At 52.7% G+C, this 56,169-nt stretch carries 57 protein-coding genes (1 of these 57 running past the window's edge); 33 read left to right on the top strand and 24 right to left on the bottom strand.

Annotation, left to right across the window (positions count from 1 at the left end):
* Window positions 1–133: the final stretch of an SCO family protein gene (locus AEST_RS13410; RefSeq protein WP_008609686.1), read on the top strand. Its footprint begins 506 nt before the window's first position; only the last 133 of its 639 coding nucleotides appear in the window; the start codon falls outside the window, past its left edge; it ends in the stop codon at window positions 131–133.
* Here the strand turns inward: AEST_RS13410 and AEST_RS13405 are convergent.
* Together AEST_RS13405 and nfuA are read right to left on the bottom strand one after the other, a co-directional pair.
* On the bottom strand, window positions 130–1,137 hold the full coding sequence (locus tag AEST_RS13405) for a polysaccharide deacetylase family protein (RefSeq protein WP_008609685.1): 1,008 nt from the start codon (window positions 1,135–1,137) through the stop codon (window positions 130–132). The two genes, AEST_RS13410 and AEST_RS13405, sit on opposite strands and share 4 nt — an antisense overlap.
* A gap of 120 nt (window positions 1,138–1,257) precedes the next feature.
* A complete protein-coding gene (gene nfuA / locus AEST_RS13400) occupies window positions 1,258–1,836 on the bottom strand; it encodes a Fe-S biogenesis protein NfuA (RefSeq protein ID WP_008609684.1) in 579 nt (192 codons plus the stop codon).
* 125 nt (window positions 1,837–1,961) lie between these two features.
* On the opposite strand from nfuA, the gene AEST_RS13395 reads away from it, so the two are divergent.
* The gene (locus AEST_RS13395; RefSeq protein ID WP_008609683.1) at window positions 1,962–4,508 is read left to right on the top strand and encodes a M14 family zinc carboxypeptidase; all 2,547 of its coding nucleotides are present in this window, start codon (window positions 1,962–1,964) and stop codon (window positions 4,506–4,508) included.
* Here the strand turns inward: AEST_RS13395 and AEST_RS13390 are convergent.
* Window positions 4,493–5,209: a ComF family protein gene (locus AEST_RS13390; protein WP_008609682.1), complete on the bottom strand. Its 717-nt coding sequence runs from the start codon at window positions 5,207–5,209 to the stop codon at window positions 4,493–4,495. The genes AEST_RS13395 and AEST_RS13390 overlap by 16 nt on opposite strands.
* A gap of 30 nt (window positions 5,210–5,239) precedes the next feature.
* Between AEST_RS13390 and bioH the strand changes: the two genes are divergently transcribed.
* The 3 genes from bioH (at window position 5,240) to AEST_RS13375 (ending at window position 7,308) form a co-directional block, all read left to right on the top strand.
* Window positions 5,240–5,995 (top strand): pimeloyl-ACP methyl ester esterase BioH, encoded by a 756-nt coding sequence (gene bioH, locus AEST_RS13385; RefSeq protein ID WP_008609681.1) that lies wholly within the window; start codon window positions 5,240–5,242, stop codon window positions 5,993–5,995.
* Window positions 5,996–6,109: 114 nt separating this feature from the next.
* Window positions 6,110–6,430 (top strand): hypothetical protein, encoded by a 321-nt coding sequence (locus AEST_RS13380; RefSeq protein ID WP_008609680.1) that lies wholly within the window; start codon window positions 6,110–6,112, stop codon window positions 6,428–6,430.
* Between the two features lie 5 nt (window positions 6,431–6,435).
* Complete coding sequence (locus AEST_RS13375) at window positions 6,436–7,308, top strand: putative metalloprotease CJM1_0395 family protein (RefSeq protein ID WP_008609679.1); 873 nt, start codon at window positions 6,436–6,438, stop codon at window positions 7,306–7,308.
* Between the two features lie 47 nt (window positions 7,309–7,355).
* On the opposite strand, the gene AEST_RS13370 is transcribed toward AEST_RS13375, so the two are convergent.
* On the bottom strand, window positions 7,356–9,677 hold the full coding sequence (locus AEST_RS13370; RefSeq protein WP_008609678.1) for a Tex family protein: 2,322 nt from the start codon (window positions 9,675–9,677) through the stop codon (window positions 7,356–7,358).
* A 48-nt stretch (window positions 9,678–9,725) separates the two neighbouring features.
* The gene (gene greB, locus AEST_RS13365) at window positions 9,726–10,229 is read right to left on the bottom strand and encodes a transcription elongation factor GreB (protein WP_008609677.1); all 504 of its coding nucleotides are present in this window, start codon (window positions 10,227–10,229) and stop codon (window positions 9,726–9,728) included.
* A 180-nt stretch (window positions 10,230–10,409) separates the two neighbouring features.
* Here greB and AEST_RS13360 point away from each other — a divergent pair, with 180 nt between their 5' ends.
* From AEST_RS13360 to AEST_RS13345, 4 genes are all read left to right on the top strand, one after another.
* On the top strand, window positions 10,410–10,610 hold the full coding sequence (locus AEST_RS13360) for a hypothetical protein (RefSeq protein ID WP_008609676.1): 201 nt from the start codon (window positions 10,410–10,412) through the stop codon (window positions 10,608–10,610).
* Window positions 10,611–10,726: 116 nt separating this feature from the next.
* Window positions 10,727–11,452 (top strand): osmolarity response regulator transcription factor OmpR, encoded by a 726-nt coding sequence (gene ompR, locus AEST_RS13355; RefSeq protein ID WP_008609675.1) that lies wholly within the window; start codon window positions 10,727–10,729, stop codon window positions 11,450–11,452.
* On the top strand, window positions 11,449–12,759 hold the full coding sequence (envZ, locus tag AEST_RS13350; protein ID WP_008609674.1) for a two-component system sensor histidine kinase EnvZ: 1,311 nt from the start codon (window positions 11,449–11,451) through the stop codon (window positions 12,757–12,759). The genes ompR and envZ overlap by 4 nt, the downstream gene beginning before the upstream one ends.
* A gap of 285 nt (window positions 12,760–13,044) precedes the next feature.
* Window positions 13,045–16,779: a S8 family serine peptidase gene (locus AEST_RS13345; protein WP_039925527.1), complete on the top strand. Its 3,735-nt coding sequence runs from the start codon at window positions 13,045–13,047 to the stop codon at window positions 16,777–16,779.
* Window positions 16,780–16,831: 52 nt separating this feature from the next.
* Here AEST_RS13345 and hslO read toward each other — a convergent pair whose 3' ends face one another.
* Together hslO and hslR are read right to left on the bottom strand one after the other, a co-directional pair.
* Window positions 16,832–17,674, bottom strand: coding sequence for an Hsp33 family molecular chaperone HslO (hslO, locus tag AEST_RS13340; RefSeq protein ID WP_008609671.1), 843 nt, complete (start codon window positions 17,672–17,674; stop codon window positions 16,832–16,834).
* A gap of 10 nt (window positions 17,675–17,684) precedes the next feature.
* Window positions 17,685–18,098, bottom strand: a complete 414-nt coding sequence (hslR, locus tag AEST_RS13335) for a ribosome-associated heat shock protein Hsp15 (protein WP_008609670.1) — start codon at window positions 18,096–18,098, stop codon at window positions 17,685–17,687.
* A 160-nt stretch (window positions 18,099–18,258) separates the two neighbouring features.
* Here hslR and gspC point away from each other — a divergent pair, with 160 nt between their 5' ends.
* From gspC to AEST_RS13275, 12 genes are read left to right on the top strand one after another with little or no spacing between them, the layout of a single operon-like run.
* A complete protein-coding gene (gene gspC / locus AEST_RS13330; RefSeq protein WP_008609668.1) occupies window positions 18,259–19,206 on the top strand; it encodes a type II secretion system protein GspC in 948 nt (315 codons plus the stop codon).
* A gap of 28 nt (window positions 19,207–19,234) precedes the next feature.
* Entirely contained in the window at window positions 19,235–21,328 is a 2,094-nt protein-coding gene (gene gspD / locus AEST_RS13325) for a type II secretion system secretin GspD (RefSeq protein WP_008609667.1), read from the top strand.
* A complete protein-coding gene (gspE, locus tag AEST_RS13320) occupies window positions 21,325–22,830 on the top strand; it encodes a type II secretion system ATPase GspE (RefSeq protein ID WP_008609665.1) in 1,506 nt (501 codons plus the stop codon). The genes gspD and gspE overlap by 4 nt, the downstream gene beginning before the upstream one ends.
* Window positions 22,830–24,050, top strand: coding sequence for a type II secretion system inner membrane protein GspF (gene gspF, locus AEST_RS13315; protein WP_008609664.1), 1,221 nt, complete (start codon window positions 22,830–22,832; stop codon window positions 24,048–24,050). Before gspE ends, gspF begins: the two co-directional genes overlap by 1 nt.
* A 1-nt stretch (window position 24,051) precedes the next feature.
* Complete coding sequence (gene gspG / locus AEST_RS13310) at window positions 24,052–24,495, top strand: type II secretion system major pseudopilin GspG (protein WP_008609663.1); 444 nt, start codon at window positions 24,052–24,054, stop codon at window positions 24,493–24,495.
* Entirely contained in the window at window positions 24,495–25,061 is a 567-nt protein-coding gene (gene gspH / locus AEST_RS13305) for a type II secretion system minor pseudopilin GspH (RefSeq protein ID WP_008609662.1), read from the top strand. Before gspG ends, gspH begins: the two co-directional genes overlap by 1 nt.
* Window positions 25,061–25,438 (top strand): type II secretion system minor pseudopilin GspI, encoded by a 378-nt coding sequence (gene gspI, locus AEST_RS13300; RefSeq protein ID WP_008609661.1) that lies wholly within the window; start codon window positions 25,061–25,063, stop codon window positions 25,436–25,438. Before gspH ends, gspI begins: the two co-directional genes overlap by 1 nt.
* The gene (gene gspJ / locus AEST_RS13295) at window positions 25,425–26,039 is read left to right on the top strand and encodes a type II secretion system minor pseudopilin GspJ (protein ID WP_008609659.1); all 615 of its coding nucleotides are present in this window, start codon (window positions 25,425–25,427) and stop codon (window positions 26,037–26,039) included. The genes gspI and gspJ overlap by 14 nt, the downstream gene beginning before the upstream one ends.
* Window positions 26,036–27,028: a type II secretion system minor pseudopilin GspK gene (gene gspK / locus AEST_RS13290; RefSeq protein ID WP_039925526.1), complete on the top strand. Its 993-nt coding sequence runs from the start codon at window positions 26,036–26,038 to the stop codon at window positions 27,026–27,028. Before gspJ ends, gspK begins: the two co-directional genes overlap by 4 nt.
* Window positions 27,025–28,215 carry a type II secretion system protein GspL gene (gene gspL, locus AEST_RS13285; protein WP_008609657.1) on the top strand — a complete coding sequence of 397 codons (1,191 nt, stop codon included), beginning with the start codon at window positions 27,025–27,027 and terminating at the stop codon, window positions 28,213–28,215. The genes gspK and gspL overlap by 4 nt, the downstream gene beginning before the upstream one ends.
* On the top strand, window positions 28,212–28,679 hold the full coding sequence (gspM, locus tag AEST_RS13280) for a type II secretion system protein GspM (RefSeq protein WP_008609655.1): 468 nt from the start codon (window positions 28,212–28,214) through the stop codon (window positions 28,677–28,679). Before gspL ends, gspM begins: the two co-directional genes overlap by 4 nt.
* A gap of 1 nt (window position 28,680) precedes the next feature.
* Window positions 28,681–29,430 carry a type II secretion system protein N gene (locus tag AEST_RS13275; RefSeq protein WP_008609654.1) on the top strand — a complete coding sequence of 250 codons (750 nt, stop codon included), beginning with the start codon at window positions 28,681–28,683 and terminating at the stop codon, window positions 29,428–29,430.
* A gap of 13 nt (window positions 29,431–29,443) precedes the next feature.
* Here the strand turns inward: AEST_RS13275 and yrfG are convergent, their stop codons facing one another.
* A complete protein-coding gene (gene yrfG, locus AEST_RS13270) occupies window positions 29,444–30,136 on the bottom strand; it encodes a GMP/IMP nucleotidase (protein ID WP_008609652.1) in 693 nt (230 codons plus the stop codon).
* A 68-nt stretch (window positions 30,137–30,204) separates the two neighbouring features.
* On the opposite strand from yrfG, the gene nudE reads away from it, so the two are divergent.
* The 3 genes from nudE to pckA all read left to right on the top strand — a co-directional run bounded on the left by nudE (window position 30,205) and on the right by pckA (window position 33,403).
* Entirely contained in the window at window positions 30,205–30,816 is a 612-nt protein-coding gene (gene nudE, locus AEST_RS13265) for an ADP compounds hydrolase NudE (RefSeq protein WP_008609651.1), read from the top strand.
* The gene (cysQ, locus tag AEST_RS13260) at window positions 30,770–31,594 is read left to right on the top strand and encodes a 3'(2'),5'-bisphosphate nucleotidase CysQ (protein ID WP_039925524.1); all 825 of its coding nucleotides are present in this window, start codon (window positions 30,770–30,772) and stop codon (window positions 31,592–31,594) included. Before nudE ends, cysQ begins: the two co-directional genes overlap by 47 nt.
* A 210-nt stretch (window positions 31,595–31,804) precedes the next feature.
* The gene (gene pckA, locus AEST_RS13255; protein ID WP_008609649.1) at window positions 31,805–33,403 is read left to right on the top strand and encodes a phosphoenolpyruvate carboxykinase (ATP); all 1,599 of its coding nucleotides are present in this window, start codon (window positions 31,805–31,807) and stop codon (window positions 33,401–33,403) included.
* A gap of 73 nt (window positions 33,404–33,476) precedes the next feature.
* Here pckA and AEST_RS13250 read toward each other — a convergent pair whose 3' ends face one another.
* The gene (locus tag AEST_RS13250) at window positions 33,477–34,265 is read right to left on the bottom strand and encodes a UDP-2,3-diacylglucosamine diphosphatase (RefSeq protein WP_008609648.1); all 789 of its coding nucleotides are present in this window, start codon (window positions 34,263–34,265) and stop codon (window positions 33,477–33,479) included.
* Between the two features lie 83 nt (window positions 34,266–34,348).
* Window positions 34,349–35,365, bottom strand: coding sequence for a hydrolase (locus AEST_RS13245; protein ID WP_008609647.1), 1,017 nt, complete (start codon window positions 35,363–35,365; stop codon window positions 34,349–34,351).
* Window positions 35,366–35,418: 53 nt separating this feature from the next.
* Between AEST_RS13245 and AEST_RS13240 the strand changes: the two genes are divergently transcribed.
* The 3 genes from AEST_RS13240 (at window position 35,419) to AEST_RS13230 (ending at window position 38,886) form a co-directional block, all read left to right on the top strand.
* Complete coding sequence (locus AEST_RS13240; RefSeq protein ID WP_008609646.1) at window positions 35,419–35,910, top strand: hypothetical protein; 492 nt, start codon at window positions 35,419–35,421, stop codon at window positions 35,908–35,910.
* Window positions 35,910–37,478, top strand: coding sequence for a GMC family oxidoreductase (locus AEST_RS13235; RefSeq protein WP_008609645.1), 1,569 nt, complete (start codon window positions 35,910–35,912; stop codon window positions 37,476–37,478). Before AEST_RS13240 ends, AEST_RS13235 begins: the two co-directional genes overlap by 1 nt.
* Window positions 37,479–37,575: 97 nt before the next feature.
* Window positions 37,576–38,886 (top strand): diguanylate cyclase domain-containing protein, encoded by a 1,311-nt coding sequence (locus tag AEST_RS13230; RefSeq protein WP_238534605.1) that lies wholly within the window; start codon window positions 37,576–37,578, stop codon window positions 38,884–38,886.
* On the opposite strand, the gene AEST_RS13225 is transcribed toward AEST_RS13230, so the two are convergent.
* From AEST_RS13225 to AEST_RS13210, 4 genes are all read right to left on the bottom strand, one after another.
* Complete coding sequence (locus tag AEST_RS13225) at window positions 38,883–39,671, bottom strand: CLCA_X family protein (protein WP_008609643.1); 789 nt, start codon at window positions 39,669–39,671, stop codon at window positions 38,883–38,885. The genes AEST_RS13230 and AEST_RS13225 overlap by 4 nt on opposite strands.
* Before the next feature lie 91 nt (window positions 39,672–39,762).
* Complete coding sequence (locus AEST_RS13220; RefSeq protein ID WP_008609642.1) at window positions 39,763–40,323, bottom strand: CBS domain-containing protein; 561 nt, start codon at window positions 40,321–40,323, stop codon at window positions 39,763–39,765.
* Window positions 40,324–40,399: 76 nt separating this feature from the next.
* Window positions 40,400–40,711 carry a hypothetical protein gene (locus tag AEST_RS13215; protein ID WP_008609641.1) on the bottom strand — a complete coding sequence of 104 codons (312 nt, stop codon included), beginning with the start codon at window positions 40,709–40,711 and terminating at the stop codon, window positions 40,400–40,402.
* Window positions 40,712–40,825: 114 nt separating this feature from the next.
* Window positions 40,826–42,451, bottom strand: coding sequence for an NAD(P)/FAD-dependent oxidoreductase (locus tag AEST_RS13210; protein WP_008609640.1), 1,626 nt, complete (start codon window positions 42,449–42,451; stop codon window positions 40,826–40,828).
* A 137-nt stretch (window positions 42,452–42,588) separates the two neighbouring features.
* Here AEST_RS13210 and fdxA point away from each other — a divergent pair, with 137 nt between their 5' ends.
* Window positions 42,589–42,912, top strand: coding sequence for a ferredoxin FdxA (gene fdxA, locus AEST_RS13205; RefSeq protein WP_008609639.1), 324 nt, complete (start codon window positions 42,589–42,591; stop codon window positions 42,910–42,912).
* 33 nt (window positions 42,913–42,945) lie between these two features.
* Here the strand turns inward: fdxA and AEST_RS17090 are convergent, their stop codons facing one another.
* From AEST_RS17090 to AEST_RS13195, 3 genes are all read right to left on the bottom strand, one after another.
* Window positions 42,946–43,086, bottom strand: coding sequence for a DUF3149 domain-containing protein (locus tag AEST_RS17090; protein WP_008609638.1), 141 nt, complete (start codon window positions 43,084–43,086; stop codon window positions 42,946–42,948).
* A gap of 78 nt (window positions 43,087–43,164) precedes the next feature.
* Window positions 43,165–43,677, bottom strand: coding sequence for a TIGR02444 family protein (locus tag AEST_RS13200; RefSeq protein ID WP_008609637.1), 513 nt, complete (start codon window positions 43,675–43,677; stop codon window positions 43,165–43,167).
* Between the two features lie 15 nt (window positions 43,678–43,692).
* Window positions 43,693–45,603, bottom strand: coding sequence for an ATP-binding cassette domain-containing protein (locus AEST_RS13195; protein WP_008609635.1), 1,911 nt, complete (start codon window positions 45,601–45,603; stop codon window positions 43,693–43,695).
* Window positions 45,604–45,699: 96 nt separating this feature from the next.
* Between AEST_RS13195 and AEST_RS13190 the strand changes: the two genes are divergently transcribed.
* Window positions 45,700–45,906 (top strand): YheV family putative zinc ribbon protein, encoded by a 207-nt coding sequence (locus tag AEST_RS13190; protein WP_008609634.1) that lies wholly within the window; start codon window positions 45,700–45,702, stop codon window positions 45,904–45,906.
* 33 nt (window positions 45,907–45,939) lie between these two features.
* Here the strand turns inward: AEST_RS13190 and AEST_RS13185 are convergent, their stop codons facing one another.
* Together AEST_RS13185 and AEST_RS13180 are read right to left on the bottom strand one after the other, a co-directional pair.
* Entirely contained in the window at window positions 45,940–46,167 is a 228-nt protein-coding gene (locus AEST_RS13185) for a SlyX family protein (RefSeq protein WP_008950776.1), read from the bottom strand.
* Window positions 46,160–47,134 (bottom strand): WD40 repeat domain-containing protein, encoded by a 975-nt coding sequence (locus tag AEST_RS13180; protein WP_008609632.1) that lies wholly within the window; start codon window positions 47,132–47,134, stop codon window positions 46,160–46,162. The genes AEST_RS13185 and AEST_RS13180 overlap by 8 nt, the downstream gene beginning before the upstream one ends.
* A gap of 104 nt (window positions 47,135–47,238) precedes the next feature.
* On the opposite strand from AEST_RS13180, the gene fkpA reads away from it, so the two are divergent.
* Window positions 47,239–47,970, top strand: a complete 732-nt coding sequence (gene fkpA / locus AEST_RS13175) for an FKBP-type peptidyl-prolyl cis-trans isomerase (RefSeq protein ID WP_008609631.1) — start codon at window positions 47,239–47,241, stop codon at window positions 47,968–47,970.
* A gap of 61 nt (window positions 47,971–48,031) precedes the next feature.
* Here fkpA and AEST_RS13170 read toward each other — a convergent pair whose 3' ends face one another.
* Complete coding sequence (locus tag AEST_RS13170) at window positions 48,032–48,517, bottom strand: Rsd/AlgQ family anti-sigma factor (protein WP_008609630.1); 486 nt, start codon at window positions 48,515–48,517, stop codon at window positions 48,032–48,034.
* A 155-nt stretch (window positions 48,518–48,672) separates the two neighbouring features.
* Here AEST_RS13170 and nudC point away from each other — a divergent pair, with 155 nt between their 5' ends.
* Both nudC and hemE read left to right on the top strand, forming a co-directional pair.
* Window positions 48,673–49,473: an NAD(+) diphosphatase gene (gene nudC, locus AEST_RS13165; RefSeq protein ID WP_008609629.1), complete on the top strand. Its 801-nt coding sequence runs from the start codon at window positions 48,673–48,675 to the stop codon at window positions 49,471–49,473.
* A 265-nt stretch (window positions 49,474–49,738) separates the two neighbouring features.
* Complete coding sequence (hemE, locus tag AEST_RS13160; RefSeq protein ID WP_008609628.1) at window positions 49,739–50,818, top strand: uroporphyrinogen decarboxylase; 1,080 nt, start codon at window positions 49,739–49,741, stop codon at window positions 50,816–50,818.
* Window positions 50,819–50,870: 52 nt separating this feature from the next.
* On the opposite strand, the gene sthA is transcribed toward hemE, so the two are convergent.
* Together sthA and AEST_RS13150 are read right to left on the bottom strand one after the other, a co-directional pair.
* Window positions 50,871–52,331, bottom strand: a complete 1,461-nt coding sequence (gene sthA / locus AEST_RS13155) for a Si-specific NAD(P)(+) transhydrogenase (RefSeq protein ID WP_193759652.1) — start codon at window positions 52,329–52,331, stop codon at window positions 50,871–50,873.
* Window positions 52,332–52,401: 70 nt separating this feature from the next.
* Entirely contained in the window at window positions 52,402–53,520 is a 1,119-nt protein-coding gene (locus tag AEST_RS13150; RefSeq protein ID WP_008609626.1) for a fatty acid desaturase, read from the bottom strand.
* Window positions 53,521–53,619: 99 nt separating this feature from the next.
* Here AEST_RS13150 and fabR point away from each other — a divergent pair, with 99 nt between their 5' ends.
* The gene (fabR, locus tag AEST_RS13145; RefSeq protein ID WP_008609623.1) at window positions 53,620–54,228 is read left to right on the top strand and encodes an HTH-type transcriptional repressor FabR; all 609 of its coding nucleotides are present in this window, start codon (window positions 53,620–53,622) and stop codon (window positions 54,226–54,228) included.
* Here the strand turns inward: fabR and trmA are convergent.
* Entirely contained in the window at window positions 54,225–55,313 is a 1,089-nt protein-coding gene (gene trmA, locus AEST_RS13140; RefSeq protein ID WP_008609622.1) for a tRNA (uridine(54)-C5)-methyltransferase TrmA, read from the bottom strand. The two genes, fabR and trmA, sit on opposite strands and share 4 nt — an antisense overlap.
* 115 nt (window positions 55,314–55,428) lie before the next feature.
* On the bottom strand, window positions 55,429–55,932 hold the full coding sequence (locus AEST_RS13135; protein ID WP_008609621.1) for an RNA recognition motif domain-containing protein: 504 nt from the start codon (window positions 55,930–55,932) through the stop codon (window positions 55,429–55,431).
* Window positions 55,933–56,169 lie beyond the last annotated feature (237 nt).

Raw genomic sequence — 56,169 nt, 5'->3', positions numbered from 1 at the left:
GGTGCTGATTAATCCGCAGGGGCAGCTGGTAGCGATGTTTAAACCTGAAATGGCAATGGGCCAGGTGCCGGTCATTGATACCGAACAGCTACTGGCCGATTTTCCGTTGGTGCTGGCAAAGTTGGGTTATTAATTTAGCCACGGCTGCGAGTACCAGTAAAAATAGCCTTTTTTACTCAGCGACGGCGCGGTGCAGTTGTAGCGGCTGCGCCCGCGATTTACTGGCTTACTGGCCCTGACTTCAAAGGTATTGTCATCTAACCAGGTTGGCTCCAGGACCTCAGAGCCGGCAAAGCAGCGCAGCTGCTGTTTACGGAAATCTTCAATCTTCAGTTGCAGGCGTAAGGTTGGCGGATTGCTACTAATCACCTGGTCGGCAGACAGATAGCCGGTGATTGGAAAGGCCAAAGTTCGTAACTTTTGCCCCAGATCTTTCAAATCCGCATACTGACCGGCCGCAGGATAACGGGGGATGCGGGTGAGTTTGGTCAGCGGCCCGATGGCACCGGATTGTTGACCAATGCCGATAAAGCCCAGTTCCGTTACCAGTTGTTCCAGCGGGGCGCTAAATTCACCATAGGGGTAGGCCAGCCACTGATGACTCTGACCGGTTTCTTCCTTGATCCGCCGCTCGGCATCCAGAATAGTCTGGCGCATCCGTTTTAACCAGTCGGCTTCAGATTCGCCCTTTTCCGGTCTGGCCATATGCTCATGCCACATGGCGTGGTTGGCAACCAGAACGCCATCGTCTGACATTTGTTTAATTTGTTGCCAGCTCATGACCGGACCGGTGCGTTTATCAATATCTCCCGGGCTGATAAAGATGGTGTAGGGATAGCCGAATTCCTGCAGGATCGGGTGCGCAGTGGTGTAATTATTTTCATAGCTATCATCAAAGGTGATCACTACCGCGTTATCAGCAATGGGCTTGCCGCTTTTTAGCTGGTCTATCAGTACGTCGAGGCCGATGACCTGAAAATTATTATCACGCAGATACTGCAGATGGCCGCGAAATTCAGCGGGGGTGACAGAGCTGACTCTGGGGGTATCCTCGGCAACATGGTGATAGATCAACATCACAGCCGCAGAGGCGGGCAAACTCAGGCTTAATAAACAGCAAAACAGCAAAGCGCGCATAACAGCACTCCAAACACCACTCCAAAAAAACCGAAGACGGCCAGAAAGGCGGCTGTCGGCTGCGCCCAAAGGCCGCCGACCAGTCCGAGAGCATGTTATAGCATAAAAAGCGCTGGCTTTTTAGTAGTAAGAGTGCTCGCCACGTTGATGCTCAGTGATATCTTTCACACCGGCCAGCTCACCACTAAAGCGATTTAACAGCTCTTTTTCAATCCCTTCTTTTAGGGTCAGGTCAACCTGGGAGCAACCATTACAACCGCCGCCAAACTGCAGTACTGCAACACCTGACTCGGTAATTTCCATCACGCTGACCCGGCCACCATGGTTAGCCAGTTGCGGGTTGATCTCGCTGTCAATCACATACTGCACCCGCTCCATCAACGGGGCATTGTCACTCACCTTGCGTACTTTGGCATTCGGCGCTTTTAGGGTCAGCTGTGAACCCATCTGATCGGTGACAAAATCGATTTCAGCGTCCACTAAAAACGGCTTACTTTCTTCATCAACGATGGCATCAAAGCCGTTAAAAGGTAAGCGGATATCGGTGTCTTCTACCGCATCAGCCGGGCAGTAAGATACGCCACATTCCGCCTGGGCCGTGCCCGGATTGACCACGAACACCCGGATATGGGTGCCGGCCGCTTGTTTCTCCAGCAATTTGGCAAAGTGTGCCTGAGCCTGTTCTGAAATCGTAATCATCGTAGTACCTGACTAAATTACTAGGTTATGTTGCTATCATACTCTTCCTACCTGTCTGATGCCAGCCCTGCTTGAGTTTTGTGGCGGTTTCTGGCTAACTTAGCCGCGAGTCTGGGGAGACAATAATGAAAAAAATGTTAGGCATCATCCTGCTCTGCAGTATCTGGCAGGTGCAGGCAAGTTTTTTTAATGAGCCGGTGGCAACTGAGGTGCCGGCACCCGAGCAGGTGCTCGGATTTCCGGTAGGTGAATGGCATGCCAGGCATGACCAGATCCAGCGTTATTTCGAGGTGCTCGCTGCCCAGTCACCGCGGGCCGAGCTGGAAGTGATTGGCAGCAGTCATGAGCAAAGGCCCTTACTGCAGTTGGTGGTGTCGGCGCCGGAAAATCTGGCGCGGTTAGAACAAATCCGCAGCCAGCATCTGGCACAGGTGCGGGGCAGCCGGGCGGTAAGTGATGACAGCCCGGTGATTATCTGGTTGGGTTACGGCGTGCACGGTAATGAACCCAGTGCCGCTAATGCAGCGCTGGTACTGGCACACTATCTGGCCGCCAGTAATAGCCCGGAAGTACAGCAATGGCTGCGTCAGGCGGTGATCCTGATCCAGCCGAGTATGAACCCGGACGGACACGATCGCTTTGCGTTGTGGGCCAATATGCATCGCGGCAAAACACCGGTGGCCGATCCGCAACATCGTGAACATATTGAACCCTGGCCGAATGGCCGGCCCAATCATTACTGGTTTGATTTAAACCGTGACTGGTTGCTGCTGCAACATCCGGAAAGTCAGGCGCGGATCGCACAGTTTCATAAATGGCAACCGAATGTGGTCGGCGATTTCCATGAAATGGGCACTAATTCCAGCTATTTCTTTCAGCCTGGGATCCCCAGCCGTAACTATCCGCTGACCCCGGAGCGCAATTTTGAATTGACCCGGATCCTGGCCGGCTTTCATGCTCAGGCCTTTGATCAGCGCGGCCAGCTGTATTACACCGAAGAAAGTTTTGATGATTTCTATGTCGGTAAAGGCTCTACCTATCCGGATGTTACCGGTAGTGTTGGTATCTTGTTCGAGCAGGCTAGCAGCCGCGGTCATGCTCAGGAGTCGATCAATGGCCTGCTAACCTTCGCCGCAACGATCAAAAACCAGTTTGATGCGTCGCTGTCTACTATCCGTGGTAGTGTCGCTAACCGACAGGCGTTACTCAGTTATCAACAAGAATTCTTTCAATCTGCGGCGCAACAGGCCCGCGCCGAGCGGACTAAGGGCTATATTCTGACTGAGAGTCAGGATCGCAGCCGGTTGGAGGCACTGTTACAACTGTTGAGTCAGCATCAGATTGCGGTCTATCCGTTAACGGCTGACTGGCAATACGAACAAAGCACTTTCCGCGCCGGTCAGAGTTACTATGTGCCGCTGCAGCAAACACAATACCGGCTGTTAAAAGCGGCCTTTAGCACGGAAAAAAGCTTTAATGACAACACCTTCTATGATGTTTCGGCCTGGACCTTACCCTATGCCTATAATATCGATTTTGTGGCGGTGAACCGCGAACCCGGTCGCGCGGCAGCAGAGCAGCCGTGGCAGGCTCAACCCAGAGCCCGTAGTCAGACGATGCAGGCCGGTGGTTATGCCTATGTGCTGGGCTGGCAGGATCAGTTATCGCCGGTAATGCTGCAGGCGATGTTGGAAGAAGGGCTGATTGTCAGAGCGGCGCTGGGTGACTTTACCGGTAGTACACCGCAGGGTTCGCGTAGTTTCCGCGCTGGCGCTATGGTGGTCGCTGCCGGTTTACAGCAACATGCTGACTGGTTCTTCCGTTTGCAGCGACTGCAGGAGCGCTTTAACTTGCCTGTTCATACCCTGACCACCGGTTTAACCAGCCGCGGCAGTGATCTGGGTAGCCATAATTTTACACCGGTGCGTTTGCCTCAGGTATTGGTGCTGGCGGGTCCTGGTGTCAACTCGACTGAAGCCGGCGAACTCTGGTACAACCTGGAGCGGTTAGCCGGCATCTCTCCCAGCATGGCAGAGCCGGATCGTTTGTCCCGGCTTAACCTGAGCCGCTACACCCATATTTTATTACCAGATGGCGATTATCGCAGCTGGAAAGAGAGTGAAATAACCAAGTTACGGCAGTGGGTACAGCAAGGTGGTGTGTTGTGGGGGCAGAAGCGCGGTGCAGCCTGGTTGGTGGATGCCAAGCTGTTGCAAGCTGGAGTCTGGACAGTACAGGACATGAACCAACTGATCCCACAACATGATTTACGCTACGCCGATCGCGAAAAACTGGGCGGTCAGCAACGGATCGCCGGTGCCATTTTCAGTGCTGAGCTGGATCTGAGCCACCCGCTGACCTTTGGCATACCGCGGCGCGACTTACCGTTGTTTAAAAACAGCACCTTGTTGTTACAGCCCAGCCAGGCGCCCTTTGTCAATGTCGCAACTTATAGTGCCCAGCCGCACCTGGCTGGCTATGCTGCTGCCGAGTTTATTCCCCGTATTGCGCAGGGCGCGGCCTTAGTGGCGCATAATCTCGGGCAGGGCCGGGTGATTGGCATGAGCGATAACCCGGTATTTCGCGGTTACTTTAAAGGCTCCAGTCGCTTGCTGATTAATGCGCTGTATTTAAGCCATGGCTTTAATGCCAGCGTTCAGGCTGAGGAGTGAGCCGAGGCTGGCGTTACCGCCAGCGTCCACAGACTAAGTTCTGTCACCCCGGCGGCTCGCAGCAGCTGTGCTAACTGATTGGCGGTGCTGCCGGTGGTGACGACATCATCGATCAGTGCCAGTTTTGGTGGTAGTTGCGTATCAATTAAGCGAAATGCCTGCCGCAGGTTAGCTAAACGTTGCTGGCGGTTCAGGCCCTGCTGCGGCGCCGTGGTGCGACAGCGCTGCAGGCAGTGTAGCAGCGGGATGCCCAGGCTTTTGGCGGCGCTTTCGGCAAGAACTCTGGCCTGGTTAAAGCCTCGTTGCCGCTCGCGAGCTGGCGCCATCGGCACATAAACCAGTGCCTGTGGTAACGGCTGGCTTTGTTGATATCGCTGCAACAACGCGCAAAATTCCTGCTGCAGTAAAGCGCCGGCATACGGATCCTGTTGATACTTCCAACGGCTGATCCAGTGTTGATAGGGCTGTTGATACCAGCCTAAACTGAGCAGGCGGTCAAACTGGCACTGCGGCAGCCCTTGTTGCACAGCAGGTAAGAACAACAGGTTAAAATGACACAGCTGATACGGAAACTGCGGCAGCGCGCTGCGGCAAGCCTGACACAGCATAAAATGATGATGGATTACCGGCAGGCTGCACCATAAACAAGGTGAGGGCAACAGCCGTTGCCAGCCAGCACGCAGCAGGTTGAGCAGATCCATTTTATTACCCTTTATTAACATAAGCAGAGTATGGCAGAACACAGCACAACCGCCAAACCAACACTGGTACTGTTACATGGCTGGGGCTTAAATCAGGGCGTTTGGTCCGAAGTCCAGCAACAACTGGCTGGCGATTTTCAGGTCTTGGCGTTGGATCTGCCCGGTTTTGGCCTGAGCCGACAGTTTCCGCCTGCTTACCGTCTGGATGAGGTGCTGTCCCAGCTTGCTGCGCAGCTGCCAGAGCAAAGTTATCTTTGTGGTTGGTCGCTGGGCGGTTTGCTGGCCATTGCGTTGGCCGCGACCTATCCGGACAAGGTTAAGCAACTGGCGCTGGTGGCTGCGACGCCGAAATTTCTGGCGACAGATGACTGGCCCGGGATGCGCGCCGAAGTGATGCAGCAGTTTGCCAGTGCCCTGAGCCAGAATTTGCCGCAAACGATTCAGCGTTTTCTGGCGATCCAGGCGCTGGGCTCAGAGCATGCCAAGCAGGATATTCTGAAGTTACGCGACAGTATTGCCCACTTTCCGGAGGCACAACCCCAGGCCGTAGTGCAGGCGTTAACCCTGCTGGCAGACACTGACCTGAGACAACAGTTTGCCGTGCTAACTCAACCGGTAGTGGGCTGTTATGGCCGGCTTGATTCGCTGGTACCAGTGGCAGTGCTGCCTTTGTTACAGCAATTGCAGCCTGCGGCAAAACTAACGGTACTGGCCAAAGCCTCGCATGCGCCCTTTATTTCTCATCCGCACGAGTTCTGTCAGTGGCTGCGTAGCGCACTGCAATAAAAATACTTAGCGGGCAGAAGCGGTTAGGGCTCATTATCGCCCTTGCTTTCTTTTTTGCCGAAACTGTTCGATAATTAAGCAGTCTAATAGCAAGAGAATAGAGAGGGCTTGGTTATGCAAATTCAGTCTGCCTTTAGTGCCGGCATGCAAGGTTTGCAGCGTGCGTCCAATGCGATTAGCGAAGAAACGCTGAATATCAACCGGCAAACAACTCAAAACCGGCAACAGGAACAGCAGGTTGCGGCAGCTGATGCACAGCAGACGGCTAATCCGGCACCTACTAATGCTGCAGCCGAACCGAACCGTGCCGCCGGCACCGATACCACTCAATCACTGGTGCGTCTGGAACAACAGGAATTGCTGGCTCAGGCCAATGTCCGGAGTTTGCGCACAGCCGATGAAATGCTCGGTAATATTATTGATATCCGGGTCTGATTGCGATGCAAATCACCTCCTATTACCCCAACGTCAGCATTAACACCGCGAATCCGGCCACGGAGCAGGCGCGGCGTGATATGCAGCGGCGTGAGCCGATTGAGCCGGTAAAGGAGTTGGAAAAAGGTGCCGCTGAGCGGCCGCTGGCGACAGATGATCGGCAACGTGGTGCTGCGAATAGTAGCGCGAATGTTACGCTGTATGATGCCAATGGTAAGGAAACCGAGACGCAGCAAGCGATAACAGGTGAGCAGGGTGAGCGCGGCGAGCAGGAAGAAAAGCAAGAGTCCGGGCAACAGTCGGAACAAGAACAACAACAGCAACAGGCCGAGCAGCGGGAAATTCGCGAACTGCAGGCGCGTGATCAGGAAGTCCGGGCACATGAGCAGGCCCATGCCATTGTCGGGGGCCGTTACGCCAGCGCGCCCAGTTACGACTATCAACAAGGCCCTGACGGTAAACGCTATGCCGTAGGTGGCGAGGTGCAAATTGATCTGGCACCGGTACCGGGTGATCCGGCAGCGACGGTTCAGAAAATGCAGCAGGTCAAGGCGGCGGCATTGGCACCGGCCGAACCCTCAGCAGCTGACCGCAGTATCGCGGCGGAAGCTGGCCAACGCCTGTTGCAAGCTCAGGCCGAGCTTATCGCCGAGAAGGCGCCGCTCGCTAATGCCGCAGCCAGTGATAGCAGCACGACTGAGGAAGGTTCTACAGCAGCTGAGTCACAGCTTACCCAGGCTGATGCAGCCGATATTGTTTTACCACAACGTGAACGACTGGAATGGCAGGCACTTATGGCCAGACGCAGCCAGGTGATTGAAAATTTCTATCAGCTGGCAACTGAACCGGCACAGCGGCCATTACGGCAGCAGGTTTAATCTGCTCGCAGCCGCCGCAATTCCGGTTTTTCCTGCGAATATTTACCCTACTTTTTAAATTTCGCTAAGGCAGCCGCTAACGCATTACCCATTGCTGCGTTGCCTTGTTCCTGTTTTGGCGTCTGGCTGGCTTTATTGCTGCCCGAGCTGCGCTCTGGCCGACCCTTACCAGCAGTCGAAACATTACTGTCGCCGTTGCTGCGGGCCTGTTCATCCATCCGCATGGTCAGGGCGATGCGTTTTCTGGCCTGATCGACTTCCAATACTTTCACTTTAACAATATCGCCGGCTTTGACCACCTGATGCGGATCGCTGACAAACTTATCGGCCAGCGAGGAGATATGGACCAGGCCATCCTGATGCACGCCGATATCAACAAAGGCACCAAAGTTGGTGACGTTAGTGACCACCCCTTCCAACAACATGCCGGGTTTGAGATCGGCCAGGGTTTCCACCCCGTCTTTAAAGTTCGCCATTTGAAATTCCGGCCGTGGATCGCGACCGGGCTTATCCAGCTCTTTTAAAATGTCAGCAATAGTCAGTAAGCCAAAATGGTCATCGACAAATTGCCGGGCATCGATTTGTTTCAGGAAACTGCTGTTGCCAATCAACTGCTCGACACTTTTCTGATGCGCGGCAACAATTTTCTCGACCAGTGGGTAGGCTTCGGGATGCACACCTGAGGCATCCAGTGGGTTAGTGCCGTTATTAATGCGTAAAAAGCCGGCGGCCTGCTCATAGGCTTTTGGCCCCAGACGCGGCACCTTTAACAACTGGCTGCGACTGGTAAAGCGGCCATGTTGATCGCGATACTGCACAATATTTTGTGCCAGCGTTTTGTTCAGGCCGGCCACCCGGGCCAGTAATGCCGCTGAGGCGGTATTTAAATCGACGCCGACCGCGTTGACGCAGTCTTCTACTACGGCATCCAGCGATTTGGTTAGTAAGCTCTGGTTCACATCATGCTGATACTGGCCAACGCCGATGGCTTTGGGTTCAATTTTTACCAGCTCGGCCAACGGGTCCTGTAAGCGGCGGCCAATCGAGACGGCGCCCCGCAAGGATACATCCAGCTGCGGAAATTCCTGCGCCGCCAACTCCGATGCCGAATATACCGAGGCGCCGGCTTCGGACACCATCACCTTGCTGATCCGCTGACCGGGCAGTGTCTTAATCACCTCAGCGGCCAGTTTATCGGTCTCCCGCGAGGCGGTACCATTACCAACCGCAATCAGCTCAATCTGGTAGGCCTTACACAAGGCCGACAGCGCCTGAACGGATTTATCCCATTGATTCTGGGGCGCATGCGGGTAAATGGTGGTGTGATTTAACAGCTTACCGGTTTCATCAATGGCCGTGACCTTTACACCGGTGCGCAGTCCGGGGTCCAGTGCCAGAGTCGGGCGCATGCCGGCGGGTGCGGCCATCAGCAAATCTTTCAGGTTACGGGCGAATACCCTGATCGCCTCGGCTTCGGCCCGTTCCCGCAGTTCGCTCAATAAATCATTTTCCAGATGCAGCTGTAGTTTTACCTTCCAGGTCCACTGTACAACGGTGCGCAGGAAGGCATCAGCCGGCCGGTCCAACTGCCGGATCTGAAATTGCTCAGCGACCATTTGTTCACAGACGGCGTGTGGTTGTTCACTCAGTTCAGGCAGTAACTGCAAGTTAAGTATGCCTTCGTTGCGCCCCCGGAACATGGCCAGCGCCCGGTGCGAAGGCACCTGTTTCAGCGCTTCGCTGTGTTCGAAGTAGTCGCTGAACTTGGCACCTTCCTGCTCCTTGCCGGCAACAACCCGGCTTTGCAGCACGGCATGCTGACTCAGATGGGCGCGCAAACGGGCCAGCAAGTCAGCGTCTTCGGCGAATTGCTCCATCAGAATATATTTGGCGCCTTCTAATACGGCTTTGACATCGGCATAACCGGCCTCAGCGTTAAGATAGGCGAGGGCTTCCTGTTCCGGTTGCCGTGTTGGTTCTGAGAGCAGCAGCAGAGCCAGTGGCTGCATGCCGGCCTCAATAGCTAACTGGCCCTTGGTACGTCTTTTGGTTTTATAGGGCAAATACAAATCTTCGAGCCGGGTTTTATTATCTGCGGCGCGAATTTGTTGTTCCAGTTCGGCGGTGAGTTTGCCCTGCTCGGCGATGGTGTTTAAGATCACCTGGCGCCGCTCCTCCAGTTCTCGCAAATAGCTCAGGCGCTGATCCAGGATACGCAGCTGGGTGTCATCCAGGGCGCCGGTGACCTCTTTCCGGTAACGGGCAATAAAAGGCACTGTTGCGCCTTCATCCAGCAAGGCGATGGCGGCGGCAACCTGCTCCGGGCGGGCGGCGATTTCAGTAGCAATTTGATTAATCAGCATAGACATAACACTAAATTCCTGTAACGGTTTGGCGCAGCGATTGAGCTTAAAGCCTTAACTAGGCTGGGTTGGCTGCGGATAGTCGATAGCCACAATGTACCAGTCTTTCGGACCATTTGGGGTGGAAACCGTGGCCACATCATCGACCTGTTTTTTCAGTAAGGCGCGGGCCATAGGGGCGTCGATCGAGATATAGTCTTTGCGGCCGTAGATTTCATCCGGGCCGACAATGCGAAATTTCAGGCTATTGCCAGCATCATCTTCCAATTCGACCCAGGCGCCAAAGAACACCCGGCCGGCTTGCTGTGGTGAGTAATCGACAATAGTCAGCTCATCCAGCCGTTTGCGTAAAAAGCGCAGCCGACTGTCAATTTGCCGAAGTAATCTCTTATTGTAGGTGTAGTCGGCATTCTCCGAACGATCGCCAAGGCTGGCAGCCCAGCTGACAATACGGGTGATCTCCGGGCGTTTTTTGAACCAGAGCTCATCATGTTCGGCTTTGAGCTGTTGATAGCCTTCGCGGGTAATTAGCAAGGTTTTACTGCTGGTGCGTTTCACCTGTTATGACATTCCCTTCTTACAGCACTGGCGCTGATTATCAGCCATAGTGCGGCAGAGCGTAAAGCTTTTTAGCCAGTTGCGGCCCTTTGCTGGTTAAATTTCGACCAGCCTGGTTTGGCAATCTCAGCCGTGCTGGCTAGGCTTAAAATGCAATAACCTGTAACAGGAGAGGTGTAAATGAAAGTGCGCCAGAAAATTGCCATCGTCGCGTCCTTGCTGCTGTTAGCTGGCTGCAGCTCGACGCCGGTGCAGACTGCCCGTAGTCAGCTTGATCAGGATTATATTAATCAGGTCGAAGCCGCAGCGAAGAAAAACAGTCTCAGCCCCAGGATTTACTGGGTTAACCCGCCCATGAAAAAGGACGCGGGCCAACAGTAATTTGTCGCCCTGCCGAGCAGACAAACTTTGTAACATAGTTTATGCCGTCTGGCCGATGCAAAGACGGCATTTTCGTTTATAGTGACCTGAAAAGCATCAGAAATAAGGATAGGGTAGTGGTCACTGAAACAACCAAGATTCTGGTAGTCGACGATGATTTGCGACTACGCTCTTTGCTGGAGCGCTACCTGGTGGAACAAGGCTATCAGGTACGTAGCGTGGCGAACTTCGAACAAATGCAACGTTTGATGGAACGCGAACACTTTCATTTGCTGGTGCTGGATTTGATGTTACCCGGTGAAGACGGTTTGTCGATCTGTCGCAAGTTGCGCCAGCAGGAAAACGAAATCCCGATCATTATGTTAACGGCAAAGGGTGACGAGGTAGATCGGATTATCGGCCTGGAAATGGGGGCTGATGATTATTTGCCTAAGCCCTTTAACCCAAGAGAGTTGTTAGCAAGGATCCGCGCGGTATTGCGGCGCAAAACCAAGGAGGTGCCGGGCGCGCCCAGTCAGGCCGAAGGTATTGTTGAATTTGGTCCCTACCGTTTTAACCTGGCGACCCGGGAAATGTTTAAAGGTGAGCAACAACTCCCCCTGACCAGTGGTGAATACGCCGTATTAAAGGTGTTAGTAAGCCACCCCCGCGAACCCTTATCACGCGATAAGCTGATGAATCAGGCCCGCGGCCGCGACTATTCCGCGATGGAGCGCAGCATTGATGTGCAGGTATCGCGTTTACGCCGGATGTTGGAAGACGATGCTGCTAATCCGCGTTACATTCAAACGGTATGGGGTTTGGGCTATGTTTTTGTGCCGGACGGTAGTCTGAACGGATGAGATTTTTCCCGCGCAGCGCTTTCGGGCAAACGGTATTCCTGATTGGCATCATGCTGTTAATTAATCAGGTGGTGTCTTACCTGTCAGTCGCTTTTTATGTGATTAAACCCAGCACCCAGCAAATCAGTCATCTGGTCGCCAAACAGGTCCGGTTGGCATTGCCAGCGACAGCCACCAATCCTGAGTTACAACAGGCTATAGCGGCACATTTTCAGCAAGCGACACAGGTGCGGGTATTTGACGAGCAGCAAGCTTTACGAGAGGGACTGGCCGAGGCCAGTTATTACGGGTACTTCTCACAACAACTGTCGGATGAGCTGCAGCAGCAAGCCGAGGTCCGAATTTCACAAACCGATAGTTTTATCTTCTGGGTCAGACCAGATCTTGAGCAGGACCTGTGGGTCAGGGTGCCGCTGGCCGGGCTGGACGAAGCCAGTTTTCCGTTGCTCACTTTTTATTTGCTGATGATTGGCGCCTTAAGTGTGCTGGGTGGCTGGACGCTGGCCCGACATCTGAACCGGCCGCTACAGAAGTTACAGCAGGCGGCACTGCAGGTTGGGCGCGGTGAATTTCCGCCGCCGTTATCAGAGCAGGAGGGGGCCACTGAGATCCTGGCGGTAACCAAGGCCTTTAACTATATGGCACAGGGGATCCGGCAACTGGAGGAAGACCGGGCCTTACTGATGGCCGGGGTGTCGCATGATTTGCGTACACCGTTAACCCGTATCCGGCTGGCATCGGAGATGATGAGCGAGTCGGATGCCTGGATCCGCGATGGCATCATTAACGATATTGAGGATATGAATGCCATTATCGATCAGTTTATTGATTATCTGCGGCACCATAAGCAGGAAGAGCCACAACTGCTGGATTTAAATGAGCTGGTCCGCGATCTGGTGCAGGCGGAACAGGTGCAGCAGCGTCAGATCCTAACTTACCTTGATCCGGCTTTGCCCTTAGTAGCTTTACGTCGTTTGGCAATGAAACGCATGCTGAATAACTTGCTGGAAAATGCCTTACGCTACAGTGAAGGTGATATCGAAATTAGCACCGGCTATGAGCGGGCAGCGAAATGGCTTTATCTGGAAGTGCGGGATCACGGCCCTGGTATTCCGGAGCATAAGATGCAGGCGATGTTTAGTCCCTTTGTCCAGGGGGATGAAGCCCGGGGTAGTGGCGGTTCTGGTTTGGGGCTGGCCATTATTAAGAAAATCGTTGCCATGCATCATGGCGAAGTACGTCTGCATAATCATGCCAAAGGGGGGTTGGTGGTGACAGTCAGCCTGCCGCTGAAGTCGCCACAATAGCCCGCATAACCTTCATTTGACTATGGAGCTGTAAAATATAAATTACAGTATCTCACGGAAAAGTGTCATTATTTTTTACATTAATCCATTTTTTTAGCATTGCATCCATCCAAAGCTGTGGTAAAAACAGGTAAAGAGAGATGATCTCTTATGGGCGCAGACTCTCACTGTGCCCCTGGTTGCTTTGTCATTTTGGCAAAGTTTTCACCAGCCACCGGGTAACTAAATAAAATATCTCGCCCGGTATAACAATAATAATCTGGAAGGAGTAATACCTTGGGAAAAATGAATAAAACCCTGCTGGCAACAGCTGTCGGCTTGGCTATTTCCGGGTCTGCGGTAGCCGGCATCGAGCAATTCAGAACAGCACATGGCCAAAGTGTGCACGAAATCTTTAATAACCAAACGGCAGTTAGCCTACATGCTGAAACTGAGCAACCGAGTGCCTGGTTAATCCTGCTAAATGCCCCGGCGTCCAGTGACGCCTTGCAAGGCTCGCGCTTTGATCAACAGTTGGCGGCACAGTATCAGCTGACTGCAGAACAAATTCAGCAGGAAGTGACGTTTCAACTGCACAGCGTCGATCCGGATGCTGAAATCTTACTGGCGACCAAACATCTGGCAGCTGGTTTGGTGGTGAACGCCTCTACTGAAGCTCTGGCCGAGATGCGTAAGCACAGCGCAGTACAGAATATTTTGCCTATCTATGATAGTAAGCCGATGGTGGTTGACAGCGCCGAGTACATCCGGGCGCTGCAAACGGTGCAATCTGGCAAAGCGACCGGTGAAGGGATCCGGGTTGCTATTCTGGACTCCGGTGTGGATTATACCCATGCCTTATTGGGTGGTCCTGGCACCACGGCTGCTTACAATGCAGCGTTAAGTGACCAGGTTAATGCACCAGCCTGGCCAGTTGGTCAGATTATCGGTGGCTACGACTTTTTGCGGAATGACCCTAATCCTATCGACGATGTCCGTCTGGCTGGTGCCGGCCATGGTACTTCTGTGGCACATTCGGTATCTGGCATTGCACCAAAAGTAGCTTTTTATGCCTATACCGTTTGTACTAATACCTGTCCGGGTGTCGCTCAGCTAAGAGCATTAGAAGCCTCAATGGACCCGAACGGCGATGGCAATATGGAAGATCGGGTCGATATTATCAATATGTCACTTGGTGGCCAATTTGGCTCAACCCAAGCAGTTAGTGGTACTCAGTTCTTAATTCAGCGTGCCGTAAAACTGGGGACAAATCTGGTTATCTCGGCAGGTAACGACGGTAATGTGCCATTCCGGGTTGGCGGTCCTAGTACCACACCTAACGCACTTTCTGTGGGCGCTATGACACACCCGAAAGCTGCGGTTGGAGTCTTTGAAGCTGCGGTAATAGATGGTGCGACGGCAGTGATGACAGCTTCTGCCTTTAATCGAACTCTGGATTTTGCTTTTAGTTCTGCCAACACACCACTGGTGGTGGTGCCGGGCGAATATACGGCCTGTAATGCGCTGCCTGCCGAGGTTGATTTAACCGGTAAGACAGTGTTGGTATCGCGTGGTGTCTGCGCCTTTGCCGACAAAGTTAAGGTTGCACAAGAGCGTGGCGCTGCCTTTGTGATTATTGCGAATAGTAATCCGGGTGAGGCGCCGATCGTAGCGGGTGGTGATGATCCAGCGGTAACGATTCCGTCAGTAATGATTACCAAAGAAGTGGGCGATGCTATCAAAGCCAAGTTGGAAGCTGGCGAAACAGTTAGCTACGATATTCGTTCCGTTGGCAAATCTGGTGCCGGTGCTATTGCTAACTTTACGTCACGCGGTCCATCGATGGATGGTTTGCTGAAGCCGGAAATTACTGCACCGGGGGTCGCGATCCAGGTTGCCCGCTTAGGTACAGGTACCGGCACTGCTCCGGTTAATGGTACCTCGTTCTCTGGCCCAATTACCGCTGGTGCTGTTGCGCTGCTGCGCGGTGCCTTACCTGAGCGCAATGCGCTGGAAATTAAAGCCACGCTAATGAATACGGCGAATCTGACGGTGCACCGTGAACCGGTGGGTATCAATCCGGATGCTAAATTAGCATCAATCAGCCAGATTGGTGCAGGTTTGGTGGATGTCGAGAAAGCCGTTAACTCGCCGGTCGCAGCCTGGGTGAATGACGCGCGCTTCGATACCGCACAGGCGGCGTTATCTTTTGGTTTACAGTCGCTGGATAAACCAAGCAGCATGACCAAACGGGTCACGTTGAAAAACTTCAGTAACACCAATAAAACCTATAACCTGCGGATCCAGGATCGCTATGCTGATAAATCGGCGACAGGGGCGTTAAGCTGGAGTTTCCCGGCTGCGGTAACGGTTCCAGCCAAACAAACCATAGAATTTGACGTCACACTAACGGTTGATCCGGCCAGGTTACCTGACTTTGTGTTAACCAACGGTGTCTTCTACTCTGCTTTGCAAGCTGCGGCTCAGATGGACAAGGTTGAATTTGATGGTGCCCTGATTTTTAATGACCCCAGCACAGCAACTGATCATGATCTGCATCTGGTGTACCACCTGATCCCGAAAGCCGTTGGCAAACTGGCGCTATCGGGCGAGCTGGTCGATGGCAAGGTTGCCACGAAAATCACCAATACCGGCGTGATCCCGGTTGAGCCTTTTGCCTCCACTCTGGTTGCCACCTCGGCGGCTAACCCGGCCATCAATCCAATACATGATATCCGGGCCATTACTTTTGATGTAGCGCCGGCAAGCGCCTGTAGTTCAGGTTATGCTTTATATCCAACTTTCCATCTGGCAGAAGGGGTAACTCACCTACTGCAGGGTAACTACGCGCTGGATCTGGATATCAACAATGATGGTGTCTTTAACTACACCATGAATACCCTGTTGTTAACCCGTCTTGGTACTACCTATGCACAAAGCCCCGGGGTAATGGTTTCGTTTAATACGCTGTACAACACCACCAACGGATTCCTCGGTGATGTATTGCATTTTGCCGGTAGTAAGCAGATCACGCTGGAAGCCTGTTTTAACCATGTTGGTCTAACGGCGGCAGATCTGGGCCGTACCATTAATGCGCGGTTCCGGACTAATCCAGATTCCTTCTCATTAAGCTACAGTCAGGCTCAAACAGCCGATCAGCTAACGGCTCAGGTGACGTTAACCCCGTCACCTGCTGTGACCTTTAGTTCGTCGCTGGCGCCGGCAGAAGGCCCAGCGGCAGCAACCTCAGTTACCGTTAGTGAGCTGGCACCGGGTGAGTCGGCCTATCTGCAGCGACCTGCCGGCGATAACCGCAGCTTTGTGCTGTTGTCGACTCAGGCCGATGCCGCAGCAGTTGCAAACTATGCGGCGCCTTTAGCGCAGCCCGTGCTGGCTGGTAGCAAAACTTTCAGTGTCAATGAAAATACAGCTACTGGTACCGTCGTTGGTCAGTTACAAGCAGAGAGTGATTTCCGCACTGCGGTGACTGAGTTTGTCGTTCTGGGCAGCTCGTCGGCGGCACTGTCTATCAACAGCGATGGCCGTATTGTGGTCGCTAATCAGACAGCTCTGGATTACGAAGCGGGTCTGACACAGGTGAGCTTTGAAGTGGCAGTATTGGATAGTGCGGGTCAGGTTTCAGCACCGGCAACAGTGACGGTGGAAGTGGTTAATATCCCGGATACGCCACCTGTCATCACCGCTGCTGTGACATTGAGTTCACTGCCATCTGGTACCGCAGCCGGTACTGTGGTCGGTACTGCTACGGTGCAGGTAAGGGAAGCCGGCGCGACACTGACTGGCGTAACATCCAGCAATCCGCTGTTTGCAGTGCAAAATGGTCAGATCGTGCTTACCCGCGCACCAGTGAAAGCAGATGCCGGGCCCCAAAGTCTGACCTTGACCGCGCGTGATTCCGCCGGATTACAGGCAACAGCCACAGCTCAAGTGACTATCACCCATAGATCGGGTGGTAGTGCGGGCTGGTTAGGGCTGTTACTGTTGCCGTTACTGTGGTTACGGCGCCGGGTTAAGGTCTGAACACAAATCTGAAGCTGGTTAACTAACAAGCCACCGCTACGCGGTGGCTTTTTTACAGCTGGTCATGAATGCTTTGCAGCTCGTCAGCACTGAAATGATACGACTTGTTGCAATACTCGCAGGCCATATCCAATCCACCCAGTGCCAGTTGCTCGGCTATCACCGCGCGTCCCAGGCTGAATAAAGCCGATTCACATTTTTGCTTCGAGCAACCACAGACAAAACTAATCTGCTGGGCCGGGAATACTTCAACTACTTCCTGGTGAAACAGGCGGTGTAATACTTCTTCTGGCGGCAAATCCAGTAGTTCACCAGCCGTAAGGGTATCGCTCAGCACCACCAGCTCATTAAAATCCTCGCGGGCTTTGTCCTGCTCAACCGGGAGTACCTGCAACATAAAGCCGGCGGCACGGTTGCGATTACTGATATCGGTATAGATGTAAAGACGGGTTGGTAACTGCTCTGACTGTGCGAAATAGGCTTCCAGTGTTGATGTCAGGCTGTCGCCACTCAGCGGAATAATGCCCTGATAGCGCTCACCCTGCACCGGTGTGATGGTCACGACCAGGTAGCCATTACCGACCAGATCCCGGAAGTTGTCACCACTAAGTTCAGCCTGCATCCGCACCACACCGCGGAAGGCTTGCTGATGATCGCCATTGACTGCCGCGAAACGCACGGGTCCATCACCTTGCAGCTGTACCGCAATTTCACCCTCAAATTTCAGGGTGGCGGTCAGTAAACTGGTCGCAACCACCAGCTCTGCCAGTAATTGCTTGACCGGCAGTGGGTACTGGTGATGCTGTAGCATCTTATCGAGGCTATCCTCGACATAGGCCAACTCACCACGCACATGCTTTTGTTGAAATAAAAAACGGATTAGTGCATCAGTCATGCTTGAATTCTCATTGCTGCGATTTAAGTAACAAGAGCTGCCGGCGCTCCTTTTTGTCCGGTTTTGTTTCCGGGTGTGGCGCAAATAACGCATTGTTTTTTCGCAGTTCGGCGCGTTTTTGCCTCTCTGCCAAACTTTCGGCGGTTTCTTCGTAAAGTTGTTGTGCCAGAGGGGCAGCCAGGCGCTTATCAGACAGCCCGCGGACCAGCACGATTTTTTCGTCTGCTCCCTGTGCCAGTCGCACTGTGGCACCGATATCAACCAACTTACCGGCTTTACAGCGCTGACCATTATAGTGCACCTTGCCGCCCTCAATCATTTCCTTAGCCAGGCCGCGGGTTTTATAAAAGCGGCAGGCCCAAAGCCATTTATCAAGGCGAACAACAAGGTCGGTAGCTGTAGCGTTGGCGGTAGTTTGTGGCATAAGAAACCTGATAGTAATTGGAGTTTTGATTATACACCCAAAAACCGATAAGTTGCAGGTCGTACTTTGGCGTTAGAGGCTTGTAAAAGCTATTAACAAAGCTTGTTGTCGGCGGTCTTACTCAGTAAGATGCAGTGGAACTGATTAAAAGATAAAGGCTATGCACGCGACACTTCACCCGAAACTACAACTTGGCTGGCAATATTTACAGCGGCTGCCGTTACAACCGCTGCGCCTGGTGCTGAATCTGCTGTTGGTGCTGCTACTGGCTTGGTTGCTGGCGCGCTTAAGCTGGCAACTGGTGCCCCAACCGGTTGCCCCTGCGCTTCCAGCTGGTGTTAGTGTGACGCCAGCACAGCAAGCCCCGGTTGCGCTGAATAACCTGTTACGTTACGCCCTGTTTGGTCAGGCCTCGGCTGAGGTGACTACACCTGCCGTAGCGCAGGTAACCGAAGCACCGAAAACCCAATTAAATGTTAAGTTAACCGGCCTGGTCTCAGTGCCAGGCCGACCGGAGGCCGGCAGCGCCATCATTGAACAGCGCGGCAGCGAGACCACCTATGCGGTGGGTGATCAGATCGAAGGTACCCGTTCCCGCTTATCTCAAGTGCTGGAAGATCGGGTGCTACTGGAACAAAATGGCCGCTTTGAAACCCTGATGCTCGACGGTGTTGAGTTTACCCGCATTGCTCAGGCTAACGCTGGTCTGGGGCAGAGCGACAATAACGCGGATTATCAGTTACAGGCAGAAGAACCCATAGTGCTGGCCGCGCCTATCGCATCTGGAGTGATTAATCCGGATGTGCAGGTACAACGCGATGAAATTCTGGCTGAACCGATGAAATTTTTTGACTACGTGCGGGTCTCACCGGTACAGCGTGATGGCCAGCTGGTGGGGTATCGTTTGATGGCCGGCAAAGATGCGGCCTTGTTTGCACAAATGGGCTTACAGCAAAATGATCTGGCGATCGAAATTAACGGTATACCGCTGAATGATATGCAGCAAGCGATGCGGGTAATCAACGATTTGCGCGATGCATCTGAAGCGCGGTTAAAGATTGAACGGGATGGCGAAATCAGAGATATTCTGTTTAGTCTGTCACAGTAAAATAACGATAAGAATTGGTTAATCTCTCATGAAATCAGCTTTTTTCTCCAGGGCAAGACGCCCGTTGGCGACGGCGCTGCTGGCTGCGCTACTTAGCTTCAGCGTCGTGGCGGACAGCGACATTCGCTACTCTCCCAATTTCAAAGGTACCGACATTAATGAGTTTATCAATATCGTCGGTATGAACCTGAAAAAAACCATCATTGTCGATCCGCAGGTCCGTGGCCGGATTAATGTGCGCAGCTACGATATGCTGACGGAAGAACAGTACTACCAATTCTTCTTAAACGTACTTCAAGTCTACGGTTTTGCTGTGGTCGAGATGGAGAGCGGCATCCTGAAGGTGGTACGCGACAAGGATGCGAAAACCTCGAATATCCCGGTGGTTGGGGATGAGGCGCCGGGCTATGGCGATGAGATGGTGACACGGGTGGTTCCGGTGCGCAATGTTTCAGTGCGTGAACTGGCGCCTCTGTTACGGCAGTTTGTTAACCAGGGCGGTGGCGGTCATGTGGTGAACTATGACCCGTCCAACGTGATTATGATGACCGGCCCTGCTGCGCTGGTAAACCGGTTGGTGGATATTATTCAAAGGGTAGATAAAGCGGGTGATCAGGAGCTGGAAATTCTGAAACTGAACTTTGCTTCGGCTGCAGAAATTGTCAGGATTCTGGAGAGCATCTACCGCACCCAGAACCGGGGCGAGCAACCGGATTTTCTGGTGCCACGGATTGTCGCCGATGAACGCACCAACAGCGTGATTGTCAGTGGCGAAGCCCAAGCCCGGCAGCGGGTCATTGAATTAGCCCGCCGTTTGGATGCAGAGTTACAAACCAGCGGTAATACCCGGGTGTTTTATCTGAAGTATGCCAAAGCGGAAGACCTGGTGCCGGTGCTCACCGGGGTAAGTGATTCTATTGCTGCCGAAGCCCAGGGCGCGCAACAGAGCGGACAACCGGCACCCAGACGGGCAGCTGGTGGCCGTTCTATTAGTATTGAAGCGCATGCCGACAGTAATTCGTTGGTGATTACCGCGCAGCCGGATATGATGCGCTCTTTGGAGGATGTGGTACGGCAGCTGGATATCCGGCGTGCTCAGGTCCTGGTCGAAGCCATTATTGTCGAGGTGTTTGACGGTAACGGCACCGATTTCGGCGTACAGTGGCTAAACGCCAATGGCGGTGGCACTAACTTTACCGGCACTAATACTATTCCGATCGTGAATATTGCGGCTGGCGCAGCTCAGGCTTCGCAGATCACCCGCGGTACTACCACGCAATCGCGTGACCCGACTACCGGTGAGTTAATTACCACCACTACGCCAGATACCAATCGTGACTACTCCGGCTTAGCTCAGGCCCTGCAAGGGCTCAATGGCGCCTTGCTGGGGTTCTACAATGGTAACTGGGCGGCGATCTTGCAGGCCGTGCGTACCAGCACCAACTCCAACGTACTGGCGACACCCCATATTACGACCATGGATAATCAGGAAGCGATTTTCCTGGTCGGTCAGGAAGTGCCGATTATCACCGGCTCGTCACTGGGCTCTAACAATACCAACCCGTTCCAGCAAGTACAGCGGCAAGAAGTGGGCATTAAGCTCAAGGTGACACCACAAATCAACGAAGGTGATGCCGTGCAGCTGGTGATCGAGCAGGAAGTTTCCAGTATTGGTGGCGCAACAGCGGTCGATATCACTATTAATAAGCGTGAAATCAAAACCACCGTGATGGCGGACGATGGTGCGACTATTGTACTGGGTGGTTTGATTGACGAAGATGTGCAGGAAAGTGAATCCAAGGTGCCGCTGTTGGGTGATATCCCGGTACTGGGCCATCTGTTTAAATCAACCAGTGTCAGCAAACGCAAACGCAACCTGATGGTGTTTATTCGTGCCACTATAGTGCGCGACGGCAATGCCATTAATGGCATCAGTAAGCAAAAATATAACTTTATCCGCGCCGAGCAAATTAAACGTGACCAGGAAGGGATCCGCTTAATGCCACAAACCCGGCAGGCGATTTTGCCGGAATGGGACGACAGCCTGAAGCTGCCGCCGAGTTTTGAAGAGTTTATGCAACAGCAAGAGCCACAGCCGCCGGCAGGACAGCCTAAGCCATGACAGAGATGGAACAACTTAATCCGGTACTGACGCAGCGGGTGCGATTGCCCTTTAGTTTCGCCAAAAGGTTTGGCGTGCTGCTGCAGCCGCATCACGATGGCTGGTTGCTCTACGTGCAGCCGGCCACGCCGCCACAGGCGTTACTGGAAGTGCGTCGTTTGCTGGCGCAGCCGTTTAAGGTGCAGCAACTGGATGCTCTGGCTTTTGAAGCTCTGCTGGAAGCCGCCTATCAGCGCGATTCCAGTGAAGCGCAGCAGATTATGGAAGATATCGGTAACGAGGTCGATCTGGCGTCACTGGCGGAAGATATCCCGGAAGCCGAAGACCTGCTGGAAAACGAAGACGATGCGCCCATTATCAAACTGATTAACGCCATGCTCGGCGAAGCCATTAAGCTTGGCGCCTCAGATATTCATATCGAAACCTTTGAAAAAGCGCTGATTATCCGCTTCCGGGTCGACGGCTTGCTGCGCGAAGTGCTGCGGCCAAATCGCCGCCTGTCCAGCCTGCTGGTATCACGGATCAAGGTTATGGCGAAGCTGGATATTGCCGAAAAACGCGTACCACAGGATGGCCGTATTAGTCTGCGGATCGCCGGGCGGGCGGTGGATGTGCGGGTTTCGACGATGCCGTCCAGTCATGGCGAACGGGTGGTGCTGCGGTTACTGGATAAAAACAATTCGCACCTGAATTTAGCGGATCTGGGCATGACCCCTGCCGTGCAGCAGCTGTTCTCGCAGCTGATCCTAAAACCGCATGGCATTATCCTGGTGACAGGTCCTACCGGCTCCGGTAAAAGTACCACGTTGTACGCCGGTTTAACCGAAATTAATACTAAAGATCGGAATATCCTGACGGTAGAGGATCCAATCGAATACGAACTGGAAGGTATCGGCCAGACCCAGGTCAATACCAAGGTGAATATGACCTTTGCCCGCGGTCTGAGAGCCATTTTACGGCAAGACCCGGATGTGGTGATGGTAGGGGAGATCCGCGACCTGGAAACGGCACAGATTGCGGTGCAGGCCAGTTTGACCGGTCACCTGGTGCTATCGACCCTGCATACCAATACCGCTGCCGGCGCCATTACCCGGCTGGAGGATATGGGGGTGGAGGCGTTCTTACTGTCGTCTAGCTTACTGGGGGTACTGGCGCAGCGCTTGGTGCGTACGCTTTGCCCGCATTGCAAAGCTGCACATGAGCCGGATAAAGAAGAACGTCATCTGCTGGGTATTACCAAGAAAGAAGGCGCGCTGATCTATCGCGCTGTCGGTTGCGAGCACTGTAATGATACCGGCTATCGCGGCCGTACCGGTATCCATGAGCTGATTGTGGTGGATGAGCAGATGCGTGAGATGATCCATAATGGTAAGGGCGAGCAGGCGATTGAAAAATACGCCCGGGCACTGAGCCCCAGTATTCGTAGCGATGGTTTCTCTAAGGTGCTTGCCGGCGTAACCACGCTGGAAGAAGTGCTGCGGGTTACCCGTGAGGATCTGTAATGGCGGCCTTTGAGTTTCAGGCATTAGATAGCAGCGGTAAAAAAAATAAAGGGGTGTTGGAGGCTGATAACGCGCGCCACGCCCGGCAAATTTTACGTGAGCGTAAACTGACGCCGCTCAGTGTGGAACTGGCGTCACAGCAGGAAAAAAAACTCGCCAACCGCGGCCCCTGGTTGCAGCGGCGGATATCTGCTGCCGAATTGGCGCTGATCACCCGGCAACTGGCCACCCTGGTTGAGGCCGCGCTGCCGATAGAAAGCGCGTTGTTAGCGGTTGCCGAGCAGTGCGAGAAACCCCGCCTGAAAAATATGCTGATGGCGGTGCGCTCTAAGGTCGTAGAAGGCTACAGTCTGGCAGAGGGGCTGGCGGAGTTTCCGTATGTGTTTGATCATTTATTCCGCTCGATGGTGGCGGCCGGCGAAAAATCCGGCCATCTGGAGCAGGTATTAAACCGGCTGGCGGATTATACCGAGCAGCGCCAGTATATGCGCAGTCAGATCCTGCAGGCGATGCTCTACCCGTTAATTCTGACCGGCTTTGCCATCCTGGTGATCAGCATCCTGCTGGCGGCGGTAGTGCCGAAGATCGTCGTACAGTTTGAGCATATGGGAGAATCGTTACCCGGCTCGACACTATTCTTAATTGCGGCCAGTGACTTTTTACGCCATTACGGTGTCTTAGTGTTACTGGCGATCTTACTGACAGCAGTAGCCTGGCAGCGCGCCTTACAAAAACCCGGCTTGCGCTTGCAGTGGGACCAGCTGGTATTGCGGCTGGGCTTGCTGGGCAAGGTGGCGCGCGGGCTGAATACGGCACGCTTTGCCCGGACGCTCAGTATTTTGAATGCCAGTGCGGTGCCGTTGCTGGAGGCGATGCGGATCAGTGCCGAAGTGCTCAGTAACAGCTATATGCGACTGGCGCTGGCCGATGCCACCGCCAGAGTACGGGAAGGGGCTTCATTAAAAAGTGCGCTGGAACAAAGCCGCTTGTTCCCGCCGATGATGCTGCATATGATAGCCAGCGGTGAAAAAAGCGGGCAGTTAGATGCCATGCTGGCACGTGCCGCCAATGCGCAGGACACCGAATTTGAAACCCTGGTTAAGGTCTCGCTAAAGGTGTTTGAACCCGTGCTGGTGGCCGTGATGGCAGGTATGGTGTTATTTATCGTACTGGCAATACTACAACCCATTTTAGCGTTAAATAATATGGTAGGTGCTTAAGATGTTAAGGCAAAAGCAACAAGGTTTTACTCTGCTGGAAGTGATGGTGGTCATCGTGATCCTCGGCATCATTGCCAGTATGGTGGTGCCTAACCTGATGGGTAATCAGGAACAGGCGGCACGGCAAAAAGTGGTGGTGGATATTCAGCAACTGGAAAGCGCTTTGGATATGTATCGCCTGCGTAATGGTTTCTACCCGACAACAGAGCAGGGCCTCGACGCTCTGGTCACGGCGCCCACCTCGCAGCCGGTACCGCGGGTCTTTCCGGAGGGTGGCTTTATCCGGCGTTTACCAAAGGATCCCTGGGGAGAGGAGTATATTCTGGTCAGTCCCGGACAGTTAGGGCGGATTGATGTCTTTAGTAAGGGCCCGGATCGGGTAGCCGGTACCAATGATGATATCGGCAACTGGAATCTTGACGCGGATGGCGCTGGCGGTAACTGATGCTGCGCCGTGCCGGCTTTACCTTGCTGGAAGTGATGCTGGTGTTGCTGCTGATTGGTATTTTAGCCAGTGCGGTGGTATTTACCTTTAGCGGCGATAGCACCGAGCAGCGGCTGGAACGCGAAGCAACGCGCTTTAGCCAGGTGTTTCAGTTTATTGCCGACACGGCGTTGCTGAGACAGCAGGAATGGGGTCTGGTGGTGAGTCAGCAACAATATGCCTTCGTTTATTATGGGCCGGATGGTTGGCAATGGGCGCCTGAGGTTGCCGCCGCTAAAACCTATCAGTTGCCGGAGCAATTGTCACTGCTGCTGGAATTAGAAGGCTTGCCTGGTGCTGAGTTTAATTTGCTTGGCCAGGTCAGCTGGCAGCAGGAAGCGCAAGCTGAGGCTACCGATGCGCCTGCTGCGAATAAACCCCCTCTGCCACAGGTATTTATTTTATCTTCCGGTGAAATTACCCCCTTTCGTTTAGTGTTGCAGGCCGCTGAGCAACGGCCGCCCGTGCAGGTGCGGGTGGGTACCGATTTCAGTGTCCCGCTCAGCCGCTTTAGCGGAGCAGAATAATGCGGCAGTGGCGCGGTTTTACTTTGCTGGAAGTGCTGATCGCGCTGGCGATTTTTGCCACCGCCGGTGCGGCCATTTTGCAGGCCAGTGCCAGTCATTTACGCGCCGTTGCTCAGTTGGAAGAATTAACACTCGCCAGCATGATTGCCAATAATCAACTACAGCAGGCGCAACTGAATCGCAGCTGGCCACCGCGTGAGCTGGAGCAGGGCGAAGTCAGCCTCGGCAACCGGGATTGGCAATGGCAATTACGAGCCGTTACGGTGCCTGATCAGGATCTGCGCGAGCTGCAGATTAGCGTGCGCCTGGCTGAGCAGCCGGAGCAAGTCGTCTATCAGCTGAAAACCTATATAGGGCGTCCCGATGCGCCGGGTTAAGGGTTTTACCTTTATCGAAATGTTATTGGCGACGGCGATCTTTGCGATGGTGGGATTAGCCTCGGTCGCCATTCTGAGTAATGTCACGCAAAGTGATGAATTATCACGGCAGCACTTAGCACAACTGCGCCAGTTACAACAGGCCATGCTGCTGCTGGAGCGTGATTTGCTGCAGATCAGTGCCCGGCAGGTCCGGATCCAGGGAGACCCGCCGAAACAAGAGCGCTTGTGGGGTGAGCCGTTTTTGCTCGGTAGTGAAGATCATGGTATCAGCTTTACCCGCCAGGGCTGGCGTAATCCGGGGATGTTGCTGCCCCGCAGCGAATTGCAGGCTGTGGCCTATCGCCTGCAAGACGGGCAATTACAACGTTTGTTTACCTTATACGTCGACGCGGTCAATGACACTGAGCCGCAACAGCAGATGTTACTGGACGGTGTTGAGGCCTTTGCAATTGAATACTGGTATAACGAACGCTGGGAAGAGCGTTGGCATCATCAGTATTTACCGCAGGCGGTGAAGGTCACGCTAAAGCAACAACAGCTGGGTGAAATTGAGCGCTTATACGTGTTGCCGGATGGCTTGTGGCGGGGTGCTGAATGAACAGATGCTATCCGCGGTCACAAGGAGGCGCAGCCTTAATCACCGTACTCTTGATCGTGGCGATTGTGGTCGTGCTGGCGGTTGAGATGAGTGGCCGCTTGCAGTTGCAAATACAACGGCAACAGAATTTGCAGCAACAGCAGCAGGCGTTTTGGTATGCAATGGGGGCAGAAGCCTTTACCCGGGTGTTGTTGCGTCGTTCGTTGCAAGGGCAGGATGTGGTGCATCTGGGGCAGGATTGGGCGCAGCAGGGCGCGAGCTTTATGGTGGATGACGGCCAGATCGCCGGAGAAATCCGTGATCTGAACAGTTGCTTTAACCTGAATGCGTTGCAAAAACAACCAGACCGGCAACAAGGTCAGGTGCAGACGCTGGCGCAGCGCACCTTCCTGCGTTTACTGGAGCTGGTGGCAGCCGATCTCAGTATGCCGGCCGAGAATCTGACGGCGCGGCTCAGTGATTGGCTGGACGAGGATGGTATTCTGAATTCTGCCGGGGGCGCGGAACAGGACGATTATGCCGCCTTGTTATTTCCCTATTATACCGCCAACAGCTTGATGGTGTCGGAGACTGAACTGCGGTTAATCCTCGATCTGACGCCGGCAGATTATCAATTACTGCTGCCTTATATTTGCGTGCTGCCGGAAAACGATGTATTGCTGCTGAATGTGAATACGTTAACGGAGCAAAGCGCCGTCCTGTTACAGGCGCTGCTACCGGAGATGACCGAAACTCAGGCGCAGGATGCGGTATTAAACCGGCCGGAGCAGGGCTACACCGATGTAGAAAGTTTTCTACAAAGCCCGGCGCTGGCCGGGCTGACAGTGCCGGCCGATGTGAAGGCGGCACTGGCCGTCAAATCCGAGTATTTCCGGTTACAGGCAACGACGGCTTATCAGGAAAGTGGTTTTCAGCAAAGTACACTATTTAAACGAGAAGAAAATAATGCCATCAGGGTTTTGGCCCGGCGCTTTGGAGGCCAGGGGTGAATGAACAACTACTAATCCGGCTGGCCAGTCAGCCTGAACAACCAATCAGCTGGCTGGTCTATGCACCGCTAACCGCAGACATCATAGCCAGTGGCGAGGTTGCCGGTGTGGCGGCGCTAGCCGCGCTGGCCGAGCGGCTGGGACGGCGCAACGTTATCGCGCTGGTACCGGCCGCAGATGTGGTACTGAAAACGGTGACCTTACCGGCCAAACCGAACCGTCAGTTACTGCAGGCGCTGCCCTATATGCTGGAAGAAGAGCAGGCTGAAGATATTGATAAGCTTTTTATTGCGCACGGACAGGCTGAACTGCAGCAGGGGCAGTACCGGCAGCAGGTTGCGATTTGCCAGCGCGAACGTTTGCAGCAATGGTTAGATTGGTTGCAACAGGCAGGCTTTAATGTTAGCCGGATGCTGCCAGATGCGTTATTACTACCAGCTGATACATTACCGGCTTGTATTGAACTGCAACAGCAATGGTTACTGCGACTGGACAGCTGGCAGGCAACAGCGATCGACAGTGCCTGGTGGCAGGACTACCTGGCGTTGGCTGCTCTGCCACAACTGACAACGTACAGTCCCTGGCCTGAACATATTGTCCAGCCACATCAGGCTGCCGCTCCGGAGTTACCCCTGGCCTTACTGGCCAGAGGCCTGACTGCGACCAGTTTCAACCTGTTACAAGGCCCCTATACTCCGAAAAAGCCTCAGAACAAAACCTGGCAGCAATGGCGACTCAGTGCCGCCCTGGCTGGCGGCTTGCTGCTGGCCTATCTGTTACAGCTGGGTATCGGTGTCTGGCAGCAGCAACGGCAGCTGACGCAATTGACCGCCGAGCTGCAAACTAATTATCTGCAGCTGTTCCCGGGTGAGCGGATCGTGAATTTAAACCGCCAGTTACAGCAGAAGTTACAGGCTGCCGGCGTCGGACCTAACGAGCAGAATTTCTTTGTGCAATTACAGGCGCTACAGCAACGCTTGGAAGGCTTGCCGGATGTGAAGCTTGACTCACTGCGCTATGACGCGGCGCGGCATGAGTTACGCTTTTCAGCCAGTGCTGCAGGTTTTCAGAGTTTTGAACAGTTAAAAACCGTGCTGGAGCAAGCCGGCTATAGCATAGAGCAGGGCGCGCTGAGCAACGATGGCAGCCGGGTACAGGGCACAGTAGTAATGCGGGGTAAGGTATGAAACAACGGGTGCTGCTCTGGTGGCAAGGTTTAGCGCAACGCGAACAACAACTGCTGTTACTCTGTGTTCCTGTGCTGTTGCTCGGCGCCTTTTACTGGCTGTTGTGGCAACCACTGCACCAGGCACAGGCGCGCAACGCAGTAGCAATTCAACAGGTGCAGCAACAGCTGCAGGCGTTACAACAGGCGGCTCCGTTGTTGCAGGGCGCCACGGTAACGGCACGCAGCGGTGGCAGCTTGTCGCAAATTATCAGCACCAGTGCCCGAAGCTTTAATATCCGGGTTAGCCGGATGCAGCCGCAGAATGAGCAGTTGCAACTGGTACTGGAAGATGTGGCGTTCGAACAATTGTTGCCCTGGTTGCATCAGCTGTACTATCAGAACGGGGTGCGGCTGGTGCAGGTAGACGTTGCCGCAACAGATAAGGCCGGTATTGTCAGAGTTCGCAGAATGGTGATTGAGTAGTATGAAACAACATTGGCCTTTGGCCGCACTGGGCTTGGTTGCCTACTTGCTGTTTATGCTGGTATTAACGCCGGCAGCCTGGTGGTTAAAGCTGGTGAGCTTGCCGCCACAACTGCAACTGGGTCAGGTTACGGGCACCCTGTGGCAGGGGAAGGTGCAACAGCTGCGCTTCCAGCAACTGCAGTTAAATGAACTGAACTGGCAGCTTAATCCCTGGTCATTACTGCGCTTACGCTTAGATCTGGCACTGCAATCCGGTAGTGTGCAGCAAAATCAGCAACCCTATTTGCAGGCCCGGGTCTGGGCCACGCCGGCGGGTATCAGTGTGCATTCCAGCCTGATTAAACTGCCGGTACCTTTATTGCTGCCATTACTGCAATTGCCGATGCCGGTGCAGGCCGGTGGTGAGTTAGTGCTGGATATCCAGCGTCTGACTTTGCAAAGTGGCCGTTGCCAGACCCTTGCTGGCCAGCTCAGCTGGTTTGATGCCAGCCTGCAGCCGCCGACAGGTACCTGGTTGCAACTGCAGCAGTTTAATGCCCGCCTCGAGTGTGACGAGCAACAACCGGTGCTGATTACCGATCCGGCCAATATTCTGGCGTTAGACGTAAGGGCAACGGTTAATGCTGCCGGTAAACTGCAGGTTAGCGGCACCCTGAAACCAGCGGCAGAGCTGCCGGCTGAGGTGCATCAGGCGATGCAGTTCGTTGGCGCACCCGACGCTGAGGGCCGTTACCGCTTAAATTTCTAAGTCGTCTAGGGTCTTAGCCGGCTGAGGCCGGCAGAACACCACGGCTCTGGTAGATATCGCCCAGCAGGCTGCGATAGTCGGTGACCATGCTAAAGCCATGATAATGATTGCCTGGCTTTTGGCTGTCCGGGTTAGCCACGCCGAGCAAATGTTTGATGCCAAATTCACGCGCCGCTTCCAGAATGGGCAGGCTGTCATCGACAAAGAGCGTGCGCTCAGGATCAAACCCGAGCCGGTGCTGCAATTTATGCCACAGTTGCTGACTTTCTTTGGTGACGCCGAATTCATGGGTAGAAATTAACTGCTCAATATATCTGGCCAGATCGGTGCGTTCCAGTTTCAGTGACAAACTGTCGGGATGTGCATTGGTAACCAGGGCAATATGGCGGCCACTGGCTTTTAGCGCGGTTAAAAACTCCGGCACATCATCACGCATCCGGATCTTGTCGATAATCTCCCGCTTAAGCTCAGTGATCGGCAGTTGCAGCCGTTTCCCCCAGTAATCCAGACAGTACCACTCCAGTTTGCCCTGCAGCTTGCTGTATTCGGCCATCAGTTCGGCACTGGCTTCAGCGGGGCTGATCCCGGTAATGGCGGCCCAGCGCTCCGGTAAATGTACCTGCCAGAAATAATTGTCAAAATGCAGATCCAGCAGGGTACCGTCCATATCCAATAACACGGTATCGATTTCTGACCATTGCAGCATAGGCTTTTCCCGTTAATCGCTTTATAGTAGATAACCAAACAGCTTAGCAGTTTAACAGAGAGCAGCCGATGACGCAGCGCACACCTGACAAACAAAAACCGGAAATTCTGTCGCAGCAAATTGTGGCGCAAAGCCGGCTGTTTAAAGTGGAGCAACTGGAGCTGCGGTTTAGCAATGGCGAACAGCGGGTATATGAACGGATGCGCGGCAGCAACCGCGGTGCCGTGATGATTATCGCCTGTCCGGATCCGGAGCACCTGTACCTGGTGCGCGAATACTGTGCCGGTACCCATGATTATCAGCTGGGGTTTCCCAAGGGTTTAATCGATCCGGGTGAGGATATTCTGACAGCGGCTAACCGCGAGTTAAAAGAAGAAATTGGTTTTGGCGCGCACCGCTTTGTACAGCTGAAGTCACTGGCGTTAGCGCCGGGCTATTTTAATGCTACAATGCACCTAGTGCTGGCCTTTGATCTCTATCCTGAGCAGCAGGCCGGTGACGAACCCGAACCTTTAGAGCTGGTGCGCTGGTTGCGGCAAGACAGTGCGGCCTTATTGCAACAAGCCGATTTTACCGAGGCGCGCAGCGTGGCAGCCCTGTTGCTGGCACAACAATATTTGGAAGCCAACCCGGATGTTTTTAAGCAAACTGCTGGAGCCAGTGAAAGCCACTGCCCGTGAGGCCGGGGCGATTTTATGGGAGCTTTACCAGAGCGGTGAGTTTAGTCAGCAACAAAAGCAGGATACCAGCCCGGTAACCAGTGCCGATCTGGCTGCCAACACACATATCATTGCCAGGCTCAGTGAACTCACGCCTGATATTCCGATTATCTCTGAAGAAACCCAGATCCTACCGCTGGCACAGCGTTCAGATTGGCCGCGCTACTGGTTGATTGATCCAATGGATGGTACCCAAGAGTTTGTTGCCCGCAGCGGTGATTTCGCGGTGAGTATTGCTCTGGTGGAGCATGGTTGGCCGGCGCTGGGCGTGATTTTCTGGCCGAAAGAGCAGTTGTTGTATTACGCCACCCGCGGCAATGGTGCTTTTAAACAACAACATAACCTGATTAACCGGATCCGGGTGCAGCAATATCAGCCTGGTGAGCCGCTGCGCATTGCCGTCAGTCGCCGCCAGCCGCGACAGCTGATCCACGACCTGCTGCAACAACCGGAGCAAGCCGAGTTTATTGCGCTTGGCAGCTGTTCCTTAAAAAGCTGTCTGGTAGCTGAAGGCAAGGCAGATTGTTATTTGCGACTGGGGCCTACCGGGGAATGGGATACCGGCGCCGTGCAGGTCATCGTCGAAGAGGCCGGCGGCAAAATTCTGGATAGCCAGTTTGCCCCCCTCAGTTATAACCAGCGGGAAACCCTTGGTAATCCCGATTTTATGGTTATCGGCGCTGCGGTACAGCCTTGGTCTGAGCTGATTAAAGCCCGGCAAACCGCGCGTGAATTGTAATAAAATTACCAACTTCAGTAATTAAGCAACTGGCCAGAAGCCGCGCAAACAGGGGCCTTTAGCCAAATCCCAGTATCTTTTATCGTGAAAAAACGCTATGATGCACGGGTGTTTTTTGAACAGAGAACCGCCCTCTGCTCAAAGAACAACATGAAAATTAAGTCCGTCAGAGACTGCACCCTTACCTACAGTACCCTTAGGAGTTAACAAATGTCCGATCTGGATTTGGGCCAATACGGCATCACAGATGTCACGGAAATCGTATATAACCCATCTTACGAGCTGCTGTTCGCCGAAGAAACCCGCAGTGATTTGCAAGGTTATGAAAAAGGTAAGCTGACCGAGCTTGGCGCAGTATCAGTCGATACCGGCATCTTTACCGGCCGCTCTCCGAAAGACAAGTATATCGTGCGTGACGACACTACCCGCGATACCGTCTGGTGGTCAGATCAAGGCAAAAACGACAATAAGCCCATCAGTACAGAAGTTTGGGCTGATCTGAAAACACTGGTTACCCGCCAGTTATCCGGCAAAAGACTCTTTGTTGTCGACACCTTTTGTGGTGCTAACGCCGACACCCGCTTAGCGGTACGTTTTATTACTGAAGTGGCCTGGCAGGCGCATTTCGTAAAAAATATGTTTATCCGGCCTACAGATGAAGAGCTGAAAAGCTATAAGCCAGACTTTATCGTGATGAACGGTGCCAAATGCACTAACCCGGATTGGCAGAAACATGGCCTGAATTCAGAAAACTTCGTTGCCTTTAACCTGACCGAGCGCATTCAACTGATCGGTGGTACCTGGTACGGCGGTGAAATGAAGAAGGGTATGTTCTCAATGATGAACTACTTCCTGCCACTGCAAGGCATCGCTTCGATGCACTGTTCTGCTAACGTCGGCAAAGACGGCGACGTGGCGGTATTCTTCGGTCTGTCTGGTACCGGTAAAACTACCCTGTCGACCGATCCAAAGCGGCAGTTAATTGGTGATGACGAGCACGGCTGGGATGATGATGGCGTGTTCAACTTCGAAGGTGGGTGTTACGCCAAGACCATTAACCTGTCGAAAGAAAACGAGCCGGATATTTATAACGCCATCCGTCGTGACGCCCTGCTGGAAAACGTGACCGTGCTGGCAGATGGTAAAATTGATTTTAACGATGGCTCGAAAACGGAAAATACCCGGGTGTCGTACCCGATTTACCATATCGACAATATCGTCACCCCAGTCTCGAAAGCCGGTCATGCCAAGAAAGTAATTTTCCTGACTGCTGATGCCTTTGGGGTATTACCGCCGGTATCGAAGTTAACCAAAGAGCAGGCGAAGTACCACTTCCTGTCTGGCTTTACGGCCAAGCTGGCCGGTACTGAGCGTGGTATTACTGAACCTACGCCAACCTTCTCCAGCTGTTTTGGCGCCGCCTTCTTAAGCCTGCACCCAACCAAGTATGCGGAGGTGTTAGGTAAGCGGATGGAAGCCGCTGGTGCTGAAGCGTATCTGGTCAATACCGGTTGGAATGGCACAGGTAAACGTGTATCCATTAAAGCCACCCGCGCTATTATTGACGCCATCCTGGACGGTAGCATCGAGAATGCCGAGTTTGTGCAGCTGCCGTACTTTAACCTGGCGATCCCAACTCATCTGCATGATGTCGATGACGGTATCCTGGATCCGCGTGCAACTTATGCCAACGCAGCAGACTGGGAAGTCAAAGCCAAAGATCTGGCCAAACGTTTTATCGATAACTTTGTTAAGTTTACCGATAATGACGAGGGTAAAGCTCTGGTTGCGGCCGGCCCGCAGCTGTAAGTTAATCGCTGGCTCTAAATAGCAAAACGCCCCGCTGAGTCGGGGCGTTTTTTATAGGTGTTTATTGCCATATTCAGGCGATTTTTTTACTGAGTAACGGCTGCAGCGGCAGCGCGGCAAGACATTCGGCTTGCTCGGCCCAATGATACAGCGCCAGGCTGCCATCGCTGTGCTCCAGCAGGGCAGTACAGCTATCAATCCAGTCACCGTCATTACAGTAAATAATGCCATCTTCCAGGGTCAGTTCCGGGTGATGGATATGACCACAGACCACGCCATCGTAGCCGCCCCGTTTGGCCTTTTTTATTGCAGCCTGGCGGTAACGGCCAATGGCTTTTAATGCCCCCGGTACCCGGCTTTTAATATAGGCAGCCAGACTAAAATAACGACCACCGGTTACGCGGCGTACTCTGTTGTACCAGCGGTTCAGAAACAGCAACAAATCATAGAGGTTATCACCGAGCCAGCTTTGCAGCGGACCAAAGCTGACCTCTTTATCGAATTCGTCACCGTGGAGCAGTAATAATTTTTTACCCTGCGCCGTGGTATGTTCGCCTCTGAGCTGTACTTTAATATTGCCAAACAATTTGCCACGATACAGCCGCATCGCCTCATCATGGTTACCGGGAATATATACGACCTTAGTGCCTTGCTCGGCTTTTTGCAGCAGCAGTTGTACCACCTGATTCTGCGCCTGTGGCCAGTGCACCTGACGCTGCATGGCCCAAAGATCAACAATATCCCCCAGCAGATAAATGGTGTTGGCTTCGGTTTGCTGCAAAAAATGCAGCAGATATTCGGCCTGACAGTCTTTACAGCCCAGATGAATATCAGACAGGAAGATGGTATTGCAATTTAACATTGGCTATCCCCGGTGGCTGAATGCGCTGATAGCATCGGCCGGCCAGATGTCCGGGGTATGACAGCCAGATGAAGCTTATTTGACTATGGATTAGCCCCTTGCTGCAGATAGTCACAGATCTGCTGGTTCAGCCAAAACTCAGTGCGAAACGGATGCTTGCCGCCGACAAAGCCGACATGGCCACCGTGGCGGCTGAGCCGGTATTCCACCTGTGGGCTCAGTTCAGCCGGGGAGGGGATCACGGCGTCGCTTAAAAAGGGATCGTCACTGGCATGAATAATCAGCGTTGGGATGGTGATCGCTTTTAACCGGGCTTTGCCGCTGGCGCGTTGGTAATAGTCAGCGGCATCGCGAAAGCCGTGGATCGGCGCAGTATAATGCTGGTCGAATTCGGCAATACTGTTAAATTGCTGCACCTGAGCTGGCGTTAGCGGGAGCGGAAAATCCGGGAACTGCGCCAGCTTGGCCAGGGTTTGCCGTTTTAAGCGCTCCAGCAAGTAACGCTGATAAATTTTACTCAGGCCCTGATTAATGCGTTTGGCGCAGGCCGCCAGATCCAGTGGCGGGCAGATGGCGACGGCAGCGCGTAGCGGATTAGCACTGGCTTGCTCACCACAGTATTTTACCAACACATTACCCCCCAGGGAAAAGCCAACTGCGGTTAGTGGCATCGCCGGAAAACGCTGTTGTAGTTGGCTAAGTAAATAGCCAATATCGGCAGTATCACCGCTGTGGTAGGCCCGTGGCAGCTTGTTCGGTTTACCATGACAACCACGAAAATGCATCACTACCGCTGGCAGTTTGCGGCGTGTTACTTCGGCAAGCAGCCCCTGAATATAATGGCTGTGCAGGTCACCGGCCAGCCCATGCAGGATCACCAGCAGCGGTCTTTGCTCAGTTACTGGCAGTTGTTCGGTCCAGTTGAGCTGCAGTTCATCACCATCGGGTAAGGCTAACATTTCCGGGTAGGTTGGCACCTGCTGCTTTGGGCTTAAATACTTAGCAAAAATAGTTTGCAGATGGGCATTACGTAGCCACCACGGCGCGCTAAAGCTGGTGGCATGAAGATGATGACTGGCTGGTCCGAGCTGTGCTTGCAAAATAACCGCTCCTGAGAAAGAATGTGGCCTAAGGCTTCCAAAAAAGAATAACGATGAATCGCCGCCAATTTATCCTGTCAGGCCTGGCGCTTGGCACCACCGCAACGCTGGGAGTTAACGGTTATCAGCTGCTAAACAGTGATGACACGGCTAATTCTGAGCTGGTCCTCGCTGCTTTGCTACCGGCCTTATTATACGGTGCTTTACCCTCGGCGCCGGCAGAGTCTGACGCCGCCATTAGCCGGACTATCGCGGCGGTGCACGACAGCCTGGCATTTTTGCCGCTACGCCAGCAGCAAGAACTACAACTGCTATTTAATTTACTGGCACAGCGACTGGGCCGGCTGGCGCTGAGTGGCCACTGGTTGCCGCTGGCTGAACTCAGCCTGCCACAACGGCTGACGTTATTTGCCCGCTGGCGTGATAGCTACCTTGCCGTATTGCAGCAAGCTTACCATGGTTTACGCGAATTGTTATTTGCTGCCTACTACAGTCAGCCTGAGCACTGGGCTGCTCTCAATTACACCGCACCGAGGTTTCGTTAATGGCTAAGCAGTCACCGCAACATCTGGACGCCAGTCAATTTACCGCCGAACAGCAATTTAGCGCCGATGTGGTGATCGTTGGTAGCGGCGCCGGTGGCGGTATTGCCGCGGAGTTACTGGCTAAGGCCGGTTTGCAGGTATTGTTACTGGAAGAGGGCGCCTACTACGATCGCGATGATTTTGTCATGGAAGAGCGCTGGGCCTATCCGCAGCTGTATCAGGAAGCAGCCGGGCGTAAAACCCGCGATCAGGCGATTGGTATTCTGCAGGGCCGCACTGTAGGTGGCTCAACCACCGTTAACTGGACTACCTCAATCCGCACCCCTCAGCCAACAGTCAGCTACTGGCAAACAGAATTTGGCCTCGACTTTAGCGGTGACAATACGCTAAGTCCTTATTTTGCTTTGGCTGAGCAGCGGTTAAATATCCACCGCTGGCCGGTGCCGCCGAATGCGAATAATGCCAAATTGCAGCAAGGTTGTGAGCGTCTGGGTTGGGAATATACGGTGATCGATCGTAATGTCAACGGCTGCGCCAACCTTGGTTATTGTGGCATGGGCTGCCCGATCAATGCCAAGCAATCGATGTTAGTCAGTACCATTCCCAGTGCGTTGGCGCAGGGCGCCCGGCTGATCTCGCGGCTTTCGGTGCGGCAGCTACACTGGCAGGGCAATCAGGTGCAAAGTCTTACTGCGGTGCCGGTCGATCGTTTTTTCCATCCACGCGCCGAAATACAGGTCCGAATTCGGGCCAAACACTTTATTGTCGCCGCCGGCGCCATCGGCTCGCCGGCATTACTGCTACGCTCCAAAGTACCTGATCCTTCAGGCCGTCTGGGTAAACATACCTATTTGCACCCGACAGTGATCTCCGGCGCGGTCTTTAATGAGGACATTAACGGCCATGCCGGCGCACCGCAAAGTATTTATTCCGATCAGTTTGTCTGGCCCAGCGATGGGCAGGCCGGTTACAAGCTGGAAGTACCGCCGCTGCACCCGGTACTGATGGCAACCAAGCTGACCGGCCAGGCTCAGGCCCATGCTGCCTTGATGCAGCAGTTTAATCAGTTACAGGTAACTATCGCTTTATTGCGCGATGGTTTTCATCCGCAAAGCCAGGGCGGCAGTGTTAGCCTGGATGCGCAGCAGCAACCGCTGCTGGATTATCCGGTCAGTGACTATTTATGGCAGGGTATGCGTCGTGCGCTGTTATCGATGGCTGAGCTACAGTTTGCTGCTGGTGCCAAAGCGGTATTGCCCATTCATCATCAGGCGCAGCAATACCAAAGCTGGGCCGAGGCGAAAAGCGCGATCGCCCAGCTGGCAATGCGTCCGTTATTACAAACGGTGGTGTCGGCTCATGTGATGGGCGGCTGTAATATGGCGGCTAATGAGCGGCTGGGCGTAGTGAATGCCGATGGTCAGCATTATCAACTGCAAAACCTGTCGATTTTTGATGGCTCGGTATTGCCAACCAGCCTGGGGGCTAACCCGCAGCTGACGATCTACGCTTTAGTGTGGCGTAATACTGAGCGACTGATTAGTCGTTTACGACACGGCTCCCGTTAATAATTTTTCTTTGGCTTAGGTAGTTAAAGCTGGATTCTACTAGTAAAAATGGACTATTGTTAAGTTCTGATACTTCTTATGTTGTAAAAATACAGTCATGCCAGCTTCGTTATGCCACGCCTTAGGCGAATATATAGATGTGTTACTGGATGCGGTTTGTGCTGTGGATCGCGATGGGCATTTTCAGTTTTTAAGCTCAGGTGCAGAGCGGATTTTTGGTTACCCGGCCAGTGAGATGCTGGGCCGGAGTATGCTGGACTTTATCCATCCGGATGACATTCCTAAGACGCTGGCCGCGGCGCAGGCCATCAATACCGGGCAAATCAAGACCGATTTCGAAAACCGCTACCTACGCAAAGATGGCCAGATTGTACATTTGCTATGGTCAGCACGCTGGTCGGCAGATAAGCAGCAGCGGGTTGCCGTGGCGCGTGATATTACCAGGTTAAAATTGGCAGAGAGCCGCCAACATGCGCTCTATGCTATTTCCGAGGCGGCTTTTGCTGCCGAGAATTTGCAGGATCTATACCGGCAGCTGTTGCAAATTGTACAGCAGTTAATGCCGATCCAGGCCTGTGTCATTGCCCGCCGCACGGTTGCCGGCAGTATCAATTTAGCTTATCAGTATCTACCTGAGGAGGATACGCAGAGTGCTGCGGAAGCAACCGAGCTTTGTAATCAGCTGTTGCAGGACAGGGGACCAGCCTCATTGCCGCTGATCCGTAAACGTGCAGACCATAATTTATGGTTGGGGGTGCGGCTGATCTCGCACACCAACGTGCTAGGCGCTATGGTGATCTTAGTTTCAGCACAAACTGCGGTATCACATCATGCGGATGCCGATTTACTGGATTTCGTGGCGCAGCATATGGCGGTCGCGATTGAGCGGAAAGAGTTGCTGGCGCGGCTGCAACATTCCGCATTGTATGATGAGTTAACCGGCTTACCCAAGCGGGAGCTGTTTTACGACCGTTGCCGGCAAGCCATGGCGCAGGCACAGCGGCATCAGTGTCAGTTGGCCATTTGTTATCTCGATCTGGATGGTTTTAAACCGGTGAATGATCAGTTCGGCCATAGCGTTGGTGATGATTTATTACAACAGGTTGCGCAACGCTTAATCCAGAATGTACGTCAGGCCGACACTGTCGCACGCTTTGGTGGTGACGAGTTTGTGATCTTGTTGAGCGAAGTTGACTCGGCAGAGCAGGCCGCCGTAGCGGCGGAAAAGATCCGTCAGAGTTTTAGCGCTTCTTTTCAATTACCGTCGCACAGCCTGACGATCACGGCGAGTATCGGTGTGGTATGTGCTGCAGCGGCGACATTAAACACAGAGCCGTTACTTGCAATGGCCGATCAGGCGATGTATCGCGCCAAGCAACTCGGTGGTAACCGCTGTATTCAGGGCTAAACGGTTTGTAGTTGTTGCCCTAATAGACGGAAATAACCCAGCCATAATTGTCCGAGCTCAGCGGTTAATTGCGGTTCAGGGTAAACCCCTGCGCGGGCAGCAGCAGTTTGCCGGGTGCCCGCTACCAGAAAACTATTTTTCAGTGGCTGGCTCTGTAATACTTTCTCGAATGCTCTGGCCATCATTTCTTCCGGCAAGCTGAAATAAAGTCGCGCTGCGGCTTGGTCCAGACTTCGGCAATGCTGAAAAAAGTCGCTGACATCACAACCATCATCACTGACAAAGAGTTTTGTAAAAGCCTGGTCTAACAAAGCATTGAGGGGATGCGCTTTTATTGGCTGCTGTGTTAGCCAGGTGCGGCTGGCAAATTGACCGGCGCTAACCTCGCCCTGAAACATTTTCTGCGCAATATAATGATCAAAAGCATGCATCCACTCGTGAGCCAGGCTGCCGCCGCCGGCATTTTTAGCCAGCGCCAGGATCCGCCCTTTGGGTTGATAAAATGCGCAAACTCCGGGTTGGCCACCAATACCAAAAGTTAACGCCAGAGTACCGCGCAGTGAAATAACCTCGGCCGGGACTTGCAGCAATTGTTGCAAATCGGCAAAGGCATCAAAGAATAAATTAGCCGCTTGTTGTTGTTCTGCTGCGGTCACCCAGCGACCAATATGAATGCTGTTAAAGCCAAAGATCGTTACCAAATCGGCAAAGCTAACGTCGGCACCACTGCGATGCGGTGGACCATTACGATAGTACTGGCGTGGGGAGCGGGAAGCGTGCTGCATGCTGCTATAATAGCGAGAGCCTTCAGCTTAGAGCAACAAAAAAGCGGGCCACCATGCTCGGAGTAACACAGCAGCCCGCAGACCTGAAAGGTTAAGCGGTTAAACTATCGAAGATCCGCAAAAAGGTCGGTTGCTGGCGGATAGCTAACGGCATATGTAAGCGCCGTGCCAGCTCCTGCGCATGGATCACGCCACGGATCTGATGATTATCGCGGTCCACTACCAGACAAAATGCCTCACCATTCGATTGCAGGGTATTGACCACATCGGCAATGGTGCAGTTTTGTAGTTGCTGATAGGCCAGCGCCTTGATGCGCTCACGTGGCCGCATCAGATCCCGTACCTTGATTTCATCGCGGCTATTGCCCAGCATCACCTGGCGTAACAGCGCCTGCTCCGATAACTGTTCGATATGGATTAAACCCAGCATATTCTCATCGGCATCGACTACCAGTTTTAGCTGACTGTGTTCCTGCTGCATCATCAGCAGTGCCTGGCTGGCAGAAGTGTTACCTTCGATCAGGGTTGGCTGGTTATGTTTAAAATCACTCAGCACACTCAGTGCCGGTGAATTTAACGTGGTTTCAGTAAAGTCGGCGGGTTGAATCAACTGATCAACGGCATCTAAATTGAATAAGGATAAAGTTTTCATGATAGCTACTCACACTAATGGGCGCGCAGAGGCCACGCCAGAATTAACAAATAAAAATAAATGCTGTTAAGTGTGATTAGACGATGGGTGGTGCGCGGGCACTATCAGGGCTGCTACGGTGTGATAACCAGGGAGTTTGGTAAAAAGCATTAATGGCAGCGGGCAGGCTGTGGCTCAGAACTTTAGCTGAGGCGATCAGGCTGTCCGGCTCATCCGGTTCCTGTTCGTTACTGCCTTTGCTTTGGCCCAGATTACTGCTTTCAGCATGCAGTGCCTGATAAGGACTGTCAGCTAACGGCGACAATCTGCTGTCATGGGTAATACCTGCGTCTGTTGCCACCAACAGGCTCAGATAAAACACCGCGATAAACAGATTAAACCAACGCATAGTCAATACTACGACCTTTTTACTACCACTAAATTGATAATGGCTAGTTTTGCAGCAATTAACAAGAGGGCAAATAAAAAATATTTACTGCCCTCATTCTTACTTAAATCCGAATCAGGCTGATGCGGTGCTTTGCTGCAATAGATCCAATGCCAGCGCTTCGGCTACCTTAATACCATCGATACCGGCAGATAAAATACCGCCAGCATAACCGGCGCCCTCACCGGCGGGGTAGAGGCCGCGCACGTTCAGGCTCTGGAAGTCTTTGCCGCGTTTAATACAAATTGGTGATGAGGTGCGGGTTTCAACGCCGGTCAGTAAGCCATCAGCTTTGGCAAAGCCTTTAATCTGCTTATCAAAAGCCGGGATGGCTTCGCGGATGGCGGCGATAGCAAAGTCGGGCAATACCGCAGACAGATCGGTAAGCCGGATCCCCGGCGTGTAAGAGGGTTTAACCTCACCTAACTCGGCAGAGGATTTACCCGCAAGAAAATCGCCAATCAGCTGTGCCGGTGCATGGTAGTCGGCCCCGCCTAACTCAAAGGCTGCACGTTCCAGTTTACGTTGTAAATCGATACCGGCCAGCGGGTGGCCCGGATAGTCACGTTCCGGATCAATGCCAACCACTATTGCGCTATTGGCATTACGTTCATGACGGGAATACTGACTCATTCCATTGGTCACTACGCCGCCCTCTTCGGACGCGGCAGCAACTACGGTCCCACCCGGGCACATACAGAAGCTGTAGACAGTACGGCCATTCTGACAATGATGCACCAGCTTATAATCGGCGGCACCGAGAATAGGGTGGCCGGCATTTGGCCCCCAGCGGCATTCATCAATCAGGGATTGTTCATGCTCAATCCGAAAGCCAACCGAAAAGGGTTTGGCTTCAATATAGACGCCGGCATCGTACAGCATCTGAAAAGTATCGCGGGCACTGTGGCCAACGGCCAGCACCAGATGCCGGCAGGGCAGGTAGTCGCCGTTATGCAGCGTCACCCCTTCCAGTTGCTGGTTATTGATATGCAGCTGATCGACCCGGGTACTAAAGCGAATTTCGCCACCCAGTTCGGTGATTTTGGCGCGCATCTTTTCAATCATCGACACCAGTTTAAAAGTACCGATATGCGGCTTACTGACATAGAGTATTTCGTCAGGTGCCCCGGCGGCAACGAACTCGGTCAGCACCTTGCGGCCATAGTGTTTCGGATCCTTGACCTGGCTATACAGCTTACCATCGGAAAAGGTACCGGCGCCGCCTTCGCCATACTGCACGTTGGATTCAGTATTCAAAGCCTGGCCACGCCAAAAACCAAAGGTATCTTTGGTTCTTTCGCGCACGGCTTTACCGCGCTCTAACACTATGGGTTTTAAACCCATTTCGGCCAGGATCAGGGCGGCAAACAAACCACAGGGACCAAAGCCGACCACTACTGGTCGTTCAGCTGCGGCGGCAGGAATTGGCGCGACATATTGATAACGGGTATCCGGCGCAACCGACACATGCGGATCTTTCTGAAAACGTTTTATCAGTGCCGCTTCGCCGGCGACGTCCAGATCCAGGGTATAAATCAGTTGAATATCAGATTTTTTACGGGCGTCAATGCCACGTTTAAACACGCTGAAATGGTTTAAATCACTGTCGCTGATGCCCAGTTTGGCCAGAATGGCTGCGCGCAATTCAGCCTGTTCATCCTGATGCTGCAGCGGTAATTTAATTTCGGTTAAACGTAACATAACACTCGAGTCTCAGATTGCGGGCCGGTTTGCCGGTAAAGACAGTATTTTACGCGATCTGACGCCGGCTGTCCGCTTTCCTGTTGTGTTTCACGTTTGCTTCAGTATGATCGCGCAAAATAGCGGAGGAAGTTGCCATGGCCTTTGTGGTAGGTGAGAACTGTATCAAATGCAAATATACCGATTGTGTGGCGGTATGCCCGGTTGATGCGTTCTTTGAAGGGCCAAATTTTCTGGCTATTGATCCGCTGATTTGTATTGATTGTGGTTTATGCGAGCCGGAATGTCCGGCCACGGCGATTTTTCAGGAAGATAAACTGCCGCCAGGTCAGGAAGGCTTTGTCGCGTTAAATGCCGAGCTGGTTAAGCTGTGGCCGAACATCCGTGAAGTCAAAGCGGCACCCGCCGATGCGGATGCCTGGAATGGTGTGGCCGATAAACTCCAGCATCTGGAGTATTAGGGTGTCTGCCCGACCTGTTAAACAGTCTGGCTATTACTTGGTTTGTTCCTCAGCATTACTGACTTTGTACATAAAGTACACGGCGTAGAAAATGCACAGGCCAATTACAATGGCCAGGCCGGTAAAAGAAATAAAAATTACCGGGTCGTTTAAAAACTCATGCCATAGGTTCATAGGATTTCCCTCCTGAAGTTGCTTGAGGGAAGTGTAGGCAAGGGCAGCAGGCGCTGATATGACCTGGATCAAAGTTACTCAGCTGGCCGCGGCAAAGCGGGCGGCAGCTTGACGCAGATCAAATAATGCTCGTTGCAACGCTTCGTTTGTTACGGCTAACTGCTGGCAGTATAGACTCAGGTTGTCCGGGTTACTGGCCGGGGTAAAGCGCAAGTAGTGACACAGCAGTTGCTGCTCCAGCCGCTCTGCCACCAACTCGGTTTGTAAAAGTCCATGTTTTAGTTCCGTTTGCTGGCTACTATCCAGCGGCAGTTTAGGCAGCTCACGCCGGCACTGGCGTAATACCTGAGTAATGTGCTGATTTAACGGTGCCAGTTGCTGTAAGCCCTGCGTCAGACTAGCAGCATCCAGCTGCCAGCCCAGTTGCTCGGTATAGCTGAGTAGCAGCAGCAGATTAACATTGGCCTGCCAATTGTCCTGTAACTGCAGGCAAAGCGGCTGCACCTGTGGGTAAAACCCCAGGCTGATTTGCCAGAAGGCGTCGGCATTAAGCTGCTGCACTGTCATTTGCTGCGCTGTCATCTGCTGCATAGATCTCTGCTGTCCTTATTGATTTTGCTGCCAGAAATGTTGACTTTGTTGTTCCAGCGCCTCTTGCGACTCAAACCAGCTTTCTTCTATTTGCGCCAGTTCGCTGCTGGCCTGGGTTTGTTCTGTCAGCAGTTTAGTTAGCTGGGCTTTGTTAGCGGCTTCGTAGATGGCCGGTTCCGCCAGTTGTTGCTCCAGGCTGGCCAGCTGAGTTTCCAGTTGTTGCTGCCGCAGCTCCAGCTTGTCAATTTTCTGCTTTAGTGGTCGCAGCAGATTGCGCAGCTCCGCCTCCAAGCGTTTTTGATCTTTGCGCACTGCAGCACTATTGCTACTGACGGTTTCCGGTGCCGCACTCTGCTGGCTTTGCCGGGCATCTTGTTGCAGCCACTGGTAATAGTCCTGCAAGTCACCGTCGAAGGGTGCGACTTTGCCATTAGCCACTAAATAAAATTCGTCAGTGGTGCTAGTTAGCAAGTGGCGGTCGTGCGAGACCACTACTATGGCACCGGCAAAGTCCTGCAGCGCCATTACGATGGCTTCGCGCATTTCCAGATCCAAATGGTTAGTCGGTTCGTCCAGCAACAGCAAATTCGGGCGCTGATACACCAATAACGCCAGCACCAGCCGAGCCTTTTCGCCGCCGGAGAAAGGCGCACAGGGTTCCAGCGCTTTGTCGCCGTGAAAACCAAAACCACCAAGAAAATCACGTAGCTTCTGCTCAGGAACCTGCGGGTCCAGTCGTACCAGATGCTGCAGTGGCGAATCTTGCGGTCTGAGGGTTTCCAGTTGGTGCTGGGCAAAATAACCAAGACTAACGCCACTGGCATACCAGAGTTCACCAGCCAGTGGCGGTAGCTCACCACTGAGTAATTTGATTAGTGTGGATTTACCGGCGCCGTTACGCCCGAGTAAGCCGATACGACTACCTGGCAGCAACTGAAAGTTAATATTGCTTAGAATGGGCTTGCCGCTGTAGCCGGCCTGGACCTGTTCCAGCTTTAACAGTGGGTTGGGTAAGGCCCGTGGCTCGCGGAAACTGAAGTTAAACGGCGAATCAACGTGCGCCGGTGCCAGTATGGTCATCCGCTCCAACGCCTTGATCCGGCTCTGTGCCTGCCGGGCTTTGGTGGCCTGGGCTTTAAAGCGGTCGATAAATTGTTGCAAGTGCGCCACCTGGCGCTGTTGCTTCTCAAAGTTTGCCTGATGTTGTGCCAGTTGTTCTGCGCGCTGGCGCTCGAACTGGCTGTAATTACCTTTATACAGCGTCAGACACTGGCGTTCGATATGGACAGTATTGTCGGTCACCGCATCAAGAAAATCCCGATCATGGCTAATCAGCAGTAAGGTACCCGGATAGTTACTGAGGTACTTTTCCAGCCAGAGTACCGCATCCAGATCCAGGTGGTTGGTTGGCTCATCGAGCAGTAACAGCTCGGCTTTTTGCATCAGCGCCCGTGCCAGGTTCATCCGCATCCGCCAGCCACCGGAAAACGACTTTACGCTCTGTTGCTGCATCTCGCCACTAAATCCCAAACCCGCCAGCAGGGTACCGGCCTTGGCTTCGGCACGGTAGCCATCCAGCGCTTCAATTTGCTGATGTACCGCTGCCAGATCGCTGTCGCTGCATTGACTGCGGGCTTTTAGCAGCAATGGGTAAAGTTCAGGTTCGCCTTGTAACACATAATCCAGGGCGGAACAGTCCAGGGCCGGCGTTTCCTGGGCAACCGTAGCGACAACCCAGGCAGCAGGAATGCTGACATTACCGGCATCGGCATGTAATTTACCTTGCAGCAGCGCAAATAAGCTGGATTTACCACAACCGTTGGCGCCGACAATTCCCACCTTTTGCCCCGGAAATACGGTAAGATCGGCCCCTGTAAACAGCGCCTGGATACCGCGTCTTAATTCTACCTGCTGAAGCTGGATCATGTTTTACCTTGTACCAGTGAACTAAGTGGGCGATTTTACGCTATATCCGGCTGAAACTAAAATTTCGTCCGGCTTTTCGTGCCCGTTGGAGCCTGTATGACCACCCGTAAGAAAAAGCGTTTTATCGCTGGCGCGACCTGCCCACAGTGTAAAGCCACCGATACCATGAGTTTGTTTATTGAAAACAATGTTGAGAAGGTGGAATGTGTGGCCTGTGGGCATCAGATGGCGCAGCCAGAGCAGCAAGTGGTGCAATCGACCCGCGAGAATGAATTGGTGATTGGGGTCTTTAAGCCAGAATAAGCCAGCATTGTTGCTGGCTTACTCTACTTGGATTTAATAGTGCGGCGGTGGCGGTTCTTCTTCCGGTCGCAAAATACCGCTGTCTTCCGGTAATTGTTGTAACTTTTGCGCCATCAGCAAAATTTGCCGTTGCAGTTGCTCAATCTTGCGTTGATGAGCCAGCAGTTCCTCATGCAGGCTGTGCATTGTATCTTCCTGAAAAGCAATTTTACTTTCCAGCTCAATCAAATGTAGTTCTATTGCTGAGGGTTGCTCAGTCATAACGGATTTCCCATACTTCGGCCAGGCCACTGGAGCTTTCGCTAATTATACGGTTTTCATCCAGAAAAGCGACGGCATGTACCACTGCACTGGGTGGGCGACTGCCAACTCTGGGTGAAACCCGCCAGCGCTGCAGCTCCCGGCCACTCTGTACATCCCAGAGTACCAGGTTGCGGGTTGGGGCGCCGGTGAGTAAAAAGCGCCCATCCTGACTGAAACGCACCGCACTGAATACCTGCTGTCTGGCCAGCATTTGCAAGGAGCTTACCCGTTGTCCGGTTTGAATATCCCAGATTTGCGCTAATTGCTGACTATCAGCGGTAAACGCATAACGGCCCTGTGGGTCAAAGGCGACTTTGGTTACCCGGCTTGGATGCGGGAAACTATATAGGATTTGTGCGGTCTGAGTGTCCCAGAGGTAGGCCTGATAATCATTGCCACCGGTTAGGGCATAGCGGCCATTCGGGGATAAGGCGACGCTGTTAATACGCTCGCTGTGCCCCAGAAAGTCCAGGCGCCGGCCGCTGCTAAGCGTAATATGTTGTACCACGTTATCGCTGCGCCCAACCAGAATATGGGCGCCGTTATTAGACAGGGCAATATCGCGGATACTGCTGTTATCGGTTTGCCAATAGCCGACGTTCTGGCCATCTGCGGTGCGCCACAGGGCAAAGGTCTGATGATCGGCGCTAAGGACATGGCTGGCGTTATCACTGATCGCCAGGTGAAACACCAGATTGTCGCTACTATCCTGATGGCGCCAGTGATACTTCAGCGCATTTTGTTGCAGATCCCAAAAGGCGATACCGTCCTGGATAGAGGACACTGCAGCAAAGCGGCCATCGGCTGAAAGCGCGGCGGCATAACTGCCCTGAGCCACATGCGGGTACTGCGCCAACGGCTGGGTGTCGACCTTACTACAGCCGGCGAGCAACAGGGTGGCAAGCAAAATTACAGGATATTTCATTGCGGGTGTTAACCTCATCCACACAAAGCGTTAGTATAGCGAAGCGAGCTAACCTTTATTACAACATACTATAGCAGCCGAGAGGTTGCGCTATGGAGAAAAGAATGCGCTTTAAAACCAAATTAACTCTGGTCGCTGTTGCGCTGTTGGCGTTAACGGCTTGTCAGAAAGAACAAAAAGCTGAACCAGCACCAAAAATGGACACTGAACAAGCTAAACAAGCTTATAGCCTTGGCGTTTCAGCTGGCCGTTATCTGCAAAGCACTATCGACGAGTACAGCAAAATCTCTGTTGATCTGAATGCCCAGCTGATTTTAAAGGGTGTACAGGATGGTATGGCCGGTAAGTCTGATGTTACTGAAGAAGAAATTCAGCAGCTGTTAACTGCACTGGACGAAACCTACCGTAATGAACAAATGAAGCTGGCTGAAGCCGCGGCGGCGTCAGCCAAGGCTGCAGGTCAGGCTTATCTTGACGAAAATGCCAAGAAAGACGGCGTCACCGTCACGGAATCAGGTCTGCAGTATGAAGTGCTGCAGGCCGCAGAAGGTGCTAAACCTGCTGCTACTGATACCGTTAAAGTGCACTATACCGGCACTTTAACCGATGGCACCAAGTTCGATAGCTCGGTTGATCGGGGCGAGCCTATTGAGTTCCCGTTAAACCGCGTTATTCCTGGTTGGACTGAAGGTGTACAGCTGATGAGCGTGGGCTCAAAGTTCCGTTTCACTATTCCGTCTGAACTGGCGTACGGTGAGCGCGATATGGGTACCATTCCACCAAACAGCGTGCTGGTATTTGAAGTTGAGCTGCTGGATATTGTCAAACCACAATAAGTAGCGGTTTAAATAAAAAAAGCGGCCTGGCCGCTTTTTTTATTGCTATGTTAAAGCAGACCTAGGCCGTGGTGGTCGTAGAGACATGTTTGGCGTGCAGGGTCTCGATCAGCTTATCTTCCAGCGCAAAACGTTCTTCCATTGCCTGACCCAAAGCCGACAATTCTAAATCAAAAGAGCCGCTGTTGCGGGTGCTCAGATGCTCAGCGTATTTATCATTAAATTCCAGCGCCAGATCGGTTGAGACCGCAATTTTGGGATACAAGGAGTCTGCCAGCTTGCGGCTGTTGGTGCCGTTCACCGCACATTGGGCGACGATTTGCTCATAGACTTCAAAGTGACCGGCAGACAGATAATCCATCAGTAACTGGCAAAATTCTTTAATTTTGTCTTGCGAAGGCATGGTATAACGGTCTTTTTCGAAAGGAGGCAAACCGGCCAGCCGGCAATAACTGACAATCAACTCGCGTCGCTCCTGCAGCCAACTATCAATCGCCTTCAGGCTACCGCCGTATTTTTGTTGCGCTTGCTGTACGCGGGTGTACATTTGCCTCTCCTTAGATGCAGCCTGTGTTGCTGCAATACTGCTAATTAAAAGAATTTCAGCGAAAAGATCAACCGTTTTTTTATTGGTCAGCCCAGCGGCCCGGAGTATGATGCTGCCATTCTTGCTAAAACCTCCGCATTAAAACAGAGGCTGTAATGATTGAACATAGTGTAAAAGTATCATCCGGGCAGTTGGCATACTGGTTTATTGTGAGTCAGGGCCGGTTGTTTCTGACCGCAGATGGCACAGTACCCTTTACTGAACTTGCTGCCCTGCCGCTGCAGCTGGCGGATGCGATGATCTGTAAACTGGGTGAATACCAGCAGCAGCCATGTTATCTGGTGGTGTACGACGACCGACCGGCGAATGAGGCGGATTGGCATTCCGCCCGTGCTTTATTAGAGCAGGGCGAGGCGCTGTTTCAATTGGCTGCCCGGGCGACCCAGGTTGCGTTATTTTTGCAAACACACCGCTTTTGCGGTCAGTGTGGCAGCGCGATGCGTTTGGTTAACTGGGAGCTGGCGACTCTTTGCCACAAGTGTGGGCATCGCTGTTACCCTCGTATTGCACCCTGTGTTCTGGTCGCGGTAGTAAAAGCCGATAAAATTTTGCTGGCGCGCTCCACCCGGCACAAAGCGGGATTTTTCTCGGTCCTGGCGGGTTTCGTTGAATCGGCAGAGACTCTGGAGCAGGCAGCGGTGCGCGAAGTAAAAGAGGAAGTGGGGATCGATATTACCAATTTGCGTTATGTTGGCAGTCAGCCCTGGCCTTTTCCGCATTCATTGATGACAGGTTTTGTCGCTGACTATGCCGGTGGTGAGATCCAGTGCCAGCCTGAGGAAATCGCCGAAGCTTACTGGTGTCCGCTGCATGACTTGCCAGAGACACCGGGGCTACAGACCTTATCCGGGCAGTTAATTGCGCTGGCGCAGGCAACACAGCAGCAGAACGCATAAAATAAAAAAGCCACTCAAGGTGGCTTTAAATTGGAGCTTAAGGTCTCGTATACCGAGCTTCTTTGTTGTTAGAACTTCACTAGCGCAGTACTTTTATAACAGAAGCGTTTTGCTGATACAAGCGGCAAACTGAAAAAAATGAACCTAAGCTGAATATTTTTTCAGTTTACGTAAAGGTAAAGATTGCAGCTTTATAGCGCCAGATCATAGAGCAGACGGGTGCAAGCTGTTAGAATGCGACAAAAGATGTGATGGCGGATGAATTATGCAGCTAAAAAATGATCGTTATTTGCGTGCCTTGCTACGGCAACCGGTAGATCGAACCCCAATTTGGATGATGCGCCAGGCCGGGCGTTATTTACCTGAGTATCGTGCTACCCGCGCGCAAGCCGGTGATTTTATGTCGCTATGCAAAAACCCGGAGCTCGCCTGCGAGGTGACATTGCAGCCATTACGCCGCTATCCATTGGATGCCGCTATCCTGTTTAGCGATATTCTGACCATTCCTGATGCGATGGGGTTGGGGCTCAGTTTCGGTGTCGGCGAGGGCCCACGATTCAGTAAGCCGATCCGCGATTTTCTGGATGTGGTGCATTTACCCATTCCGGATCCGGAGCAGGAGCTGCGTTATGTGATGGATGCGGTTCGCACTATCCGCCGTGAATTGCAGGGTAGCGTTCCGTTGATTGGTTTTTCCGGCAGTCCCTGGACGCTTGCCACCTATATGGTGGAAGGTAGTGGTAGTAAGACCTTTAGCATCATCAAAAAGATGATGTATAGCGAGCCGGAAGTGCTACATATGCTGCTGGATAAGCTGGCGCAAAGCGTGACCCTGTATCTGAATGCCCAAATTGCAGCCGGCGCTCAGGCAGTGATGATCTTCGATACCTGGGGTGGGGTACTGACGCCACGCGATTATAAAGAATATTCGCTCAGTTATATGCAGCAAATTCTGAACGGCCTGACCCGCGAAGCTGATGGTCGCAAAGTACCGGTAACCTTGTTTACCAAAAATGGCGGTCAGTGGCTGGAAATGATGGCTGCGACTGGCTGTGATGCTTTAGGTTTAGACTGGACGACCGATATCGCCAGCGCCCGCGCCCGGGTAGGGCAGCAGGTGGCGTTACAGGGCAATATGGACCCGTCTATTCTGCTGGGCACACCGGAACGGATCCGTCAGGAAGTACAAACTATCCTTGATGGCTTTGGCCAGGGTTCAGGTCATATCTTTAATTTGGGACATGGTATTACGCCTGAAGTCGATCCTGAGCATGCCAGGGTCTTTATCGAGGCGGTGCAGGATCTCAGCCCGATGTACCATATGAACGCTGAGATCCCGGAATAAGCGTTAACTGCGGCTGTTGGCGCAGTGGTCTACTGCGCCAGAACCCCAAACATCAGAACAGGCGGTTTAGGCCGTTTAGTGCCGCAACCCGATACGCTTCGGCCATGGTTGGGTAGTTAAAGGTGGTGTGCACAAAGTAGTTCAGATTATTACCACCGTTCTTTTGCATCATAATGGCCTGACCGATGTGAATAATCTCTGCGGCCCGCTCACCAAAGCAATGAATACCCAGAATTTCCAGCGTATCACGGTGAAACAGCACCTTCAGGCTACCGGCACTGGTATTGGCGATTTGCGCTCTGGCTAAATGCTTAAACTGCGCCCGGCCGACCTCGTACGGGATTTTGGCGGCAGTGAGTTCCTGCTCGGTTTTGCCGACTGAAGACATCTCCGGAATGGTGTAAATGCCGGTCGGAATATCGGCAATCAAATGTCCGTCCAGATTACCTTTTACGATAGCTTCACCGGCCAGCCGGCCTTGGTCGTAGGCTGCGCTGGCCAGGCTTGGATAACCAATCACATCCCCGACGGCATAGATATTATCTACAGCTGTCTGATACTCACTATTAACTTTTAACAGACCGCGACTATCAGCGGCCAGACCCACCGCCTCCAGATTCAGCATTTCAGTATTGCCGGTGCGGCCGTTGGCAAACAGGAAGCAGTCGGCTTTCATCCGTTTACCGGATTGCAGGTGTAAAACTACGCCATCATCCCGGCCTTCCACATGAGACAGTTCTTCACCGTGGCGGATGGTCATACCCGAGTTCCAGAAGTGGTAACTCAGGGCATCAGAGATTTCGGTATCCATAAAAGATAATAACCGGTCGCGGGTGTTGACCAGATCGACCCGCACGCCCAGGCCACGGAAAATCGATGCATATTCACAGCCGATAACCCCGGCACCAAAGATAATAATATGCCGTGGATCATGATCCAGCGACAAAATGGTATCGCTGTCATAGATGCGCGGGTGGTTAAAATCAACATGCGGTGGCCGATAAGGCCGTGAGCCGGTAGCGATGACAATGGTTTCTGCGCTCAGTGTGTAGCAACTGCCGTCGTTATGGGTAATTTCCAGGGTATGGTTATCAATAAAACGGGCTTCACCCTGATAAATCTTTACCAGATTGCGATCATAAAAGCCGCTGCGCAGTCGTACTTGTTTGCGGATCACGCCGGCAGCATGTTTCAGGATCTGTGAAAAGGTCAGACCTTTCATCTGCTCTTCAACCTGAAACAGCGGGTTTTCATTAAATTCAATTAAACGGCTGACCGAGTGGCGCAGTGCTTTCGACGGAATAGTGCCCCAGTGGGTACAGCCACCGCCAACCGCTTGGTAGCGTTCAATGGCCGCAACGCTTTTACCACTTTTCGCCAGATACATAGCCGCACCTTCGCCGCCGGGGCCCGTACCAATAACGATAGCATCATAATCATAACTGGGTTGTTTTTTCGCTGCTTTTGCCGACACGCTTACCAATCCTGTCAAATTACTAATAGAAATTAGCATAACAGGTATCGGACACAAAAAAAGAGGCGATTGCCTCTTTTTTCCGGAACAAGACTAATAGCTAAGTTGCTTAACTAAAAGCGGCGGTCAGGCGCTGCCAATGGTTCTGTTGTTGTTGCAGATGTTGCTTTAACTCCTGATAACGCAGCATAAAGTCAGACGCATTCACCTGATCGACCAGCGCTGTACGTTTCTGTTGTAACAGCTCTTTCTTCAGTTGGTAATAATCCTGAATTTTTGCCACTAACAGCTGATACTCCTGTTCCAGCAATGCCAGCAATTGTTCTGCATTCGGCAAATGCTGAACTTTATCTTTGGCGCGCTTGAGCTGCATTTTGGCAACAGCCTGCGCAATTCTGTCTTCTGGCACAGTACGTAAGTTCCAGGTCAATTTCACCAAGGAGCAGGATTTAATCAGCCATTTAGTCGGGTCAAACTGCCACCAACGGATCCCGTTGCGGTAATCGTATTCAAAAATGTGATGGTAGTTATGATAGCCTTCTCCATAGGTCAGAAACGCCAGAAAGCCATTATCCCGTGCGCTATTCTCATCGGTGTAGGTTTGTTTACCCCAGATATGCGCCAAGGAATTAATAAAGAAGGTAAAGTGGTGGCTTAAAACCAGGCGTAGCACACCAACACTTAACAGCATGCCCCAGAAACTGCCAAGCAGTAGCCCCAACAGCAGCGGAATACCAATGTTAGTCAGTAACACCAGTGCCAAATAATGCTTGTGCTGGAAAGCCAGGATAGGGTTCTTTTGCAGATCGCGCACATTGCTGTAGTCGAAGTAGCTATCGCCCTGATAGTCACGCAGCATCCAACCAATATGACTAAACCAGAAACCACGGCCGGCAGAGTAAGGATCTTTGTCGTTGTTATCGACATGGCGGTGATGCACACGGTGATCCGATGACCAATGAATGGCACTATTTTGCAGGGCGAAGGCGCCGCCTATAGCAAAGATCCACTGTAAAACGGGATGAGCATCATAGGTCTTATGAGCCCACAGCCGGTGGTAGCCTGCAGTTATCGAAATACCGCAGTAGCCCATACATAAAATGGTGGCAATAATTTCTGCTGTGGTAAAGCCAACTGTCAGGGCATAATAGGGAACCGCAATAGCGGCAACCAAAAAAGTCAGACTGAACAGGATGACGTTAGTCCAGATGATCGGATGTTTTTTCATGAATTCACACTTTGAGCTTACAACTGTACGCCAATTTACCCAGCTGCTGACAGCCGGTCAAGGTAAATCGGCTGAACAGCAGTAACAAAGGGACGCATCGTGACCAGAGCAGAACAGAAAGAACGTACCCGCCAGGCAATTATTAATGCTGCCTTTTCGCAGCTAAGTGCCGAAAAAGGCTTTGCCAGCTTAAGCTTACGCGAGGTCGCCCGTGAGGCCGGCATTGCACCCACCTCCTTTTACCGCCATTTTGCCGATATGGATGAATTGGGCTTAACGCTGGTGGATGAAGCCGGCTTAATGTTACGGCAGCTGATGCGCCAGGCAAGATTACGGATTGAAAAGCACGGCAGTGTGATCAGTACCTCGGTAGAAACCTTTATGGAGTTTGTCGCCGAAAACAGCAACGTGTTTCGCTTGTTGCTGCGTGAACGCTCTGGTACTTCGGCGGCATTTCGTGCTGCCGTTGCCCGTGAGATCCAACATTTCTGTGCGGAGCTGGCGCATTATCTACGCAAACAAACTCAATGTCCGCCTGAACTGGCACAGCTGCAGGCAGAGGCGATGGTTACACTGGTATTTCATACCGGAGCAGATGCTCTGGATGCACCGCGGGAACACTATCCGCAGCTGACCCGGCGTACCATCATGCAACTGCGCTGGCTGGCACATGGTGCCGCCAGCTATGGTCGTAAGCAGCCCGATTAGCGCTTACGCAGCAGCACGCCAGTTTCAATATGGTGGGTGTATGGGAACTGGTCAAATAAGGCCAGCCTGCTGATATCGTGGGTCTTAGCAAGTTCAGCCAGATTCGCCGCCAGAGTTTCCGGGTTACAGGAGATATAAAGAATAGACTGAAAGCCGCTAACCAACGATAGCGTAGCTGGGTCCAAGCCGGCCCGCGGCGGATCGACCAACACAGTATTTAACGCTAATTTGGCCAGGTCGAGCTCTTTAAGCATGCGGCCGTGTTGTAGCGCCGCCGCCACATCTTCGGCAGACATCTGCAATACCTGCACATTTCCGATCTGATTTAGGGCGATATTATATTGTGCCGATTTAATTGAACTGCGGGCCAATTCAGTTGCAATGACCTGATCAAACTGGCTGGCCAATGCCAGTGAAAAATTGCCATTACCACAATACAGCTCCAGCAAGTCACCGCCCAGCCCAGCAGTACAGTTTGATGCCCAGTCCAGCATTTGCTGATTCACGCCGGCATTCGGTTGGGTAAAGCTGCCTTCAAGCTGTTGGTACTGAATGCTCCGATCTGCCGCGTTAAAACGCTCGGTTACAAAGTCATCTGATACTACCAGCTTTTGTTTACGGGCCCGGCCGATAAAGCGCACGTTGTAGAGTGGCGCCAATTCTTGTTGTAACTGCCGGGCGGCCTCCAGCCATTGCTCATCGAGTTTACGCTTATAGATCAGGCTGACCAGAAGTTCTCCGGTCGTGCTTGCCAGATAGTCGGCCTGATAAAGCCGATAGCGCAACTGATGATTAAATTGAATGGCTTTCAATAACACAGGCATAAAATCCGCGATGGGCTTAGCTGCTATTGGGAACTCATCAACCCGAACCGGTTGCCGGCTGGCGGGGTCAAACATGCAGTGATAGATGTCATCACCATTATGCCAGATACGGAATTCGGCACGTTGCCGGAAATGGCTTACCGCGGAGCGAAAGATTTCTGTTTCGGGTAAGGCGAACTGCGCGAGTAAATGGCGCAAATGTGCTGCTTTAGCGGCGAGCTGAGTTTCGTACTGTGCGGGAAATACCTGACCTAATGACATCTGACTCTCTGACTACTGGCAAAAGACGCATTTTAAGCGCTTTTTGCCAGTGAGCCAAATTTAAGCGTCAGTAAAAGCAAACTAACAACAGCAGCGACAACTGAGCGCCGCCGGCTTACTCTGCCGCAGAGCCGTCATCATCCTGACGTTCACGGGCTTCGCGTACTTTAAGAGTACGTTCCTGAAACTCAGCATCGTTTAGCTTGCTAATCATCTTATTAGCGTCAGCCGCGGCGACTTCAACAAAACCAAAGCCACGGCGCCGACCGGTCTGGCGATCCTTCATCAGGCGGACATTGGCGACAGTACCGTACTTAGCAAACAACGCCTTTACGGTTTCTTCGTTAGCCCGATACGGTAAATTCCCTACATATAAAGTAGTGGTCTCACCTTGAAAGCTGACATCGGTAGCTACGTTTACGGTATCCGCTTGTTCTGGCGGTAAGGCCGGACCTTTAACATCGACCAGGATCGGGACCAGAATGCCGCAAGAGAGCACACCGGCCACAAAAGCCCAGCCGGCAGACAGCGGCAGAGTGATCAAAAAGGTAAAAACCACGAAAGACAGAAAAGCCAGCGCGAGAGTATAAGGCAGTGAGGCGCGTAACATAGGTGACATAATAAATTCCTGCAGCTAAGTTGAAAGAAGATTCTTGTTATAAAAGCAATTCTATCTTAACGACTATTTTCTGCACAGCCAACAACTAAAAACAGAGTCTTGCATAACAGATCGACATAAAAACAATCAAAATGGAGCTTTAATAGTCAAACGAAGCCCAAACTGATGTTTTTAACAAAATACCGCTTGCAGCCTTGTTAAAGCGCTCTATAATGCGCGCCATGCCACGGGGTGCTG

The organism is Alishewanella aestuarii B11 (genome assembly GCF_000280055.1).
GTDB lineage: Bacteria > Pseudomonadota > Gammaproteobacteria > Enterobacterales > Alteromonadaceae > Alishewanella > Alishewanella aestuarii.
The sequence above is the reverse complement of the archived record's forward strand: the minus strand, read 5'-3'. Positions and strand labels throughout refer to the sequence as shown.

Bases quoted from the DNA above. Each gene is read 5' to 3' on its own strand.
- AEST_RS13395 (WP_008609683.1), top strand. From the start codon at position 1,962: ATGAAAAAAATGTTAGGCATCATCCTGCTCTGCAGTATCTGGCAGGTG.
- AEST_RS13235 (WP_008609645.1), top strand. From the start codon at position 35,910: ATGGCTAAGCAGTCACCGCAACATCTGGACGCCAGTCAATTTACCGCC.
- bioH (WP_008609681.1), top strand. From the start codon at position 5,240: ATGGCAGAACACAGCACAACCGCCAAACCAACACTGGTACTGTTACAT.
- AEST_RS13230 (WP_238534605.1), top strand. From the start codon at position 37,576: ATGCCAGCTTCGTTATGCCACGCCTTAGGCGAATATATAGATGTGTTA.
- nudE (WP_008609651.1), top strand. From the start codon at position 30,205: ATGACGCAGCGCACACCTGACAAACAAAAACCGGAAATTCTGTCGCAG.
- AEST_RS13180 (WP_008609632.1), bottom strand. From the start codon at position 47,134: ATGAAATATCCTGTAATTTTGCTTGCCACCCTGTTGCTCGCCGGCTGT.
- gspE (WP_008609665.1), top strand. From the start codon at position 21,325: ATGACAGAGATGGAACAACTTAATCCGGTACTGACGCAGCGGGTGCGA.
- AEST_RS13225 (WP_008609643.1), bottom strand. From the start codon at position 39,671: ATGCAGCACGCTTCCCGCTCCCCACGCCAGTACTATCGTAATGGTCCA.
- hslO (WP_008609671.1), bottom strand. From the start codon at position 17,674: ATGACTGATGCACTAATCCGTTTTTTATTTCAACAAAAGCATGTGCGT.
- AEST_RS13390 (WP_008609682.1), bottom strand. From the start codon at position 5,209: ATGGATCTGCTCAACCTGCTGCGTGCTGGCTGGCAACGGCTGTTGCCC.
- AEST_RS13135 (WP_008609621.1), bottom strand. From the start codon at position 55,932: ATGTCACCTATGTTACGCGCCTCACTGCCTTATACTCTCGCGCTGGCT.
- hslR (WP_008609670.1), bottom strand. From the start codon at position 18,098: ATGCCACAAACTACCGCCAACGCTACAGCTACCGACCTTGTTGTTCGC.
- nudC (WP_008609629.1), top strand. From the start codon at position 48,673: ATGATTGAACATAGTGTAAAAGTATCATCCGGGCAGTTGGCATACTGG.
- sthA (WP_193759652.1), bottom strand. From the start codon at position 52,331: ATGCTAATTTCTATTAGTAATTTGACAGGATTGGTAAGCGTGTCGGCA.
- gspH (WP_008609662.1), top strand. From the start codon at position 24,495: ATGCTGCGCCGTGCCGGCTTTACCTTGCTGGAAGTGATGCTGGTGTTG.
- gspI (WP_008609661.1), top strand. From the start codon at position 25,061: ATGCGGCAGTGGCGCGGTTTTACTTTGCTGGAAGTGCTGATCGCGCTG.
- gspK (WP_039925526.1), top strand. From the start codon at position 26,036: ATGAACAGATGCTATCCGCGGTCACAAGGAGGCGCAGCCTTAATCACC.
- AEST_RS13240 (WP_008609646.1), top strand. From the start codon at position 35,419: ATGAATCGCCGCCAATTTATCCTGTCAGGCCTGGCGCTTGGCACCACC.
- gspJ (WP_008609659.1), top strand. From the start codon at position 25,425: ATGCGCCGGGTTAAGGGTTTTACCTTTATCGAAATGTTATTGGCGACG.
- hemE (WP_008609628.1), top strand. From the start codon at position 49,739: ATGCAGCTAAAAAATGATCGTTATTTGCGTGCCTTGCTACGGCAACCG.
- AEST_RS13275 (WP_008609654.1), top strand. From the start codon at position 28,681: ATGAAACAACATTGGCCTTTGGCCGCACTGGGCTTGGTTGCCTACTTG.
- AEST_RS13220 (WP_008609642.1), bottom strand. From the start codon at position 40,323: ATGAAAACTTTATCCTTATTCAATTTAGATGCCGTTGATCAGTTGATT.
- fkpA (WP_008609631.1), top strand. From the start codon at position 47,239: ATGCGCTTTAAAACCAAATTAACTCTGGTCGCTGTTGCGCTGTTGGCG.
- gspG (WP_008609663.1), top strand. From the start codon at position 24,052: ATGTTAAGGCAAAAGCAACAAGGTTTTACTCTGCTGGAAGTGATGGTG.
- AEST_RS17090 (WP_008609638.1), bottom strand. From the start codon at position 43,086: ATGAACCTATGGCATGAGTTTTTAAACGACCCGGTAATTTTTATTTCT.
- gspF (WP_008609664.1), top strand. From the start codon at position 22,830: ATGGCGGCCTTTGAGTTTCAGGCATTAGATAGCAGCGGTAAAAAAAAT.
- AEST_RS13210 (WP_008609640.1), bottom strand. From the start codon at position 42,451: ATGTTACGTTTAACCGAAATTAAATTACCGCTGCAGCATCAGGATGAA.
- yrfG (WP_008609652.1), bottom strand. From the start codon at position 30,136: ATGCTGCAATGGTCAGAAATCGATACCGTGTTATTGGATATGGACGGT.
- AEST_RS13370 (WP_008609678.1), bottom strand. From the start codon at position 9,677: ATGTCTATGCTGATTAATCAAATTGCTACTGAAATCGCCGCCCGCCCG.
- AEST_RS13150 (WP_008609626.1), bottom strand. From the start codon at position 53,520: ATGAAAAAACATCCGATCATCTGGACTAACGTCATCCTGTTCAGTCTG.
- gspM (WP_008609655.1), top strand. From the start codon at position 28,212: ATGAAACAACGGGTGCTGCTCTGGTGGCAAGGTTTAGCGCAACGCGAA.
- trmA (WP_008609622.1), bottom strand. From the start codon at position 55,313: ATGTCATTAGGTCAGGTATTTCCCGCACAGTACGAAACTCAGCTCGCC.
- AEST_RS13375 (WP_008609679.1), top strand. From the start codon at position 6,436: ATGCAAATCACCTCCTATTACCCCAACGTCAGCATTAACACCGCGAAT.
- pckA (WP_008609649.1), top strand. From the start codon at position 31,805: ATGTCCGATCTGGATTTGGGCCAATACGGCATCACAGATGTCACGGAA.
- AEST_RS13190 (WP_008609634.1), top strand. From the start codon at position 45,700: ATGACCACCCGTAAGAAAAAGCGTTTTATCGCTGGCGCGACCTGCCCA.
- AEST_RS13405 (WP_008609685.1), bottom strand. From the start codon at position 1,137: ATGCGCGCTTTGCTGTTTTGCTGTTTATTAAGCCTGAGTTTGCCCGCC.
- AEST_RS13360 (WP_008609676.1), top strand. From the start codon at position 10,410: ATGAAAGTGCGCCAGAAAATTGCCATCGTCGCGTCCTTGCTGCTGTTA.
- AEST_RS13200 (WP_008609637.1), bottom strand. From the start codon at position 43,677: ATGCAGCAGATGACAGCGCAGCAAATGACAGTGCAGCAGCTTAATGCC.
- AEST_RS13380 (WP_008609680.1), top strand. From the start codon at position 6,110: ATGCAAATTCAGTCTGCCTTTAGTGCCGGCATGCAAGGTTTGCAGCGT.
- cysQ (WP_039925524.1), top strand. From the start codon at position 30,770: ATGTTTTTAAGCAAACTGCTGGAGCCAGTGAAAGCCACTGCCCGTGAG.
- AEST_RS13215 (WP_008609641.1), bottom strand. From the start codon at position 40,711: ATGCGTTGGTTTAATCTGTTTATCGCGGTGTTTTATCTGAGCCTGTTG.
- AEST_RS13185 (WP_008950776.1), bottom strand. From the start codon at position 46,167: ATGACTGAGCAACCCTCAGCAATAGAACTACATTTGATTGAGCTGGAA.
- envZ (WP_008609674.1), top strand. From the start codon at position 11,449: ATGAGATTTTTCCCGCGCAGCGCTTTCGGGCAAACGGTATTCCTGATT.
- AEST_RS13195 (WP_008609635.1), bottom strand. From the start codon at position 45,603: ATGATCCAGCTTCAGCAGGTAGAATTAAGACGCGGTATCCAGGCGCTG.
- AEST_RS13170 (WP_008609630.1), bottom strand. From the start codon at position 48,517: ATGTACACCCGCGTACAGCAAGCGCAACAAAAATACGGCGGTAGCCTG.
- fdxA (WP_008609639.1), top strand. From the start codon at position 42,589: ATGGCCTTTGTGGTAGGTGAGAACTGTATCAAATGCAAATATACCGAT.
- nfuA (WP_008609684.1), bottom strand. From the start codon at position 1,836: ATGATTACGATTTCAGAACAGGCTCAGGCACACTTTGCCAAATTGCTG.
- AEST_RS13345 (WP_039925527.1), top strand. From the start codon at position 13,045: ATGAATAAAACCCTGCTGGCAACAGCTGTCGGCTTGGCTATTTCCGGG.
- gspD (WP_008609667.1), top strand. From the start codon at position 19,235: ATGAAATCAGCTTTTTTCTCCAGGGCAAGACGCCCGTTGGCGACGGCG.
- gspC (WP_008609668.1), top strand. From the start codon at position 18,259: ATGCACGCGACACTTCACCCGAAACTACAACTTGGCTGGCAATATTTA.
- AEST_RS13250 (WP_008609648.1), bottom strand. From the start codon at position 34,265: ATGTTAAATTGCAATACCATCTTCCTGTCTGATATTCATCTGGGCTGT.